The sequence below is a fragment of the Chengkuizengella axinellae genome (genome assembly GCF_030730905.1).
GTDB lineage: Bacteria > Bacillota > Bacilli > Paenibacillales > KCTC-33759 > Chengkuizengella > Chengkuizengella axinellae.
In genome coordinates this window covers 229680-287350 of sequence record NZ_JAVAMP010000003.1, presented here as the reverse complement: position 1 = coordinate 287350, position 57671 = coordinate 229680, and the positions used below count along the sequence as shown (strand labels likewise).

The window sequence follows — 57671 nt, the reverse complement described above, 5'->3', positions numbered from 1 at the left end:
GATCTAGCTGTCGGCATATCTGCACCAGTAATCCATAATTGTGTTGTAGTATCAAAAATATCAACCATATTAGTGTCAGTACCATTATCTCCTCCTACAACATAAATCTTTGTTCCTATCGCAGCTACCCCAAAATCTGTTCTCTCTCTCCCATTAGGAAGCGTAGTAAGGTTATAATTCCATGAATCGGTAGTTGGGTTGTATACATCAATTGTTTGATCTGTATCTCCTCCTACAACATAAATCAAATCATCAATCTCTGCCACGCCCAACTCGCCTCTTGCATGTGATAACTCCGTTCTTTTTTCCCACTGTTCAATAGCATGAACTGTGTTTTCTTTTAAAATGTAAGTACTTACTAAAATAAAACTCAAACATAACAACAAAGAAACTTTTTTCAAGGTAAATATATCCCCTTTCATAGAATAAATTTACTTACTTTTCAACTTATTCCCCAACCTATTTTTTTATCCATAATCTAGTTTCTTTTTGATGTCAAAGAGAAAAATCAAAAAAAATCGAGAGTCATTGAATAGTTCATGACTCTCGACCACACATCCTTCTTTATATTTGTTACATCTGAAAGATGATTAGTAGCATCTTTTCCTGACGGTACTAAAATATCGACATGATCCATTTCCTTAACTTGTGAAATTTACTTCTGAACTTCAATATAAAGGATACTTAGGATAACTCTCTCTCTTCAATCTCATGAAGAAATGATTTTCTTTTAATGACATATAACAACAGCAGCGCACCTACTCCAAAACCACAGAGAATCAAACTTTCTGTCATTAGACTATTCATATCTCCGATAGAAATAATATTTCTTAATCCTTCAACTGCATAAGTCATAGGTAAATAGGGAGCAATGAACTCGAATAGACCTGGTTGCAAAACTACTGGATATGAACCTGAACTGGATGTTAGCTGCGCCATCAATAAAAGAATAGCAACAACTCTGCCTGCATCATTCCCAAGTATATATGTGATCATAAACAATATAGCTGTATATACAAATCCCATCAAAATAACAAAGCCATACAGATGAATAGGTGTCATGGAAAGATCTAATTGTAATCCTGTCAGCAAAATAAATACAGAAATGACTGCCTGAACTAAACTGACTGATGTAAGCTTGAGATATTTATTCACAATATAAGATGACGGACGTTTAGGCATAGCAGACACTGTTTTTATATCGATCGCAAGAAATAATACTAACGATCCTACCCATAATGATAAGGCAATAAAATAGGGTGCAAATCCTGTTCCATTATTAAGGACCGGATGTAAATTTTTCTCTTCAACTAACAAAGGATCTACAATAACGTCAATTCGCTGATCTGATTTTCCGTCCTTTGCAGCTAATTGTGCAGCTTCATTCAAACCATCCGCTAATTCATATTGACCTTTTTTAATTTCATCTAAGCCATCTTTTAAAGCATTTGATCCCAGCAGCAACTGATCGTTTCCTGCCTGCAACTTAGAAAAACCATTTGAGAATTCATTTAAACCTTCTACTAAAAGTGTACTGCCCTCCTGAAGTTGATTTGTTCCTTCGGCTACTGTTTGTAATTGATTTGGAATTGCTGCAATTTTGTCTATTCGCTCGTTCAAATTATTCTCTGTATTCTCAATATCTATTTGTAAACTCAACAAATCTTCCTGTATTGTTTCTAATTCAAGGATTAATTCTTCGTTTGTTTCCTTTAATTCTTCCTCAACTAGAGATAACTGTTTTATTAAACGGTTGTAACTTCTACTTACTTCATCTCGATCTTGTTTGATTTGCTCTTGATAATCAATAGCTTTCTCTAGAGATTCCACAACTGAGCCAAGCTGTTCATTTTCTTTCCATTCAGGGTTATCCTCTATTATATTTTCAACTAATATAATGGCCTCATCTATTCGCTTTCTTTGATTTTCTATTGGATCTTCAAAAGGCTCTGTTAGATCTTCTTGTAATTTCTGTACATCCTCTTTTAAATTTTGGATGACAGTGATTGTCTCATTCACGCCACGAATTGAATCTTGTATTCCTTCAATCGAATGATTGAGATTTGAATTAAATGTTTCTAATGAATTCGATAAATTGCTAAGATCTACGTGTGCAGCTTCTAATTCGTCTGATATTTCATTCGCTCCATCAGAAGCTAGATTAACAGATGTATTTAACTGGATAATTCCATTTTCAAGTTGATTAGCCCCATTTAACAATTGTGTAAGTCCATCTGATAGCTCCTCCATTCCACTACTGCTTAACACTAAGCCATCAGATAATTCATTCGAACCACTATGTGCTTTATCCACAGCCTCTGCTAATAATTGTGCTCCATCTGCCGCTTCCTGTAATCCCTCCCCCCCATTCAATACATTCTCATAAATAATCTCTAAATAACGAGTAGATAATTCCTGATCTAACTTTGTTTCTACCTGATCTATTATGGCATTTGAGATTTTAGCAGATATAGCATTAGAACCTTCACTGAAAATATAGGTAAGGGTGGCACTTTGGGGGTGATCACTGCCAACACTCAACGCTTTTTCTGAAAAATCACTTGGAATGTTTAAAATTAAAACATATCCTTCTGAAAGAATGCTTTTCTCTGTTTGATCTTCTGGGAGCAGAGTCCAGTTTGTCTGGTCGTCATCAAGTAACTGTTCTACAAGATCTTCTCCTAAATTAACATTTTCCCCCTCATTTACTGTTCCTATATCTTTATTTATAACTGCTAAAGGTAATTCATCTATGTTGTCTTCTGGGTCCCAGTAAGCCCACAAATATACAAAATTATATAAAAGGGGCAATAACATAGCCACAATTAAGGATGTCCTTAAAATCTTGGTTGACCACATATGTTTTAAATCTTTATAAGCAAGCCTTACGCCACTCATTCTGTCACCTCACTCTAGATGTATTGATTCTTTTTTTGATTGAACATTCGGTGAATAATTAAACAGAAAAATATTGGTGAAAAATTAGAAAACAAAATGCATTTCATTGAGCATTCGGTGAAAAATAATAAAAAATAGGCTATATATTCATCCTATTTTTTCTCCCAGAACTTCACTAGTTGATCCACAGATTTCTCAATAAATTCCTGTTTGGATTCTAGAATAACATTAAGTCCTAACATTTCTTTAACAATAAGAATAAAATTTATAGATGTAATTTGTTTTGCTGCAATTTGAAAGTCCAATTGTTCTATCTCACCAGCTTCATGACGCTCATTTAGAAAATTTGCCAACCAGTCTAATCGATTTATAATCATAACACCTAATTTTTCTACAAAATCATCACTTAAATAAGCCCTTTCTCTAAACATGATAAGCGCTGACAGTTGATCAGACAAAACCATTTCATTCATACGCTCTATAAAAATGATTAAAGCTTGCTTTAGTGGAACTTCTTTCGTAATTAAACCAGAAAGCTGCTGCGCAAGAATCTCAGAACGACTTGTAAAAGAGTCTTCCACAATGGTCTCCAAAATTTGTTGTTTCCCCTTTGGAAAATAATGATAGATTAGCCCATCTGCCATTCCAATACTGCGGTTGATGCTTCGAATCGGAGTTGCATGAAATCCTTGTTTTGCAAACAACTCTTTAGATGCTTGAAGAAGTTGTTTACGACGCTCTTCTGCCTGTAGGTCTCTATTTGTTGGTTTCTTCGTCATTCCATCAGCTACTTTCTGATTTTCATTAACCGTACGTTCAGTGAAATTATAAAAGGTATTATTTCAAATGTCAAATCAACTCATTTGTGTGTTATTTTTATTTAACATCTATCCACTTATTTTTTTATCATTTTCATATGCAGCCTCATCATGATGGAATGAAGAAACTTTATGATTAATCTCTTTTTCAATATCCTTTAATCGAGTCACTCTTCCTAGGTCATCTTTATACACGACATGATTGCTGTTAAATTTGGTAGGACAATCAAGCCCAGCCGCTGCTGCTAAAGTATATAATCCTTGTCGTAAAGTAATCGTAAAGTTAGCTACACGATATTTTTTGTCCTCAATAACAAGCGCTTTTTGCAGTTTTGGATTTGTGGTTGCAACACCTACAGGACAAGTATTTTTATGACAATGTTGAGCACCAATACATCCAATGACGATCATATAGGCACGTGCCATACTAATTAAGTCAGCCCCCATGGACAGTGCGATTGCAATCTTATCTGCGGTGAACAATTTACCAGAGGCAATAATTTTAACCCGATCTCTAACACCATAATGTTTTAGTACAGAGTGTGTAATCATCAAACTAGATTTAATAGGCAGACCCATAGAGTCAGCCATTTCTTGATAAGTAGCTCCACTCCCACCTTCACCACCATCTACTGTAATAAAATCCGGTCCTCTCCCTGTTCCCTTCATATATTTAGCAAATGTGTGCAGCTCCGTATCATCACCAACCACCATTTTAATCCCCACTGGTTTTCCCGTTGTCTCTCTAATTTTATCTACAAAATCAAATAAGCTTGGCAAATCTCTAAATTCTTCAAAAGAGTTTGGGCTTTCAACAGTAACGTAGGGTTTAATCTTTCGTGCTTTTGCTATCGTTGGAGTATTTTTTTCAGCAGGTAAATGACCGCCTCGAATCTTCGCTCCTTGTCCTAGTTTCAACTCAAATGCTTTTATTTGTTGTATCGATCCTTTTAGCTTTAATTCTTCCCAGTCCAACTTACCTTGATCAGTTCGCACACCAAATTTTGCAGGTCCAATCTGCATGATGATATCCACATCTCCAGTTAAATGATAATCTGAAACACCACCTTCGCCTGTATTCATCCATGTTCCACCCGACATACCTAAACCTTTTGATAAAGTTTCAATACTATGCTCACCTAGAGATCCATAACTCATACCTGACATACCAACTAATCCTTTGACATGAAAAGGATACTCACATGTTTTTCCTCCGATTATGACAATATTGTCGTCATGCAACAACCAAGGTTTTACTTTTTTATTGTTAAAGGTTTCTTTTCGTTTAAAAAGTGTTTCCTCTTTCGTTTTATAATATTTTGATTCTATTTCATGTTGATTGTTTACTTTTATTTCTTTCATTAACTTTGGAAACAAAGCGTTCTTTAGAAAGTATCCTTTTTGTTCAAAATCCTTTTTAGAACCAAAGGATATAATGGTTTCAAGATATTTAGAAGGAAAAATAATACTTAAAAAATCATTTCGAGAAAATGGCTTACCTTGTGTATCTCCATCAAATAAATATTGTCTGAACTCCGGTCCAGTATGTTCTAATAAATATCTAACTCTACCTAAGATCGGATAGTTTCTTAAAATGGAGTGCTGCCTTTGATTTTTATCGTATATAAAAAAGAAAAAAAATAAGATGATGGGGATAATTGCAATAACAATGATGAGTAAAAAAGCAGGTGATAACATAAGATTTCTCCTTTTGAGTGGATTTATGATAATTTACATCGGGAATTGTTTTCCCATTTAATTAATAAACAAAAGTTATATTAAATATGACAAAAAGAGGCTATCTCCACGAAGTTGAATGCCTCTTGCCTTTTTCATTTTTGTTCTTTTACAAATATTTGGTTCGAAAAATTATATGTCTCTTACAATTTCTTCATCTAGAACAACTTTCATTTTTCCCCAATCTGGAATAAAGGAGTAGAGCATATTATAAAATTTCTCACTATGATTGTTGTATTTAAAGTGTATTAGTTCATGTAAAATAACGTAATCGTTACAATGTTTAGTTGCTTTGATGAGTTCAAGGCTAAAAATTATCGTTTTAGAATAATGCGACGTTTACAATAAATATTAACTTTTAAAATTATTCTTATTATATCAGATTTTGATGTTTACATGATTCCCTCTTAATTACAAAAAAAGGATCGGAATCACCATAGTAGATGCTCCTAATCCTATTTTAATTTTTCAATATGATGCCCAATGGCTTCAACCCAACCCGGAAGGGGATTTATCAGATATTTAATAATATGATCACAAAAAGAACCAAGAATGATCTTTAAAAATTCTTGGTTCTTTTAAATTTATATATTTAATTTTGCATTAATCCTTAGTTACAACGACTATACCCGCAGCTAGTACAATTCTTACATCCTTCTGAATTCACTAAACTTGCTGATCCACAGGAAGGACAAAGGTCTTTGGACTCTACAACATGTACGTCATCTTCTATAGAATCAATGGATTGAGAAACTGTTTCTACCACTTCTTCCACTTCAACCGTTGCTGCATTCTCATTATTTTCTATCACAGGTGCAGCCTCTTTTGCTTCTTCAATGTGAATTTCCAATGCTTTTGCAACAGCATCTGCAATAGATTCTACTCGATTAGCACCAAAGCCAATCGCACCTGAGCCACCGATTCCTTTTAAATGTTTGATCAATAATTGTTCTTTATTTCCGTGATCTCCGTAACGAAGGAATAAGGAACATACTCTTCCCAATGCTTCTGACATCGCAAATACATCAGAACCCGCTTTTCCAACGTTCATGAAGATTTCACCTGCTACACCATTGATGTCATTAATCGTAATATAAGCCATTCCAAATGGTGTATTGAATTTATAAGTAGAACCTTTTAATACCTGCGGACGTTTAATATATTGCTTATCAAATATTTTTTCTGTTTTTGCATCGATATTCACTTTTAATGATTCATTTATTTGAGTTAGATCTTCTGAAGACTTTGCTTCGATTTTCTCTACTGTTTCTTCTGATGCAGCCACTTCCTCGTTCTTTTCTTCTTTCTCATCTTTATCCGAAGTTGAAAGAACTTGAACGTCACGGCTTCCGTCTCTATAAATCGTAACCCCTTTACAACCCAAATCAAATGCATATTCATATAACTTTTTCGTTTCTTCAACAGTAAAGTCTGCTGAACAATTTGCTGTTTTAGAAATGGAGCTGTCTACCCATTTTTGAATCGCCGCTTGTACACGGATATGATCATCGGCTGACATTTGCATAGATGTAATATAATAATCTGGCAAAGGTTGACCTGGATTTTGATCTTGATATTCCTGAGCGATAGGTACAAGTTGTTTGTCATAACCTAAACGACTTTGGCGATAATATTCAAAGGCAAAATAAGGTTCGATACCTGTAGAAGTCCCAACCATTGTACCTGTACTTCCAGTTGGAGCCTGTGTAATGACCGTTACGTTGCGCATTCCATTTTCTTTAATGGATTCTCGCACTTCAGGGAAGAACTCCACCATATTTTTCATAAATCCACTTTGTAAAAACTTATCCTCAATATAATGCGTAAATGAACCTTTTTCACCAGCGATTTCAGAGGATGCAAGATAAGCTTCCTTCGCCATAAACCCATACAATTTATCTAAAAACTCTAACGATTCTGGGCTTCCATAACGAATTTTCAATTTAATCATTAATTCGGCTAGTCCCATCGTACCTAATCCGACACGACGCTCCCCTTTTTGGTTCTGTTCATTTTCTTCAAAATGATATGGAGTTGTATCAATTACATTATCTAGGAAACGAGTGGAATAACGAACAACTTTTCCAAGCTCATCCCAATCAACATCATCATTTTCTTCATCATAAAACCTAGATAAGTTTACTGCTGATAAGTTACAAACACCCCATGCTGGTAATCCCTGCTCACCACAAGGATTAGTACAAATAATTTGGTTAAAGTACCAGCTATTTGACATATCATTATAATGTTCCATAAACACAACGCCTGGTTCTGCTGATTTCCAAGCAGACTCTATAATCGTATGCCACACTTCACGTGCTTTGACTGTTTTATGATGAATGACATTCTTTCCTAATTTTTTCCATTCGGATAAATCACCATTCCATAACTCGTCATACTCAGGATCATCCGTATCAGGGAACACTAAATCCCATTCTAAATCTTCTTTTACAGCTTTCATAAAACCGTTGCTTAAACAAACAGATAAATTTGCGTTTGTAATTTCACCCATTTTTTGTTTAACAGTTATAAAATCCATCAAATCAGGATGCCAATCGTTAATCATCAACATTAATGCTCCTCGACGACTTCCACCTTGCTCGATTAAACCTGTTGTATAACTAAATAAACCGCCCCAAGAAACCGCTCCGCTGGATGATCCATTTACCCCTTTTACGATCGCACGACGCGGACGTAATGAAGATAAATTAATACCTACACCCCCACCACGAGACATAATTTCTGTCATTTCGGTTAATGTCTCCATAATTCCACCACGGCTATCATGCGGAGATGGGATTACATAACAGTTAAACAAAGTCAGCTCATCACTTGCGCCAGCACCTGCAGCTATACGTCCACCTGGAACAAGTTTCCAATCATTTAATATATATTTAAACTTTTCAGTCCATTCCTGTTGCTTTTCTGGAGTAGCTTCTACAGAAGCCATAGCTTTAGCTAATCGTCCCCACATCTCATCAGGTGTTTTCTCTACTGTAAGTGTTAATTTATGAATGGTTGAATCAATAACTTCACCACTGCGGAGTTTAACTTGGACATTTTCACCATCTCGACTGATCACTTCTCCTACTTCCTTCGTAGGAAATTTAGGATCATCTTTTACAAGCGTTAATACAGTATCTCCAACTTTTGTATGATTGGTGTCAGCATCCTTCATCGCATAACGATCCAAAAATATCTTTTCACTTAAACCTTCTAAACGTTTGACCTGTATTGTTTCCAAAAAAACAACCTCCCCAAAATAATAACCAATATAATTTTAAAAATATAAATCTAATTCCAGTCATTTATGTCTGTAAAAAATACAAAATTTGCATCGAAAAAAGTCTATAAGTATCAGAAATATCATGAATGTATAAAATGTATTTTTTTACTTGTTTGATAGTAAATATAATGAAATATGTATCTTTTTTATGAGTGCAAGCTTCCAAATTTTACACTTGCATTCCTTAAAAAAGCACTACATATTGTGTGCGAATATCATTATACAACACTATATGTTGTGTTACTACTTTGTGATCATCCAAATCGGATAATTACAATGAGGTTTTGTCCTATTTTCTTCTATTTTCTCATCCTATCTATCTTTTTTAAATATTAATATAATTATTTTTCGACATTTTCTTTATAGCTAATTAAATTTTTTTCATCTGTTTTTGACAATAACTTATCCTGTTTGATACCCTTAAAATGAGATCATCAAGTTGCAAATATATACTTGTATTTTAACATATAAAAACCAAGAAACAAACATTTGTTCGTAAATAGTGAAGAGGTGAGTAAATGATTTTATATAACGATTTATTTTTAAAAAAAGAAGAAGTACATATTTCACACGAAGATAGAGGATATTATTTTGGAGACGGTGTTTATGAGGTCTTTCGTATTTATAATGGACAACTTTTTGAAAAAGAAAAACATTTTCAACGATTACAAAGAAGCTGTGAGCAAATCAAACTTAAACTTCCATCCTCTGTTCAAGATATAGATCTAAAGCTTTCACAGTTGATCCAAAAATCCTTTGTGCAGGAAGGTACTCTTTATTTGCAAATCACGAGAGGAGTTGCACAGCGATCTCATTTATTTCCTAAAAATCCAATCCCAACTTTATTGGCTTATTGTAATGAAGTAAAACGGCCTTTAGATAAAATGAAATCAGGTATAAAGGCTATTACACAGGAAGATATTCGCTGGTTAAGATGTGACATAAAATCTTTAAATTTACTTCCAAATACTCTTGCTAAACAAAATGCGGTAGAACAAAACGCAGATGAAACGATCTTCCATCGAAATGGTATCATTACAGAGTGCAGCTCTTCCAATATTATGATAGTTCAAGATGGAGAAATACTAACACACCCAGCAAATCATCTTATTTTAGAAGGAGTAACGAGGTCCGTTGTCCTTAAAATTGCTGCTGAAGAGGGATTCACCATTAGGGAAAAAGCTTTTGATAAAGAAACATTAAAGAACGCGGATGAAGTATTTATTACTGGAACAACGGTTGAAATTACACCAATCATCAACATAGATCATCATAACATAGCAAATGGTTTACCAGGGACAGTGACTAAAAAACTGCAACAGCTTTTTGAAAAAATAGTTCCAGAGTAAAAAAAAGAGTATCTTCTTTATTTAAAGAGGGTACTCTTTATTATGATTATAATTTTTGGTGGGACCAAAACCATAACAGATCTAGTACAGGATATAATGATCTTCCTTTAGCTGTAACGGAATATTCCACCTTTGGTGGGACTTCAGGGTATGACTTCCGATTGATAATTCCATCATGCTCTAATTCTTTTAACTGTTGAATCAAGACTTTAGGTGAGGCATCGGGGACAAGCCTTTTAATTTGTCCGTATCTTTTTGTACCTTGTCTTAAATGATATATAATTAAAGGTTTCCATTTCCCTGAAATAATACTCATTGTATATTCTGCACCAATGTAACTGGAATTCAATTGATTCATTTCCATGAAACTTCCCCCTTACACTATATTATCAAACAATTTCTGAACCCTTCTCTTTTTCCATATTTACAGATCCCCATTGCGCCAAAGAATCAATGATTGGGAATAATTTTTCTCCTTCTTTTGTAAGAGAGTATTCAACCTTTGGTGGTATCTCAGCAAAAATTTGCCTATGAATAATTCCTTGCTGTTCTAAATCCTTTAAGTGTTGTGACAACATCTTAGGGGTGATTCCACGAACTTTTTTTATTAACTCCGTATATCGTTTAGCTCCGAACCTCAATTGAAGAACAATTAATATTTTCCACTTTCCTGCAATCTGATCTAAAGTGAATTCAACAGGACAATAATATACTTTCCTTTTTGTTGACATTAAAAATTCTCCTTCCGTAAATGACGCTATTCTTCACAAAACTTTCCTGTTGGTAACTATTATACACAAAAGTAAATACTTGTGAAATGTAATATTCCCAGTAACAATATAAGTATCAACGGTTATCAATTTAATTAAAAAGGGGAGAGCTTAAACATGAAAAAGATGAATAACCTCATTATTTTGTTCATATGTGTTCTATTTATTTTATTCACTGCTGCTTGTACACAATCAGAAACCACGAATTCAAAATCCGATTCAATTCAAGAAGAAACTACTCCAACTGATAGTCAAGAAGATAATAATGAACAATCTACAACACTTGAAGAGCAGAAAAGCGAAAACGAAAACATCACATTACTTATTTCAGATTTTGAAACAGAATCTACACCTGTAGAACAGACAGGTATTTTTAGAGGAGGTATTACTAGTAGAGGGGTTTATGAGACTACAGCACTTCAAAATCTTAACGGTGTAAAATGGGCTTTTGAAACTGATGGAACAATAGTATCTTCTCCGGCAATATATAATGGAAAGGCTTATTTCGGGGGGAGCGACAAAAAATTTTATGCAGTAAATATTGAGAATGGTGAGCTAGTTTGGGAGGTTGTTACAGATGGCAAAGTGAAATCCTCTCCGGCAATTAGTGGAAATCAAGTATTTTTTTCAGATGACTTAGGATTTATATATGCGCTGGACACCCAAACTGGAGAGCAAATATGGAAAACAGAAACAAACGAAAAACTACCAGATATAAACAGTTGGGATTTTATCGGATCATCACCGTTGTTATTTGAGGGATTGTTATTTTTAGGTGCTGGAGACTTCAGCTTTTACGCTATGGATATGAAAACTGGAGACATTGTATGGAAGATGAAAACAGAAAACAATAACGGAATCGTTCGCTCTTCACCCATTGTAAAAGATAATACGATTTATTTTGGAGATACAAATGGATACATTTATGCAGTTGATTACTTAACCGCAGAAAGGAAATGGATTTTTAAAACAGAAGGCTTTATTCAGTCATCACCAACCATACACGATGGGGTATTGTATGTTGGGAGTAACGATTTCCATTTGTATGCTATCAATGCAGAGTCCGGTGAAGAAATTTGGAAATTCTTGGCTGAAAATTCTTGGTTTAATTCCTCACCTGTTATAGCAGAAGATACAGTATATGTTGGGACTTCTGATGGAAAGAAGCTATTCGCAATTGATGCAATCTCAGGGGAAGAAAAGTGGCATCAAAAAACAGCAGGAAGAGTATTCTCTTCTCCTTCCTATGTAGATGGTATTTTGTACTTTGGTACTGCGACCGGTGACCTTATCGCTATGGATATAGAAAGCCAACAGGAATTATGGAGATTTGATGCAGAGGCTAATATTGAATCTTCACCTGTAATATGGGATGGCGTTGTATACGTAACGAGTTATGATGGGAAGTTGTATGCATTAAATTAATATAAAGAAAAATATAAAGAAAAATGAGAACATCGGCCATTAAATTCAATAAAGCCAATGTTCTCATTTCTAATGTTAAGGTAAACAGCTTTGTAAATTTCTCATATTTTTTGTTATTTATTCACTGTTTTTACTAAAAACCACCTTTATGATTAAGATGTTTGTATAATGAACTTAACTCTAAATGAAATTTAACATATTTCATCATACATGGACTTTCTATTTGATGAATTCTAGTTTAGATGATGAATTGAATGGTTTATTTTTCTAACACACTACCAAACGGTAGGTCGTTATAGTTGGGGATCTATTCTCTAAAAAAGGAGGTTTTATATTGATTTATACAATTAAATTTAGATTTATTATCTCTACATTATTCTTCTTATTTATTTTGTTAGCAATCTCTTATACAAATCAAGCTAGTACACAACCCCCTTACCATTCTAATCAACCTATTACTACTCCCGTCTCTTTTGGGGAAGGAATACTCTCTACAGAGGATGAACCTGTATGGGGTTTTACATTCACACCTGATGGGAAGAAAATCTATATGTTAAGAGGACCAATGAGTTTAGACACAATATATGAATCAAGTTATTTGGATGGCGAATGGACAGAACCTGAACTTTTTACTATACCTGTTCCTAAAAATGTGAATTTCATAAGATTTATTCAATCAACCATCTCACCTGACGGAAACAAATTTTTTCTTGTATCTGAAGGGGATGGTATGGAGGCATTTGATATTTGGGTATCTGAGAACATTGATGGTGAATGGGATGAACCTTTTCTCTTAGAAATCGTGAACTCTTCCTTTAGCGAAACTACACCGTCTATTGCAAAAAACGGAAATCTTTATTTTACATCTGACCGAGACGGTGGATCTGATATTTACATTTCTAAATTTTTTGACGATAGATACACGGTCCCCGAACGTTTAAATGAAGAAATAAATACCTCTGGGCGTCGTGAAGCCAACCCATTTATATCACCAGATGAAAGTTTTCTTATATTTAGCAGGGATGGCGCTTTCTATATTAGCTACAATTCCAATGGGGAATGGTCAGAAGCTGAAGTGCTTCAGGGTGAACCTTTAAATGGTTCTTTTGGATCAAGATACAGCCCATATGTTTCACCAGATCAGAAATACTTCTTTTATGTGGATGGAGATATAAAACAGGTGGACATTAGTGTGATTGGTTTAGAAATTAATTAATAATCCATTTACATTAAAGGACGGTGTGATTATGAAAAAGATAGGTTTAATTTCACTTTTATTAATCTCTTTTGTATTAACTACTTTCTTTCAAAACACTCAAAATATTATTTTCGCAGATTCTGATCAACTTGACAAAATTATTATAGATGAAGTTGAAGGAAGAACGATTGAAGTTTTACTGCCCGAATCCTACAATTCTTCAAACAAAAGATATCCAGTGGTATATATGCACGATGGACAAGAAATATTTTCTGATCCAATCGTTAGCAGCGGCAAGTGGAATGTAGATAGAATTGTAGAGGAATTAACAAACGATGGTTTAATCGATGAATTAATAGTCATAGCTATACATCATGCAGGAGACGATAAAGGACGTTTAATGGATTATGTTCCATATGAACAAAGTATTGAATTTATGGGATGGTACACTGACGGCTCTTCTTCTAAGGAATTTTCTGAATTGTTGATAAATAAAATTATTCCTCATGTTGATGAACAATACCGAACGATCCCCAATTCACAAAACAGAGCAATAATGGGTGCATCGTGGGGAGGAATCCATGCTTTTTGGTTAGGATATCATTACCCGGATGTCTTTTCCACGGTTGGTGCTTTCTCTCCCTCATTTTGGGTTGGTAATTATCAATATCGGATATATGAAGAGGTTGATCATTTAAATAAACCAGATATTAAAATATGGTTTGATTATGGAACTGCCGAAGGAAGTTATGAAGCTCAAATGATAGATCATTTAGTTGACAAAGGTTTTGTGTATGGAGAGGATTTATTTTATTTATTTGATGAAGGGGCTGAGCATAATTCAGAAGCTTGGGGAGATCGAATAAAAAATGCTTTGATTTTATTTAATGGAGATCCTGCAACCAAGGCAATAAATATGGATGTAAATACAAATGAAATCCTGAACCTTCACCCTTACCATAGTAAGGATACTTCTCTAGAAATCAATCCAGTTGTAACATTGGATAATGGAATTTTGTTCTCTGCTAGACAGCTTGTTAAATACAAAGTTGAGGATAAACACAAAGGATATGTTGATGAAGACGGATTTGCAGCTTTCAACTCTAATGATGATCTCATAGTAAACTTGAAATATAACAACATTCAACAGAACATTGAGTTGTCTTTTTCAAATTTGCAGAAAAGTTATTTAGATTCTTTACCTTTTGAAAAGCCAAATATATTAAATCACTTCAAAGTCACTTATTCAGAAATTATAAATGAGTATGTGTCAAAAGAAATGTTAAATATGATTATTAAGTTAGGAGAGCAAACTGGTTTTATAAAAATTATTGAAGAAACAGGTGAGTACATTATTTTAGATTCAAATATATAGGTTCTCATTACTATATAAGGAGGAAATATATTTTGAGATTTAATTTAGTAATTATCTTAATCATATGTAGTATTCTATTAACATCTTGTTCAAAACAAACCAGTATAAAACTCCCTTATTTCTCCGACGAACCAATTACAACTCCCATTACTTTTGAAGAAGGAGTAATATCAACGGATGATACAGAATGGGCTTTTACTTTTACACCTGATGGATCAAAAATATACATTCAGAGAGGAACAGCTGGACTTGCAACACTTTATAAATCTGAATATGTAGATGGAAAATGGACTGAACCTGTTTTATTTACTTTTCCAACCCAAGAAAATATCCATTTTATTAGATTAGTTGAACCTTTCATCTCACCAGACGGAAGCAAATTTTTCTTTGTATCCGAAGGAGATGGAATGGAGGGCACAGATCTTTGGGTATCAGAAAACATAGATGGCACATGGGGAGAACCAACTATTTTAGAAATTTTAAACTCTCCAAGAAATGAATACTTTCCTTCTGTTTCAAATAATGGAAATCTTTATTTTCAATCCAACCGTCAAGGAACTAGTGGAAGTTATGACCTTTTTGTTTCTAAATTTATTGATGGTGAGTATACACAACCTGTTCAACTTGGAGAGGAGATTAATACGTCAGGAGTAGAACAATCCCCATTTATCACACCAGATGAAAGTTATCTTATATTTAGCAGGGATGGGGCTTTCTATATAAGCTACAATACGGAGGGGAAATGGTCTGAAGCAGAACTATTAACTGGTGAACCTCTAAATGGTTTGTTTGGGTCTAGGTATAGCCCCTATGTTTCACCTGATCAGAAATATTTCTTTTATGCGGATGGAGACATACATCAAGTGGATGTTAGTGTTATTGGTCTAAATAATAAATAACAAAAACCGTTTACTACTAATCTGTTTCTTTATGTAATCGTATTAATAGTAAAAATGTTCTGGATCATAAATTTAATGAGGAGATCAATTATTTATGAATGGACAGAAGCAGAATTATTAACAGAAGAACCTCTTGGTGATAGATGGGGAACAAGATTTAGCCCTTACGTTTCACCAGATCAAAAATACTTCTTTTATGCGGATGGAGATATAAAACAAGTAGATGTTAGTGGAATTGGTTTAGGGATTTATTAATAATAACTCTATTGTCATAAAAATTAAACTAAAAGAGGATTTGAGCTATTTATCATGAAAAAACTTATGCCGGTTTATTTAATTCTATTCATTCTATTAACCTCGTGTTCAAACCAAGGCAGTTCAATACTCCCTTATGACTCTGAAGAACCAATAACAACTCCAATAACTTTTGGAGAAGGAGTGATTTCAACTGAAGATGAACCTGAATGGGCTTTTACATTTACACCTGATGGAAAAAAGATGTACATACAAAGAGGTGGAGTTTCATTTGATACACTTTATGAATCAGAATATATAGATGACAAATGGACAGAACCTGTATTATTTACCTTCCCTTCCCCTGACAATTTTAATTTAAATCGAGTTTTTGAACCATTCATCTCTCCTGATGGTAATAAGTTTTTCTTTGTATCCGAAGGAGAAGGAATGGGAGCTACTGATCTTTGGGTATCAGAAAATAAAGATGGTGAGTGGGATAAGCCAACACTTTTAGACATTGTAAACTCTCCTAGAAACGAATTATTACCCTCTGTTTCAAAAAAAGGGAATCTATATTTTCAAACAAACCGTAATGGATCAATTAGAGGTTTTGACATTTATGTTTCTAAATTTGTAGATGGTAAATACACAGAACCTGAACGATTAGGTGAAGAAATTAATACAACTTCAGTAGAAGAATCTCCATTTATAGCACCAGATGAAAGTTATCTTATCTTTAGAAGGGATGCTGCTTTTTATATTAGTTACAATGTAGACGGTAGTTGGTCAGAAGGGGTACTTCTGCCTGGTGAACCTCTACGGGGTTCCTTTGGAACTAGATATAGTCCTTATGTTTCACCAGATCAAAAATATTTCTTTTATTCAGATGGAGAAAATATTCATCAAGTAGATGTTAGTGCTATGGGTTTAGAAATCAATTAATAGTCCTATTAATTTTAAGAGGGAAGGGAACGTATTTATGCTAAAAAAACTATTTTTTTCTATATTACTCATTGATGATTTTACAAGTACTCATACTAATATTGTTAAAAATGAATCTAACTATTATATGTTGAAAGGATAATGATAATGAAAAAAAGTTATGTTCTTATATTTATTTGTTTTCTTCTTGTTGTGAGTGGATGTTCAGTATCTACCACAGATTACAGTGATGTTCCAGATCAAACACAGAAAGATGAAAATGAAATCGAGTTCAAACCACTTGCAATCAATAATAAGGAAGAGCTTGCAACACAAATAGAAAAAGCAGTCAATGGATTTACAGAACAATTCTATTTCTCAGGAGTAGTTTATGTTGGTGTAGGTGAGTTGGATATTTTCTCTAAAGGAGTTGGATTTGCAGATTATGAAGAGCAAATAGAGAATACTATCGATACAAAATTTCCAATCGTCACCAGTACAACAGAGTTTACAGCTGCGGCGATTTTAATGTTAGAGGATGAAGGTTATCTCTATATTGATGACCCAATTACAGAGTTTTTCCCTGAACAAACCCATTGGGAAGATATTACGATTCAACATTTATTGTCGATGTCATCAGGAATTGTGAATTATGTGGAAGAGCCTTATTTTAGCCAAATACCAGAATGGGTGTACACAACGACTGATGAAGGAAAAGATTTGGATGTCATTATGGGTATTTTTGAAGATGAGGAATTAAATTTTATACCTGGAAAGGAATTTGAGTACAGCATTTCAAATTACATTATATTAGGACGGATTATTGAGCAAGTTACAGGCATGTCATATCATGAGTATATTCAAGAAAATATATTTAATCCGCTTGAGATGACAAATTCAGGTTTAGGAAATAACTGGATTGATGAATACGATAAAGCAATTGGTTATTCCATGATAGGTGAAGGATATGCAGATAAAATGGATTTATATAATACAGGTGTTGTAGATGCAGCAGCAGGTATATACTCTACAGTAAATGATTTATCTAAGTGGTATAAAGCTATAAACACGAATGAAATTCTATCAAATGAAGTAGTTCAAAAAATGTTTACAACACATACTAACGTAGAGGATAGTGCACTTAATGTTAATGATTTTAATTATGGTCTAGGTACATTTTTGAATGAAAAAAATGCAGCTTTAAATATAGGCCAATTTTTTGGATACACTAATTTAATCCATTATGAACCCGAAACAGGAGTCTTGATTATTATACTAGGGAATCATGAAAGAATTTTTAATACTAATAATTCTCTTAAAAATATATTGTTAGAAGTTGTATATGGAAGAGGTTAATCGTCGAGATTCACACAAAGGGAGGGAGTCGAGATAAATGATTAGATTCATTTTTATCATATGTTTAAATTTATTTTTATTTGTCATAATTACCATCGGATGTTCAAAAAGCGAATCTATGGAGGAAAATAATATGAAATACCCATCAGACATCTCTACTTTTATGAACAGCTATGCAGAAGAAAACTCCTTTTCTGGTTACGTTTTTATAGCACAGAATAATAAGCTTCTTTATGAAGATGGATTTGGTTTTGCTAACTATGAAAGTGAAACCGAGCACACTTCCCAAACGACATACAGATTAGCTTCGTTAACAAAACAATTCACGGCATTTTCCATACTATTATTAGAAGAAAGAGGTTTATTAAATCTTCATGACCCTATTTCAAAATATTTTCCAAACTATGCTGAAGGTGCAGAGATAACCATTCACCACTTATTATCTATGTCATCTGGTATTCCAGAGCTTAACTTTTATAATCCCAATGGATTATTAGATTCCTTAGAAGAAGGTTTGGTGCATGAATTTGATCCTGGAGAAAAATTTAGCTACAGCAACTCCAACTATCTTCTATTAGAATACATTATTAAGCAGGTTTCAGGATTGACATACGATGAGTTTTTACAAAAGAATATTCTAGAACCTGCTGAAATGTTCAATACAGGAACAGGAGATCCTGCAAGTAATTTAGCATTAGGTTATCCAAATGTTTCAGATCGAATAAACCGGGAAATAAAGTATACCTTAGATCCTCCATACTCCTATGGAGGGATGTATTCAACAATGGAAGATTTATATAAATGGGATCAAATTTTATATACAGAAAAATTAGCTAAACAAGCTACGATAAACAAAATGTATACTTCCTACAATGACTCGTATGGATATGGTTGGTTTGTTGATGGGAGTATAGTAAAACATAGCGGCATTGTATCTGGATACTCTCCTTATATTTTGAGAGATATAGAGCAAAACCTTGTGCTTATCCTATTAAGCAATATTGATGGGTTATATATGGAGATGGAAAACTTAGCTTATGAGTTGTTAAAAGTCGTAAATGATTGATAACTTTACGACTTAACAGGGATTATTTAACGCTAACTTTTTGTAACATTGCAACTTGTGATCCATAGAGATTTTTAAAATATCCTTCCTCTTCAAGTAGTTCTTCTGGCCTTCCATTTTGCACCAATCTACCTTTATCCATAACGTATACTCTATCACAATTCATAATGGCATTTATTCTATGTGCAACTAGAATAATGCCGTAACCTTTTTTAGAGTAATCATTAATCCGATTAATAATGATCTCCTCTGAAATAGGATCCATAGCTGCTGTAGGTTCATCAAGAATGATAATATCTCTTTTATTTGAGAATGATCTGGATACTGCTATTTTTTGCCATTGCCCCCCAGATAACTCTTTACCATTATTAAAACCTACCCCCAATATTTTATCCTTAGTCGATATTTTTAAATCGTGAACGATCTCTTCTGATAGTGATGACATATTTCCGTCGAAATTTATATTTTGTCTTAACGTTGCAGGGTACTTTATAAAATCTCTATAAGCAATATTAATTTTTCCTAATAGTTCATCAGAAGTTACTCCTACTCCATTCACAAAAATTTTTCCTTTTGTAGGTTCCAATAACCCTCCTAAAATATTACATAATGTAGTTTTTCCAGCCCCATTATTTCCTATTAATCCTACAATCTCTCCTTTTTGAATGGTGAAGTTAACATCTTGTAATACACATCTCTGTTTATTTGGATAAGTATAGCTAATTTTTTTTAATACAATATTATCGATTTTTTCATTTTCATCCTGTTTTTTTATATGATCTTTGTTACTCTTATTAAAATCTGTATTGATATATTTTGAAATATATGATGAAGATATTAATTGATCCGATAATTGTTTTATTTGAAGAGAAAAGGAATTAGAAATTCCTATTAGTTGGTTTATTACTTGAAACGAAATGACTATATTACCGATCGAATTTGTATTATTAAAAATAACAAATGTATATGTCCCAAAAACCAAAAGCAAATGAACAATTTGTAAAACTCCTATCGTCATTTGAGCTTTTTTTAAAAACTGCAATTTCTCTGTAGCTAATGAATTATATGAAGTTTTCCATAATCCATTTATAAAATTAGAATAATGATATACTTTTCTCTCTTTTAAAGTATTGAAGTCCTCCAAAATATTTCTATAATATTTTTCTTTAAGTCGTGAGTTGGCTTGACTAAATTCCAACTTCATATTTTTTTTACTAATATTTAAATTTTTAAATAGAATTAAGAAAAATGAGATAGACATTATTAATGTCCCATAGGTTGTTACATTCCATAGTAAAATAAAATATCCACATAATGATATTAGTACCATTAAACTTTGGAAAAATAAAGTAAATATTCTTGCACCTTTATTAAATGAATTAGTAGCATTTTCAAGTAAATTAGAGTGATCATTATTCAGCATGTTCTCAAACTTGTTCTTATATAATTTTTTAATTACAAGTGATTTAGCTTCTTTAACAATACTGAAATAAAGTCCTTGAATAAAATATGAACGAAGAGGAATTAATATTTTGTCAAGAATAAATATGAATGAGAAAAGTATAAAGTTTAAAATGATGATATCTGAGTCACTTTTTGTTAGAACATGATCAATCATAACACCAAAGAAATAAAGGAACATGGGTGGTGATATTCCTGATATTAATGTGATTATTAACAAAGGGATTACCCATGGAAGTATATTTTTCACTCTCTTCTCTTTAATTAACCACAATTAACATTCACCTCTCTTAATAAATGAAGAGGAACTTTCCCACATTTTTTTATATTTTGTACAAGAATTTAACAATTCATCATGATTTCCATAACCAACAATCTCACCTTTATCTAATACGACAACTTTATCAGCAAAAGTGCATCCTATTAATCTATGAACTATGAATAATATAGTATGATTTTTTAATGTTTCAAATATATTCTCAAATAAATGTAATTCCGTTCTTGGATCTAAGGAAGCTGTGGGTTCATCCAATATAAACAAAGAATCTTTAACTAGATTAGCTTTAAATAAGCCTCTTCCAATAGCAATTTTTTGCCATTGTCCCTCTGAAATATCGCTGCCGCCTAACTCTGGCCATAACAATTCATCAGATTTATTACTCAATTTATTAACAAAATGATCAGCATGAATGGTTTTCATAATCTTTTCAAAATATTGGTTGTCATCCTTATGATTTATATCACCTAAAATCACATTTTCTTTTATGGATAATTTGTACTTAACAAAATCTTGATAGCATATCCCCCCAGTTTTTATTGAAAAGACAGATCCTTGGTTAGGTTTGATCAACCCAGAGATGATATTGACTAGAGTGCTTTTTCCAGCAGCATTATCTCCTACGATTGCAATTTTCTCTCCCAACTTTATTTTCATAGACAAATTTTTAATTGCTGGTATTTTTTGAGAAGGATAAGTATAAGATATACCTTGTAAATCTACAGCCAAACTATGATCAACAGGATATAATAAATCATCATAACAATTGTTTTCCTTATCTAAGTCTTTTATAAAATCCATTCTTCCTAACCATCGTTTCCCTTGTAGTAGAATCATATTTAATAAGTTATCTAGGTAAAAACTCCCTAATAATAATGAAGTAATATCTGCTGGCGTTAAGTCCCCTGAATTTAAATATATTAATGATAAACCTAACACACAAAGAATAGATATTTTACTTATTAAACCTCCAGATAATTCAAAAAATGAGCTTTTTACGGTGTTTTGTAATGTCTTATATTTCTTATCTTCAAAAAATCCTTCCCAGACACTTAACACTGATTTTAAATTATTATATATTCTTATTTCTTTAGTATTTTTGGGGTCTGTAAGTATTTTAGTAAAATCGTTCTCTAGTCTATCTATTTCAGATATATCATTTAATAATTTTTTTTCCAATTTCCCCGCTTTTAGAGTGAAGTAAAAATTAAAAAACACTCCTATTGCGATTATAAATGGTGACCATATATTTAAATACAAAATAACGATGGATAAAAACAATGCACTAATTAATGTTTGAAATAAATTTATACTCCCATCAATTACATATGTTTTTAAATCATCGATAGATTTAAAGGTACTGTTTATTTTATTTCTCTTAGATGCATGTAATAATTGGTCGTATCTATTTTCTTCAAAAATCATTAACGCCTTATCTATTAATTTCTTGTGAATACTATATTTTACTTTTTCTAATAATATAGGCATTATCGAAAACAAAATGATAACGAAACTACCCAAAACAAATAGTTTTAATATCGGTGTCAAAACTTCAGAATATTCATTAGACGTTAAAAAAGTCATAACTTCTCGTACAATTAATATTTCTACTACTGGCCAAAGCCCTAGTATAATAACAATTATAAGTAGAATATATGAATCTTTTTTTACGATTTTGAATAATTTAATGATAAACTTTATTAATTCAATCAATTTTTCCACTTCTCTCTAAAAAAACAAACTAAAAGCTATACTCAAATCCCGCAGATTAAAAACCTCCATCAATAAAAGGAATGCTGAAGCAAACTGAATATCTTCAACATTCAAATAAAATTATCTTGGGATAACAATATATTTTTTCGATATCATGAACGTACCGTTTTTTCTCCTAACATGACATTGTTCTCTTTATTTTCAAAATACTGCTTGTTTTTATTTATGTAGCTCTTCCACTGATAAGGTACTTTATCCTTAGGGAAAATGGCTGCAACCGGACATGATAAATCACATAAACCGCAGTCTGTACATAATTTTGGATTTATATAATATTGTCCTCCACTTTGATCTTGTTCTATAGCATTTTCTGGACACATGCTTACACATCTTGCAGCTACTTCTCCCTCACATGGAGCTGTTATTACCCATGCCATATGCTCACATCCTTTATTAATAATGAATTTAATGTCTTTGTTCTTTCAATTAAGTTTTTTATTTCTTATATTATCTATCGGTAATCAATGCTCTAGAATTATATTGTGTTGCACAAGTGATTTAATAAAATTTAACAAATCTTGTTTCACCATATTACGATCTGTTATATTGAATGATTGTAAAATTTTGTTTTCTAAATCTAGTAAAGACTGAGGTTCCTTCATCATAGACTTCCAAATAACATTGGATACAGTATCATTAAGAATAATAGTTTCTCCTTGAGGCGTTAATATAAAAATACCTTGCTGTGTATTTTCAGCATAAACTTCTTCATTATTTAACCCATATAAAATTTCACTCATACAAATTCATTCCTTTTATTTTTTCTAAAATATCCCCACATTTGCTTCCTTATATTCCTTCTAATAAATGTACAATTATTATGGTTAGTCCCATCCACTTTTCCAGTATCTTCCCATTGGATAGCTCTACATGCCCCTGCGCAAGACTCTTTAAAAGTACATGACTTACAATCTGGCAAAGCATGAACGGTTCTTTTCCTTGAATCCTTAAAAACTTTCGATGTTTCCCATATCGTTTTTAATTCTCTATTTCTTATATTGCCAGCGTGAAACATTGGATGATGCATTAACTTACAAGGAAAAACATTTCCTTTACTATCAATTGAAAATTCTCCTACACCATGTCCACAACTTCTCTTATGTTCAAATTGATTTACCCCAGCTGCTTGGCAACTTTCATGATCTGGTTCAGATTCGTCATACAAATCAAGCAATTTATCCTCTATGCTTTTTCTTTGTGTAAATGTAAGCTCATGGTCTCCTATTTTCCCCCTACCTAAACCCGAAATAGGAACTACTCTTAAGTCAATATCATTCTGACTAGCATAATCTATCATGTCATCAACTGAGTGTAAGGTGTGTTTTGTAAGCTGTTGATTAATTCTTAAACTACAACCTGCTTCTAATAAGAATTCGATTGCATTTTTAGCTTTAAGCCATGAACCTTTTCCTCGATTTATTTCATGCTCTTCCTTATTTAATGAATCCAAACTCACGGTTACTAAAGTAGTAAGCTCAGCAACTTTTTTTGCTTTTTCTTTATTTGTTATAAATGAGCCATTTGTTATAACATTCACTTTAAGACCTATTTGCTTACCAAAACTCATTAATTCAATTAAGTCTTTCCTTAAAAAGGCCTCTCCTCCAGTAAAAACAATTATTTTTGCTCCTAAATCTTTAATTTGTTGAATCATCTCTTTTGCCTCTTGCGTAGTAAGATCTCCCTCCATAGATCTTTCAGGACTACTTTCTGCATAACAATATATACAATTAAGATTACATTTATATGTAGTAACAAAATATACTGATTTAGGAGGTTTCGCATCAATTGGTTGTGCTACCCTTTTTTCGTATGCAGCATATTCCTTTGGTAATTCTCCATGATATCCAATTTTATAAAGTAATAGTTTCCCTAGAACTTTCCTTACTTCAATTTGTTCGTAATCATTAGTTAATTCCAAAGGTTTTTTTCGATCGTAGATTATTTTAGCAGCAATTTCATATTGATATGGATTTAATACCACCCAACTATTTAGTGAGTAATTATGTATGATATAATCATCATTTTCACTATATACTGCTAATTTAGGAAATTTTAATTGTTTTTCAAAATTCATAGTTTTAAACCTCACTTTTATTAATAAAATGATGAAAAATAGTGATGACTATAATTTATAAGCAATATAATATTTGTAATATCAGATCACTAGAAACAATATTAATTTTCACCAGCACCACTGCCTAGTGATGAGATACAATGACAAATGTGATTTTATTAAGAGATTTATTTATTTTGATAGATTTATAAATCGATATATTTAATGTTGCAAGTGAATAAAAGTAACATTGATTTTATTTACTACTCTTATAGTTTTAATAAAAGTGCTCATTATATTAATGAGCACTAAATGAGTAATAGATATGATTAGCCAGCACCGCCGCCTACTTGTGAACCACACGCACATGCACAATCATCAAAAATACTCTCTGCGAAAGCTACAACTTCAGGTTTTTTATACTCTCCCATTCTTTACACCTCCTTCCAATAATGGTTTAATTATATAAATAATCCATATATATAAAAAGAACAAAAATGGCTATGATTTTAGTTCTTTTTATGAAATACCAACTATGATATTTACATCATTATCCATATAATAAGGTGTGCTTTAGTTAGCAAACTATTTAATTTAATTTGATACGGGATAAATGATGAAAATAGTATGACTTATACATTTGTTTATATGAAAATGATTTTCATATACGAAGGAGAGCAAAAAATGAAATTAATTGAACATTATCTTATATTACATACAGCTTACAAAAATCAAAAAAATAATGATAAAATAGAAACTTCAATGAGTGAAATTATGGATATTCTTGATTGTAGTAGAACTAATGTAAGGTGGGTATTAAATCAATTAAAAGAACAAAAATGGATAAGCTGGAATCCAGGGCGTGGACGTGGTAACAGATCCTCGATCTATTTTTACCTTTCTTTGATTGATGGTATTAAGATGTATGTATCAGAACAGCTAGCACAAGATCATTTCAAAGAAGGAATGGAGTTTCTTCAATCCTTATCCATTCCTACACAAATACATAGTACCTTAGGGAAATACTTAGAAGGATTGTTTGGTTTTCAAACGGAGGAAGGAAATGAAGCTAAGCACATCTTACGCATGCCGATCCATAGAGATCTTATAACTTTAGATCCATCACAAATCTCGACAACATACGAATATCATTTAGTTGGTCAAATTTATGATACATTACTTAGTATGGATTCTAGCACAAAACAAATTCTGCCTCATCTTGTTCTTGGTTGGGATTCCATAGATGATAAGTCGTGGATTTTTTATCTGCGTAAAGGTATTCACTTTCATCACGGTAGGCTGTTTACATCTGAGGACGTAATTTATACTTTCCAACGTCTCTTTAATTCATATGAAAGCGTATTCTACTGGATTGGTCAATACTTAAACAGCGTAGAATCATCTGGAAATCATACTGTAGTTTTTCATTTTAATCGACCTCTTCCTTTTTTCCCTAACATCCTATGCTCAAATAAGGCTTCCATCGTTCCATACGATGTAGATATCAAACAACAAGTCGTGGGAACTGGGCCTTTTTTCGTACAATCATTCTCTAACGGAAAATTAAGCATTGAAGCTTTTGAACATTATTTTAATAAACGTGCATGGTTAGATCGAGTCGAAATTTTTCGTTTCCCAGAGGAACTCCAAAGCAGCTTTCTTTATGAGATGACAACTGAAGATGCAGCTTCAATAGAGGAAAGAGATAAAACAATTAAACAAGATATAAACATAACACAATTAATTATTTTCCATACTAAAAAATCAGGTCCACAACAACACCCTTCATTTCGAAGAGCTATTCGTCTTGCTTTAGATCGAAACATTATGATCAACGAGTTAAATCTACAGGAGGTTCACCCAGCGGATAGTTTTTTGCTTTCTTATAGCAAAAAAAGATATTTTCCTTCACATACACTATCAGAAGCTCAAATAGCACTTAAAGAAAGTAATTATTGTGGTGAAACTATAAGAATGTTCATTCATCCTAATCGATGGAGGGAGAATGCACATTGGATTCAATCCCGTTGCCATCAAATTGGTATATGTATCGAACTCCTTCCTCTTGACTTTAATAAAACTCTTAAACTCTTACATCAGGCACACTTGATCATGGTTGATGTTGTATTTAAGGATGAGTCAGAAATTAATTTAATTGAACCGTTAGGAAATAACAGCCTTTATCGCCAAATGTTTACTTCACAAGAAAATCAGCACTTGGATATATTTATGGATCAATTCATTACTGGAAAAACAACTGCTGAACGTCTTCGTACCTGGGATGAACTAATTAAGTGGTTTCATCAACAAAATCTCATTCTTTTCCAGTTTCATTTAAAAAAACAGTATGCTTTGTCTAGCTCTCTCCAAGGAAATTTTGGATTAAAAGGAATGACCGATTTTTATAACCTATGGATTAAACCTGTTTAATTAAAACTGGATTAAATAATAACATGTACTATGTTTGAAAATAGTAAAACGGTCAAAATGACCGTTTTTTTCTGTTAATATCTGTACATTAAAAATCACTTGGTGCTTTTACTATATAATTAGTAAGAGTTTCAATTGGTGTAAGAGTTGCATCAGGATTATTCATCATATTCATTTCTTTTTTTTCCTCTAACTCCAATTCTTGAAGAGCAAGTACTTGATTCAATGGAATCACCTCCTTTCAAATCAGATATTTTATTCCGGAAATTGTGTGAAGGAAATAACATTGAAATCTCTGGCAGTGGCAACCATGTAAACCCATTCAAACTGACTTCACTTAAGGCAAGCAGCATCCCACAAGCTCCTGAATAAAGGTCTCCAGAAAGTCTGTAATTGAAGTTTCCGGGAACATAGAACTTATTCTTATCTCCCAGTATATAAAGGTTCATAGTTTCTATTGTTTTGTTTACATAAGATTTTTCATCTTGCAAACCCAATTCAATATCTACAGCATTAGCACCTACAATAAGTCCTGCTAATCCGTGAAATAATCCAGAACTGTAAAAACATCTTTGAATCGTGTTCATTCCAATGGCTCGGAGCTCCTCATCCCATATATTATTTTTAAGTATATGACGCAATTCAATCATGGATAAACCTAACCCTGTACTTCCTCCAGCAAGCTGAGGCACGGTACGTGAATCACTTTTTAACTGATACAATCCCGAATCATTAAGGACAAATTTATTCATATCCTTCTCAATAGCACGTAATGATAAATTTAACCATTTCTCTTCTCCAGTAATCCAATGTAATGTGGTAAAAAATAATGACACTCCAGACCACCCATCAATAAGTCCATAAGGAATAGCATTATGGTCATTTGGTTTAATCGAAACATCCCGTTCTAAAAGTGTTTCCAAACGACAACCAATGGCTAATGATTTTTCAAGCAGAGGCTCGAATCCACTCAAAGTAGATGCTGATAACAGTGCTAGTCCAATACCAGCTAAACCAGTATAGAGAGATATATCTTCAGTATCTAAATCTATTGAAATAGAATTGTAAATAGCTTTAGATTCATTTATCATTCCAATCTCATACAGAATACCAGCAATCCCAGATTTTCCAGAAAAAAGCCCATCATCAAACTGATCAATATATTCAAAGTTACTATATTTCAAAGCCCATTCTCTTGCTTTTTTAGGTAATATTCCTGTTCGAGATAGAGTCATCACTACCCCAAACCCACCGGTCATGATATTCAACAAATCATTCGTTGATTCAAATTGACGAATATCCCCAGGTAAAAGCCTCATGTCTTCTCTCAGATCATCAACAATTCCTTCTCTCAGCTTTGAAACAACCTCAGACAAATCCCTTCTATTAAAATATTTCTCTGGAGAAGATAACATACTATCCACAGCTTTGACTGAACGATCTCTACATTCGGCCTCAATTTCTTTTATGTATTTGAAAGCTTCTTTACCGAATTGTTGTAAAATCCATTGATCGTGTTTTTTTAATATATTCTCGGACATATCTTGAACTGGTCCAATAGGAAGGAACACATATCTAGCTATACGTAAAAATGCAAACCAATCAACTTGTTCTCGAGTTGAGTTTTCTGCTCCAGTAAAACCAGGAGTCCTCAAACCAGAATGTCTAGTAACAGACAAGTCTTCGCATGAAGCTTCAAAGTCTATGAGTTTCACACAATTTGAAGGTGTAATCATCACGTTGGAAGGCTGCAGGTCACCAATACCAATACCTCGTGCATGAATCTCTATTATCGCAATTTTTAACTGCTTTATAATAGAAATTACTCTTTCACAATACGCTTTAGAATCTTGACTTCTATTAAAGGGATACCATGATGAAACCCATTCTTTTAAAGATACTCCAGGGATGTTTTCTTCAACAAGAAATATATGTTCCCATTCATGGAATAAACCTCGGTATTCAACAACACTGTTTAAACCTTTCAGAATTCTTAAAATTTTAGCTTCATGTTTAATACGTTCAACAGCATCTCTACCTATGCCATCAAGACCTGCCCCAGGTCGTCCTTCTTTTAAAACTACTTCTTTTCTAGATGGTATGTGATCAGCTAAATATACACCACCACCATTACTAAAATGTAAGGCTGATTTAATACTATAGTTACTAAACTCTGAGTTGGAAGACGGTTTACTTTCTTGTTCCTTTGTCATCTCTTGAACCACTTTTGGTTCTTCTATAAAATCAGGAACTACATAAGATGTACTTCTTTCGTCAGGAACATATTCACCAGATGGAGATTGTATGGCTAGAATCTTTGATGCACCATCCTTCATATACAATTGTTTGAAAGCACCGTAACGAAAATAAACATTTCCATCAAGCCACCTTTTATCACTTAAAATATAGGGACCTTTAGGAGTACCTTTTAATAAGTTGTGAAGTTTGTCTAACAGGAATACAAATTGTGTCTCATCAAAGGGGTAAATTGTCATAAATTTACCCGAACTCTTTCTATCACCATATTTTGAGTTTTTTAATATTAGTTCCTTTAAACTAGATACATATTTGAAAAAGACAGATTGCTCGAATAAAAAAGAAGAAACAATTTCTAGCGTATGTTGGGCTTCACTAGAAACAGCACTAATATGAATCTTCCAACCTTGCTTGGGTAATATAATGTTAGGTGGTATATAATAAGTCCAATGACGATCTAATTTAGTTTTCCAATATTTAGGGTGATTAGAAATATTCAGCTTCGATTCATCAATAATGGGAGACTCATAATATTTTTCATTTGGAAGAACATGTTTCATATAACGCATAACCATTCTGTCTACCTCCTATAAATACAGCAATAAAGAATTTAACAATAAAACAAAGTAGAATTACAATATAAAAATACATATTTAGAAAATTATAACATATTTATATAGAAGTTAAAGTGAGAAAGATCATTGTTCAACTGAAATTTATCCGAAAAATTCTCTTTTTAATTTTATTTTCACTAAAATAATACATTTTATATATTGAAATAAAAATTTGTATATTTATAATAAAGATTATAAATAATATAAGTTTTTATTTATTTTGTTATCTCCACATTGATAAATCCATATTTTGAGGTGGTTTAGTGATTAGGGTGATGATTACAGCATCAAAAAATCAGAAAATCATCGTAGAAGGAATAAAGCAGATTTTAGAAAGAGATGAAGAAATAGAAGTGATTGCATCCACTTCTAATAAAGATGAGATGATGAAATGCTGTGAACATCTACTTCCAGATGTGGTATTAATGGATGACATCATGTTGAACTTTGATGTCATGGAAGCCATTCGGAGTATAAAAACAAAATTTGAAACAACTCAAGTTATTATTCTGACTGAAAACACCAATGATACCAATATCGTGAATGCTTTTATCCATGGTGCAAATGGATATATGCTGAAAGAAACAAATTCGGATGAATTAATTATGGCTATTAAAAGTGCTGCTGTTGGTTTAAGTGTGATTTATAAAAAATCATCCTTTCAATTGATGCAACTGCTTCATGATGCCAACAGTGAGTATCAGGCTGAATCTAAAATGATTGATGTAAAATTAACGGACAGAGAGCTAAGTATAATTAAACATATTGTCAATGGGATGGAAAACAAAGAGATTGCAAAGAACTTATACATATCTGAGGGTACGGTTAAAAATGCAGTTTCGAAAATTTTAAAAAAGCTAGAATTATGCAATCGAATTCAATTGGTTGTTTATGCTATGAAAAATGATCTTTTAAAGAAAAACAAAATCACCTACAGGTGATTTTGCATTCTATCCTTATATTTAATTCAAACTTAATTCTAAAAATTGTTCTTTATATTGATCTAATTCAACGATTAATGTTTCTGTAACATTTTTTTCAAGTTTATAGATTCCCTCTATTAATGTGGAGATAACTTCTTTTTTATTTTTCAAATTATTTTGAAAATTTTGGCGATCAGGATTTCTAATATACGATAACTGGATTATATTTCTATACTGATCCCACTTTTTTTTGATTTCGTTAAATACTTCTAAATAATTCATTTTATTTATGTTTAATTGACTTTGGATAAAATGAATTAAATAAATTCTTAACTGAATATGTTGAATCGGCTCTGATAAATAAAAATATAAATTATCTAATTGTCTTACATCGGACATAGCCTCATAAAATGTCTCCTCATACAACTTCAATACTTCTATTCCCTCGTAATCTGTAAAGAGCTCTCTTTCATCAGAAGTAGACAGCAGATGATTTTTAAATTCAGCTATGATATCAGCAACAGGAATCTTGATTTGATTTATATTTGATTTATGGTTGATAACATAAAACTCTCCTGTCCTGTTCTTTTCTTCATTTAATTTTTTAAAGTAATGATTGGATTGATCCAAAGCCTCATAATCCAAGTCATAAATCTGTTGAAGACCTGGTTTTACACAATCTTCACTTAGTTGAAATTGTTTTTTCTCATCAGAATACCCGGTAAATAAGGCGAGATGGAAAAAATCATCTTTTTTATAATTTACACCGCCCTTTAAAAAATAGCGATTCACTGGGAAAAAGACATAATTGCCTTCATGAATATGTTTTTTTATACTTTCCGCACTATTTGTAAAATCCTCTATTTTAACTTCTTTATTCATGAAAGCATCGTCTAATTGACCAAAGTGGGTGAATTTTTTCATCAGCATCAGCCAACCAAGTGTGAAATGAATTTCTTTAAAGCCTTTATCCATCTCGTCTTTTAGAATTCTAATCTTATATGAAGATTTGATCATCGCTGGCAAGAAGTTAGACTTTACATGATTACTTAACAAAATACTAATTAAATTATTGTAATAACAACTGATCCAAATATCATTAAATAAATTTATAGGGATATACTTCTCTCTCATATCACTCCACCTTTCAATATATTGATTTATGTTGTAAGTTATCTACTAGATTTTCAAGTTTATTAGCGTATGTTTCGATGGCCTTCCAACTTTCTCCTACTATTAAAGTAAATAACCGCCCAGGAAAAACACCACTGTCATCAATACTTCTGGAGGGTAATGTCCCCGCTGTATAAACAATAACCCCTTCTTTTTTATGGATGTCATATAATATACCTTCGTTTTCTAAAGCCAAACAAAGCTCTCTATACCCTAAAGGAGAATCGGTTATCATTTTAGAATAAGGTGTAAACACTTGGACCTCACCTAATATGTTTTGTAAAAATGAAATATAAGTTGATAAAGTGAACCTTCCATTAATTTCTATGATCGGTATAATAACATCTGTTTCAGTAATAATAGAATCAATACTAGCTATACCTGTATACCCTAATTCAAACAAGTATTTGCCTATTTGATCACCAAATTTCTTGTATAAACGAATATGTTGATCACTTAATTGCACTGGCATTCTTGATCCAATGTACACTGTATCTCGTAATACTTGTTCTTTAATTGAAAACGTTTCTATGGAACCATTGGGAGCAATATAAATTTGATAGTTTATATCCACTTTTTTAGGATACCAGCCCTCTACAATCCAGCTGCAATCCACTCTATTCCTTGAAAATCGCTTTAATCTTACTAATAAAGATTTCAATCGTTCTTCACTGTCTACAATATATAAACCTTTTCCAGAGGCTCCAAATGGCTCTTTTATAATAACTTTATCGAAAAAAGGGGATTCTTGTACGAGTCGAGTATATTCCTCACTTATTTCTTCAATGGAATGACAAACCTTTCCCTTACAAACGTCAAACCCTAAGTTTTCAGCCATTCTTCTATTGAAAATTTTATCATTAATTAAAGCACTCACATGAGAAGGAGCCGACATGATTTTTAAACCACATTTATTAGCGATTTGTTCTTCAAGTGCCGTTACAGCGTAGGGTACAAAATATGCTTTTTCATAATCTGCAGATAAAGAAAGAATTTCTTGCTGAAGTTTTACATCTTTTAAGATAAGTTCAGAAATTGGAGTTAATAAATCCGCATGATCTGGAGTAAGTATTCTTGGAATAGAAAACCCAAGCTCCTGTAACTTCATTAAAAAAAATTCATCTGGTTTCTCTCGAAGTATCATCACATCTTGCTCACGGCACAACATTAAATTCATCTCTTCCACTCTGTTCACAATGATGTTTTCATTTGGATCAACAATCCCTGCGTTTACCGTATTCCAGTATTTTTCCGCACCTATATTTAAAACCCATACGATCATCCCTTCATCTCTTTTTACTGTAAGAAAATCAACCAAATTAAAAGTATTTTGCATAATAAATGAGGGCGCATTAAGCAAAAATCAATTGCCCGTTAAGCACATCCTCCAACTCTCCCCTTTCTCTTAAAACCTGAATTTTATCTTTATGAAATAATACTTCTGCAGGTTTCAAATGACTTAAAAATAGGGTAGGACTATGAGTGAAGCCATATGCACCTGATTTCTCAATGACCAATATATCTCCATTCACTGCTTTTGACAGCTTTACTCTTTGTCCAATTACATCTGTTGGAGTGCATAAGCAACCTGTCACACTTACAACTTCTTGCTCTTCACCAGCTTTACCAAGCAAATGCATAGGGAAATTATTCCTTACAAATCTACCTAAAAATGCAGAGGAGGAATGATGATTTGAACCTCCGTCACAAACAACATATTTGTGCCCCTTGTTTTCTTTAACATAAAGAACTTTAGTAAGAAATACACCAGACTCAGCCATTAAAAACCTTCCGCTTTCTACACCAATCCTCGTCCCTTTTAATTTATCTTTGTACTTACTCCATATTTCATGAAGTCTAATTTTCAACAATTCTAAATCAAGTTCTTTTTCTCCGTTAAAATATGGGATTCCAAAACCGCCACCTAAATCTATAAAATCCAACTCTAGTGAAAAATTCTCTTCTGAAATCTCAATTGCAAGCTTTAAAATTTGCTCCATATTCTTAACAATTAAATTTGCATCCAGCATTTGAGATCCACTAAATACATGGATGCCTGCAATGTTTAAATTGGACATAGAAACGTTAATGGTCTTTATGACATCTTCAACTGCAGACTGATCAATGCCAAATTGTGTCGGAATACCTGACATTACTAAGCCTGCCCCGTTAATATTAAAATCAGGATTAATCCGAATACATATATTCACTGTTTTTGATTGTTTTAGTGCTATCTCTTGTATCATTTTTGCTTCGTCAATAGATTCTATATTGATGCAATATATATTATTATGAATAGCATATTGTAATTCTTTATATGTCTTTCCTGGACTAGTAAAAATAATGTCATCCGGATTAAAGCCAGCTTGAAGTGCAACATAAAGTTCACCCATGGAAGCTACTTCTATTCCACTTCCTAATGAATGAAACAGCTTGCAAATTCCTAATAATGGATTTGCTTTAACAGAGTAGAAAATCTCGAACTCATCAGGCAAACTCCGCTTCAATTTATCATATTGAGTTTCAATTTTCTGTTGGTTGTAAACATATAGTGGAGTACCATATTGGTTACATAGTTCCTCTAAAACATGTTGATCCATCTTCTCTCTCCTTACTGAATCTTCTAAGTTTAAACTTAAAAATTTATGAACTCTTTTTTTGACGGATATATCCTTCTACAGCTGTATTCATATTAATAAAACTATCATTTACAACAAAAACATTTGTGTTGGTTTTCGTTTTATGGTTTTTAAAAAGTTGAATATATTCATTTCGCATTTCGTTTAGATAATAGATTTCTTTATTGTTAATCTTCTTGTTTTGATGTAATGCCTTATTTGTATGAAACAACGGTTTTCCTCTGGATTGAATTCTTGAATAACAAATTTGAACTGGCGTATCATAGAAAAACAACACATCGGGTTTCCTTACAAAACGATATATGATCGAACCAAACCATTTACCTGCCCCATTCACAGCATCGCGGGTAATTCCAGTAAATATATAACGATCAGCTATCACCACATGATTTTTCTTCAATGACGGTGAGATTACCTTAAAGTAATCGATTAAGAAACTCATCCATTGCAATAAACTATATAAAGAGGAGGTTAGTATTCCAAGTTTTTCTAATCTCTCAACGAAACTCCGTATTCTTTTATTTGAATTCCATTCTATAACCTTTGCTTCAACTTTGTTTTTTGACAAGCACTCAGATAATTCGGCTATCCCTTTACTTTTACCCGATCCACTTATTCCTTCATATACGATCAAAACTCCCTTTTTAGGATTGATCATAAAATCATTTTTTTCCATCGTATTTATCCACATGAACTATAAATGGCTTGCTACTCTTTCCAAACTTTTAAAACGTTTCATATCAAAGAATCTAGAAATCAAGTCCTTCTTCCATTGATACACTATACTTTCATCAGAGGCATCTACGACTTGATCCAAATAGTCTGTATTTTGTGGTTTTATCTGATTCATCATGCCTATAAAACTTACATCTTCATTTACTACAGGGAAAAATGTTCTAGTATAATCTAAAGCATAGTAACATTCATCCTTAATATTGTTGATTTCCATAATGTGAATAAATTTATCCCAATTCAAGTTCATACTCGGATCTGTTAAAAAACCATAAATATCTACAAATTTATATAATCCTAAGTCTCTTTGCCATTCCACCCAATTCATTACTGCTGCTTCTTTAAATAAATGCACACATAAATGAGCTAGGAAATATTCTTTAGGCAATGAACTGATTTTTTGAACACCATCAAAATCATAATCCTCAGCTTCCTGAATAAAATTATCCACTGCTTTTTCTGTCCCCTGCGCCATCCAGTCTAAAGAAAAGTTAATATCTACTTCAATTAAATTAATACCTGGCTCATCGACCGCTTTTTGATATGGAACAATTTCCCCGTAATTCATCCGATAGTTTAATATTTCTCTTCTAGAAGCTGGTTTAATGACTTTCGTATTTTCATCGTAAAATCCTTGAATAAAACCTAGGTCTTTAAGTACTTTTCCACAAGAAGTCAAATCTTCTGCACGAAGCAAAATGTCAATATCACTTGAAATTCTACATCCCATCGGATATATGGAGTTTGCAAGAATGGAACCTTTAAGAAAAGCATGAGGAATTCCACTTTCCTTCATGACTTCTGCAATTTTCATAATAGAGCGTTTATGAGACATCGTTCGCTGAGATTGCATCTCATGAATCAAATAAAGTCCCATTTCAAATTCCCTATTAAACTGAGGTGCATTGCATTTGCGAAGCACATGATATGCGATCCCTGCTGTTCTGTTATATATTAAATGTCCTAATACTACCGCCCAATCCAACCTTTGTTGAATCAAGTGTAAAATACGCTCCTGATTCGGATCTCTAAATTGAGACAACTCCAATACTAACTCTTGTTCCATTGTTTTATTCATATATACCTCTCCTATCGTCAATTATGATATACGACTTGCTTTCGCATTATTTTCCCTGCTAAATTTTTAGGAATTTCATTTACGATTTCTATTTCATCTGGATATTGATAACTTGCGAGCTCTTTTCTACAAATCCCCATAATATTGGATACAGTTAGCTCAACTGCTTCATCAGGGATAACATGAACATTGATTTTCTGACCATACTTTGGTTCTTTTGTACCAAACACTACAACCTCACGTACTCTATGATCTTCCAATAAAACATCTTCGATTTCTTTTGGATAAATATTCATACCAGCTCGGATGATCATATCATCACGTCTACCAAATATATATATATATCCATCTTCACCCAAAGAAACGATATCCCCCGTATACAACCAACCATTTTTCAATTTATGAACCGTTAATTTTGGAAGATTCCAATACCCTTTAAACACATTAGGTCCTTTTACAATTAACTCCCCTTTTGCTCCCAAATCTACTGATGCTCCAAACTCATCAACAATATCAATCTCAATACTTGGCAGCGGAATTCCAATGCAGCTTTCTTTTGCTGTAAAATATCTTGATGGCAAATAAGTGATTCTTGGCGAAGCTTCTGTTTGCCCATAATTCATATAGAACTCCACATGTGGAAATCTTTTTCTGACTTGTAATGCTACTTGTTTGTGTAAATACTCCCCCATTAAAGCCACTCTTTTTAAACTTGGACACTGGTATTTCGATTTATCCAACGCAATTTGATTAAATACAGTTGGTGTTGAGCAAAACACTGTGATTTCTTTTTCTTCTATAAAACGGAGTAATCTTCTAGGTATAAACGTTTCAGTGTAATAGGAAATACGGGCACCGCTAATTAATCCATATAATAATTCTCCAGTCAGTACAGAAGCGTGGCTCAAAGATCTATTGATAAGAATATGATCCTGAGCAGTCACCTTAAAATATGAGATAATATCCTGAATGTTCGATAAAATATTTTGATATGTGATAATCGCTCCTTTTGGATCTCCCGTACTTCCTGATGTATACATGATAAAAGAGGATGGTAGGGTCTCACCGTTTCTTTTGCTCTCTTCATCAAGTTGTATTTCTAAATCAAGTATTGTATTTTCATCAGTAGTCACCCTAGTTCCCATCTCAATACATTGAACAAATACCTTGGACGGAATATGTTGTTCTGCCGAAGAGACGATAAAATCTGGTTTGATATGTGTTATGATTTGGTTGCATCTATCTTCTCCATATTTCGTTGCAAGAGGAATGATCGTCACATTCAACCTTATAAGGGACACAATATGAACCATTTCTAAAAAAGGATGTGTATCTATGACAGCTACCTTACTCCCACTAGGAATAATTTCTCTTAAAATTTTCACCTTTTCATTCACGGTGTTCATCAACTCACCATAGGTGACCCATCTTCCATTTGGACTGAGTGCTGCCTTCTGGTGTGAATGATTGTGAAATGAACGTTCCAATTCATTCCATAAACTCATATCAGCTCACCTTTTGCTCCAAAGTTTTATTAACTAGGTTAATTAAATCACCCAAACTTTTTAAAGCGTCAGCACCTAAATCTGATTCATCGAACTCTACATCACACTTTTCTTCAATTGAAACAAGAAGCTCCACATATTTAATTGAATCTATCCCTAAGTCTGACAATAAAACCTCTTCTATAAACTCCTGAATGTCATGTCCCACTGTAATTTCCTTTATAGAATTTATGATTTCTTGTTTTACGTTGATCATCTCTCTAATCCCTCACATTTCTTGATCCTTTATATTTTTTGATACGGTTACTAAATCACGGGTTAAACTTATATCTGTTAACTTATTAATGATTTCTCCCTCTATGTCTATTATGGAACTCAGCTGTCTAACAATATCATCTACTAATTTAATTGACTTCTTAATTCCTAGTTTTAAAGAAAGATTTGCACAAATATCCCATCGTTTTAATGCATTTTCAAGTTGTTCCAGCACCTCTCCCAAATCTTCTTTTTCAGCTAAATTAGATTCTTCCAAAAACACTTTAAAACGCATTCTACTTCTAGAAATGGACTTAAAGGCACTGTTATAGTATGTTTTAAATAAATAAGTTTCTCTTTCATCAAGCTTTCTATCCATGAATGACTCTTTTTTTAAAAGTAAATCCTTACGAAATGCTTCCATTCTGTTCAACCCGCATTCATGTCCTAGCACTTCTCTTTGGCCCTTCATTCGTTTACAACTTTCTAGAATAATGGAATAAATTCGCTCCACATTCATTTTGAAATCTGGATCTATATCTATTTCCATCCATAGATTTCTGATTTCTCTTTTGTATTCACCTACCATAGGGTTATTCAGTGGACACTCTGATAATCTGGATTGACTCATCTCATCCATCGAAATTTCTCCATCAAAATCACTACTTGAAAGTTTATATTTATCAATGATTTTCAAAGTTCTTTTTTCTTCATCGTACCCTGTCACAATGATCGCATGTAGTCCGTGTTCTCTTTGGTAAGCCCTATGGAAGTGCATATAAAATAAATCAACTGCAACAATTACGGGTTTATTCTCATCTATTCGTTCTTTTAATCTAGTAAAAGCGATATCTTGATCCTCATGAATGTACATATTAATTTGAACTTTGTCTTTATCCGTAACCTCATCAATTGGTGAGGTTTTATTAAACATTGATGTTGCAGGTAAATAAGCCAACTCAAGTGAAGAATTTAACTCTTCTTCACTAAATTCCACAGTAGGTGTAGCTCTAAAGAAGAAGTTAATCCCAATGTGCTCTGTCTGTTCGTCGTACATAAAATTTAAATAATCAGTCAGAATAAAGTTGGGGTTATTTCCCATGTAAGATAAAACTGTTGCATAAGCATTTGCAAAACAATCATTCACATGAGGTTCAAAATATCTTGGTACATTTTTAACTTCATATTGTTTCATCCTCAATCACCTCCTTAGATTAAAATATTTAGTTATACCTTTGATTCAATATCGTAATTCTTCCTTCAACCTGAGGAGATACCCTACTCTCTTTTTGGATATAATCGGCAAGTACCTCTCTTAATAGTTTTCCTCTACTGATTAAGTCAGCATCCTCGAACTCTTCAAAATCATCTCCACCATTGACTAAAAAATCATTAGTTGCAACCTTGTATAATGTGTTCTTATCTAGCGGTTTTCCATTCTTAATTACGTTGACCAACCTTTCACCAGCAGGTTTGGAGCCATCAAACTCATAATTGATTCCTGATACATGAAGAAATCCACCGTTATTCGAACCATTTGGCCACTCTCTTAATCCTCTTTCAAGTGCCTCATATATTTTTTCTCCTTTCATTTCAACTGTGACAAGTGAATTTACAAAAGGGAGTGGTTTGCCAATGTTGTATAAATTAATCGAACCTGACGGGATACTTTCTCGAATTCCCCCACCATTTAGTAAAGCGATCTCTGCATCTCCCTCTATTTTCATGGCATCTGTAATGAGGTTCGCTAGATTGGTTTCAGTTGATCTTACTTGTGAACGAATTCCATTTAAATCTACGGTTGATTCACCAACCACTTCTTTTCCCTGCTCCAATGCAATTTCATAATACACATTGGCAACTTCGGCAAGTTGTGTGTCTTCTCTCGAAAGATCCGTGGTTTGAAGGACTTCCCAAGCTACCTTCTCTACTCTTCCATCTTTAAAGTACATTTCTGCATGCCCTACATGGGTACTGTATCCACCAGCTTCAACAACATACGAATTTTTTACTTTTTCTGCTTCTTGATAGAGCCAATGATGATGGCCACTTAATACTAAATCAATGCCATCAACTTTCTGTACTAATTCTTTATCGACCTCATCCCCTAAATGTGATATGAGTATTATTGCATCAACCCCTTCTTCTTTTAATAAAGGTATAACCCTTTCAGAAGCGATCAGTGGGTCCTCAAACATGATCCCATTTGAATCTATTACATTCATGTTTGATTTTGATTCCGGAACGATAAGTCCAAATAATCCAATTTTTTTACCACCCACTTCTACGACTTTATACTGATCAAATACAAGTTCACCATCTTTATGAACATTTGCCGTTAGGATAGGGAATTGCAGTTCATTTTTAATTTCTATCATTCTTTCAAAACCAAAGTTGAAATCATGATTTCCTGCTACCATCGCATCATATCCCATTAAATTTGCAATCTTTACAATCCCTTCTCCTTCATTTATGTTGGCTTCATTTGTACCATGGAACATATCCCCACTATCCAGAAAGAGATGATTTGGATTACTCTCTTTTATTTCATCAACAATCGATTTCATTAAAGGCATTCCCATCTGATAATTCACTTCATCAACACTATAGTATCCACCATTAGCTTCCTCATAAATGATATGTCCGTGTATATCCGCTGTATTTACGATACTGATCTTTTGATCGTAATACCCTATCTTTAAGAGTACATCGTTAAAATTAATCGTTTTAATCAAGATGAACATCATGGCTGCAAACAAAATGAAACCTAACACAATCACATTTGTATATTTTTTTACACTCTGCTTCTCATTCAAACTCTCTCTCCTCTTTCCTATTAAAAAATACATCTATCACTTTCTTATCCTCTAATACATGGAATTTCCTGAGCTAGAATAACTTCTCACCCCCATTTTCCAAAACAAATAAACGATGAAAAACATTATGATGCCAACAAACGGAGTAAGATACATGTACCCTCCCCAGAAAAGCTCGATGTCTTCTTTTCCTAAATAATATTGAGCTGGGAAGTAATTCACAAAAGCAAATGGAATTACAAAAATCAGAATTTTCTGAATTATTGAAGGGTAAAAACTGATAGGATAACCTGCTATTCTCCTAGAATTAAAAAAGATTAAATTCCTCAAATTTTCTACCCTAATAGTCCAAAAGCTGAAACTTGCAGAAATCATAAAAATAGAAGCTTGAATGATTGCACCTCCAATTAAAGCAATAATGTAATAAATAATATTTTGGATGTTCCAATCAATCCCTACATTTGAGGCTGTGAACATGAAAAGAATAATCCCTACAATGCCATGTCCAAGTGTCGCAGGATAATCTACTCGAGATGCCACGATTTGAAACATTAATCCGAGCGGTCTAGTCAAAAAGCGATCGAATTCTCCAGAGTGAATCATATGATCAAAATCTCTTATTCCTGCAAATAGGAAGATAAATAGACTATAAGAGAGAAATAAAAAGCTGTACAAAAAAAACAATTCAAACAACTGCCAATCCTTGATATGAAGAAATCGTGTAAGGATGAGAAACATCACCACAACGCTAATCATTTCTCTGAAGAAAATAGCTAACGTAATAAAGGTGCGATCAAATTTATATTCCAGCATAGTTTTTAAGCTCAATTTTGAATACTGATAAAATATAATGAACAAATTCATGAGTGTATTTCCTCTCAAAACTATCCCCCCTGAACGACTAATTTTTTCGTCGCTGCCTTCCATAACAACTGACCAATGAGAAACAAGATGAAAATCCACATGACCTGTCGAAATAATGCTGAAAGAATTTCTTGCTCTGGAACCATGCCTAAATATACTCTAATTGGAATATAAAAAATGGCATCAAAGGGGGTTAATTTAATAAAATCAACCAACCATTCTGGCATAAACCAAAGGGGAATCATAGCACCTGATAAAATCATGACAGCTGCATCTTTAATGGTTACTAAACTGAACGTCCAATAAAACCAAAAAGAGCTGATCCATACGATAAAATTCAAATTGTATAAAACTAGATAACCTAACACTGCACTCAACAAAAAGTAACTAAAGTATAAAACTGAGAATGGACCTAATAAATTAAACAGAAAAATAGAGACAATAATAGCGGGAGTAAATTGCAAAAGCAGTCTAAAAACAACCGTGCCTATGTTATAGGAGAATACGTACCATCTGAAATGAATAGGTTTCAACATATCCATTGAAATGAGCCCGCTTCGAACTTTATTCTCTATAAAATATTCATCCATCATATAGACCATCTGCATTAGAAAGGAAATGATGATATACGTAACAATAATTTTAAACTGAACTCCTTCAATAGCCGCTTCCTCTTCATAAATTGCTTTCCAAATGTAGATATTCACTAATATCATGACAATGGCATTAATTACACCAGCAAAATAGTCCATTCGATACACAATACTATTTTGGAAGGATTTTTTAGCAAACTCCAGATAAACTCTCATTCAATTTAATCCCTCCTTGATAGATCTCTCTTATAATGCCATCGATTTCAGGTTCCTGAACCGTAATATCCAAAATTTCATATTGCTGACTTAATTTTTGAATAAGATACGAAACTTGGAAATCATCTTTTGCAAACTTAAAGTGTTTCTTATTCCCTTTTTCCTCTATTAGTTCCAGTCCCGACATAAGGATATTTTCATAATTTTGACCAAATTCAACAGATAGGATCCGATTGCCGCCATAAGTATCTTTGATTTCTTCAACGGTCCCATCATATATTTTTTTGCCATGGTCAATAATGATCATTCTATCGCAAGTTTTTTCAATATCTACCATGTCATGTGTTGTAAATAACATGGTTGTGTTTCGCTCTTTATTGATAAATTTCACAAATTCTCGTATTTTCTCTTTCGCTACGACGTCAAGACCAATTGTAGGTTCATCAAAAAAAATGATTTCAGGGTTATGGAGTAATGATGCTGCAATTTCTGCTCTCATTCGCTGTCCTAAGCTAAGCTGTCTAACAGGTTGTTTGATAAATTCATCCAGCCCTAAAATCTCACTAAAATGTTCAATATTTGATTTATGTATGTTCTCTGGGATCTTATAAATATATTTCAACAGATCAAATGTGTCGATCACAGGTAAATCCCACCATAGTTGCGACCTTTGGCCAAAAACAACACCCAATTTAGCTGTATTCAGTTTTCTATCTTTATATGGTGACAATCCCCCTATGGTTATTGATCCAGATGTAGGAACTAAAATTCCTGTCAGCATTTTAACAGTTGTGGATTTACCCGCCCCGTTAGGTCCAATAAAACCTACTGTCTCTCCTTCTTCAATGGTGAAATTAATTCCATCCACTGCACTTTTCATCGTATACTCAGGAATCAACAAACTTTTAATGGAACCGATCAAACCTTTATTTCTTATATTTACTTTGTATTCTTTCACTAAATCATGAACTTCAATGAAAGCCATCTTATTCCCCCTTTATACAACTTGCTTAAGTTTTTTTTCTACAATTGCACACAATTTGTTAATGGTATTTAAATTATCGATTAACAATTCATCGTCATTAAATACGACAGAAAATTTTTCTTCAATGCTAACAACAATCTCCATACAATTTATGGAATCCATACCAACTATGTTTAATAATTCATCACCAGACATCCTTCTCATTTCTTCAGGGTTTTTGTTTAAAACCTCAGAGACACTATCTGCTATTTGTTCTTTTAAATTCAATTCATGTTCAACTCCTTTGATTATCGATTTCAATTATGGACATCTCATCCAGAAACTTTAAACAAGTTATCCAAAAAATGTTTTTGATTTCATAATCCATATCATAAAGTTGATTCATGTTGGAAAACTAGATGTCATTAGTCATGTTTTTTTAACCATTAGTCATGGAGACATAGATCTGTCATCACATTTGACTTCGTAATAATTAATTCACTTCAATGCATATTAATTCATTTTTAAACAATAACTCATATATAATTTCTATAATCAACAAGGATGAAAGCGTATTTATGAAAAAATATACTTTTTAACTTTTGAATAAAAATAAAAATAGACGTATGGGCTTTTTTATTATCCACACGTCTATTTTTCAACTTGTATTTTTTTCTTTCATTAAAATTAGAAATATAATAAAATTTTACAAAAAATGTTTTATTTTGCTTTTGAGTTTTCTATTTCCTGTAATTCCAGTCATCATTTCCGTATTTTTCTTCCACTAATTGATCAACAAGTTCTAATTCATATGAGGTTAATTGTTCCTCCTCCAATTCGATATCCATCCCTTTACTAATTCCTGCTTTAAAAGCAGCTTCCACTTCCATAAGTGAAACTGAATCTAAAGATACATCACGTCTTAAATCATTAATCGCTACTGCTTTTTTTGTGAAAGATTCTTTCAAACGTTTTTTGATCTTAGGGTTGGAATACTTTAATAAATCAAACAACAAATCAATATCCATTTCTAATAAAATAGACCCGTGCTGTAATACTACGCCTTTTTGCCTTGTTTGGGCACTACCTGCAATTTTGCGACCTTCAACGACTAATTCATACCAAGAAGGAGAATCAAAACATGCTGAAGAGCTTGCAGAAGCGTACTTCTGTTTTTCTTCTTCGGTAGCTAAATTCACCATTTCAGCCCTTAGATCAAGTGATTGAAAACCATACAACAAACCTTGGCTAAGAACTCGATAAGCTTCATTTACTGTTTTAGGCAATCCTGGATAACTCTCTGAAACAATCATACTATACGTTAATTCTTGATCATGTAATACAGCTCTTCCACCTGTTTGACGTCGGACGAATCCAATTCCCTTATTTTTAACTGCCTCTAAATCTATTTCCTCTGATTTTTGAAAATATCCTATTGACAACGTCGCTGGATTCCATCCATAGAAACGTAATGTAGGTGGAACTTTCCCTTCACTATGTGCGATTAGAATGGCTTCATCTATTGCCATATTCTCAGCAGGTGAATAATTAGCAGATTGAATAAAACGCCATTTGTTTTTCATATTTATTATCCTCTCTATATAAAACATTCAAAGATTCGCTACAAAAATTGACTTCACTTTCTGGGGTATGCTCGTATTATATCAAACTAGAAAATAGTTATGAAAGTCTTTGAATTGGTGCATACTAAGAAAACTAAATATTCTTACATAGATTATTCATTCTAGGAGGGTGCAAATTGAATTCAAAGGATCAAACGAAACAAACATACTCACTCAATGAACACCTTCAGATTCATTTTGATCAATCTTGGATAACAGATATCAAAAAACGATTTGAATCCAACGGTCCATGGGATGATTGGAATTTATATCAACTAGCATATGAATCTGGAAACTCCAGGCTTATTACTGATTTCGATGAACTGCAATCCCTTTATCAACTTTCAAACATAGAGCCTATGCCGCATCAAATTTCAACAGCCAAAAAAGTACTTACAGAGATGCGAGGCCGTGCAATTTTAGCAGATGAAGTAGGACTAGGAAAAACAATTGAAGCAGGATTGATTTTAAAAGAATATATGATTCGTCAGCTTGTAAAAAAAGTACTCATTCTTGTACCAGCTTCACTTGTTTTACAATGGGTCAGAGAATTAAATCAGAAATTCAATATCCCTGCTGTGGCGCAAAAAAAAGCCTACATGTGGGATCAATATGACATAATAGTAGCTTCGGTGGACACTGCAAAACGTAATCCCCATCGAGATATTGTATTAGATAAAGAGTATGACATGTTAATCGTTGATGAAGCACATAAATTAAAAAATAAAAAAACGACAAACTATCAATTCATCAATTCAATTAGAAAGAAATATTGTCTGTTACTTACAGCTACTCCAATCCAAAATGATCTAAAAGAACTATACAATTTAATTACCATTTTAAAACCTGGACAATTAGGCAATGATAGTCAGTTTAAATCTAACTATGTCGTAGATAAAAGAATTCCAAAAAATGAATCCCAACTTCGTGAAGAACTCACTAGTGTCATGATACGTAATCGTAGAAGTGATGGCCAATTAGATTTAACAAAGAGAAATGTGAGAAATATTCCTCTCAAATTATCAGAAGAAGAATATGACCTGTATACTTCTGTAACCGATTTTGTAAGAAAAAGAACGGAGGAAAACAATGGTGCAATGGGATTTTTGTTTTCATTAATCACATTGCAGCGTGAAGTATGCAGCAGTAGAGATGCAGTATTTGTTACACTTGTGAATCTTTTCAAAAAAACCACTGAGGACTCTCCAATTAGAGAAATGATATGGGCGCTTGTGGATAAAATCAAAAAGATCAACAGTCATACAAAAGCAAAAAGCAGCCTAGAATTAGTTCAACAAATCAATGATAAAGTCATTATATTTACAGAATATCGAGCGACTCAGGAATACTTGTTAAATTTTTTGAAAGAGCACCAGATTGTCTCTGTTCCTTACAGAGGAGGAATGAATCGTGGAAAAAAAGATTGGATGATGGATTTATTCCGCAAAAGAGCACAGGTGATGGTAGCCACAGAAGCAGGTGGAGAAGGAATTAACCTTCAATTTTGTAATCATGTCATTAATTATGATTTGCCGTGGAATCCTATGCGTGTTGAACAAAGAATAGGAAGAGTACATAGACTTGGTCAAAAAAATGATGTCCATATATACAATTTATTTACAAAAGGCACTATCGAAGAGCATATTTTACATTTATTACATGAAAAAATAAATTTATTTGAAACCGTAGTTGGAGGTCTTGATCTCATATTAGAAAGATTAGAAAAAAATTCATCAATCGAGAAAAACTTATACAAAATTATATTGGAATCACAAAACGAACGAGAAATTCATAATAAGTTTAATGAATTAGGTGATTCATTTTCTAGAGTACAAACGGAAGTTTACGGTGAAAAGGAATTCAATCAAATAGAACCAGAGGCGAGTCCATGAATAAAGAACAAGTTCATGAATATGTAATGAAATATTTAGAATCCAAGCAGTGCCAAATTATCGAAAAAGCTCCAGATCATGTTGTTGCTCAACTATCACCAGAAGCAGACAGAGAGCTAACCAACCGACATTATTATTGGAACTTTGTTGAGCGTACTGGTGCTCCCCCTGAAACAATGAGATTGACATTTGTTTTTGACGCAGAAACATATGAACAAACAAAATCAAAAAATAAACAACAAGAAAAAGAATCAATGAGTCAATCAGACACCATTCTAGGCAGATACTTAGGGATTAGTCCTCTATCTGGAAATCAAAGATCCATTCAACAGGATATGACGTATGGAAGTCAAAAATTAGAGCAAGTATTTCACGTTGTTGGACAAAAGGGGAGATATGTGAATTTATATGAAGTTCCTAATAAAACTTCAGTTTCAGAGTCAATTGCATATATGTCCTGGTTAGGGGTCAATTTTATAGTTGAATTCACTTGCGACTTGAAACGTTCAGAAATACACTCGTTAGGGATTTGCTTATCTACAGGTGAGATTAGAACACAATTCCACGAAAGTATCTTAAAAAAGGATTTAACAGCAAAAATGCCTCCTAATACACATGTTCGACCCATGATATCTTTGGATAGAGCTATTTCTGAATTACATAAAAACATTGTTGATAAGGTCAAAGTTTTAGATCAAGGTTGGGCTGTGAGAGCTCACGAAAGACTTCGTGAAGAGATTATAAGAATAGAAACCTATTATTCAAATTTAGTGGATGCTGCTGAGGAGGAAGATAAAAACGAAATCAATATTTTATTTAAAAATCGTTTAGAAGAAATAAGACAGCAATATGAACCTAAGATCCAAGTTTCCATCATCAACTGTGGTTTCTTTTCTTTATTAATATAACAAAAACTCCTATCGGAGATTCTCGGAGTAAATTCTTAAGTTATAAGAAAATCCTACAAAAAAACATAAAAATAGTGCTTAATGTACCGACACAGAGTTACAAACTTTTATACTTCTTTTGCTATAAAATAAATGGACAAGCATAATAATACCCACAATAATTATGCTTTCAGCACAGGAAGTGCTGATCCTACGTTGGTCACATGGATGTGACTGAATTTAAGTAGGGTTCGGGACCCCACAACAAAACAATCACAAAAAGTGAAGTGAAATTTGTAGCAAAAAATAAAATTTTAAATAATGGTTGGTGAAAAGATGTTCAAAACTCTTCGATTAAATATTACAGTAATTTTACTAATAAGTTGTTTAACTATAATAAGTCACTCTATGGTTAGCGCATCTACAAATCTAAATATGCAACCTCAAGTATCCTTTGAGGAAAACATTAGTAATTGGATTAAAACATTAAAAAAACAGGATGGTTTTGGGGAATGGGAATATGCAACATGGAAAAGTTATGCTCTAGGACCCGGCACACATAATAAATTAGTCATCTTATCAAATCAAAATACAAAGAAAGAAATTGGTTATCTAGTAATAGGAGCTGATTCGGAAGGTCATTATAAATTAGTGGAATATGGTGTTGGGGAATACCCCCTATTTAGTTTAAATACCTTACAAACAACATTTGATGTGACTTATCTTAAAGATTTACAAATACCCGAAGTAAAAGATACGCAGTTGGAACAATATGCAGAGCGTTTATACCCAAATGCTTTAGAAGCGATTTGGAAAGTAAATATCGAACCTTACACTTTTTACATTGATGCAAAATCAGGTGAAATTTATCCAATTGATTCAGAATCTATTAATGAATCACCAAGAGAAATAAACTATAATCTCTATGCAGGAGCAACTTCCTACATACAACAAAGTTTAGAAAAAGAAATCTTTGACCCGTTCGAAAAACTTCCATGGGTTTTTAACGAGCCTCAACTTATAAGTAATGACGAGGAATTTCAAATAGCAGTGCATAATCAAGAGGAGATAACATACACAGAAAAATTGTTTCAAAAGGAAGTGCGTATACCTTTAGCAGTTGTTGGATATCATAGGTGGGATGAAGGTCAACTATATATCGCTTTAGAGCAAAATGGGGTAAGATATATACATTTTATGTCTCTTTATCCTTATGGGCAGTTCTTTTAAACAACAAATTTACTGCAATTGGCACCATACCAAACCATTTGGTTTCCCAAGTTTCTTTGTGTTGTTCGTCTTGACGACTTTTATTTCGAATTTCTTTAGGTGTATTCATATACCTTACCACTTTTACTGTTATGTCCTTTAATAATTCCTCACCAGAATTTGCCATCTAATTTCTCTCCTTTAAGGTTATCAACACTATTTAGTATTATTGTACCCAAAAATGGAGAAGATTAATTTTTTTAAGCTGACTGATGTTTATTTGGTATCGATTTCTTGATTTGCTTCATCATTTGTAATTGAATAATGAAATTGTCCAATTGCTGACTAACAGCAAGAACATGGTCATCTACAAAATCTTCCTTATTTTTAATTAAAACCGTAAGCTGATGTCGTAATTCTTCAATTTTTTTGTTTAATTGCTTTTCTTGCATCGATCATTCTACTCCTATTCTCAAAATGTGACTTTAACCATTATAATACAAGTTGTATGTAGAAATTTGGAGAAAATTGTCGTTTGTGTTAATTTTTTTTTATTTTTTTTATGGTTTTTATTTTCTTTATTATTTTTCGTTTCCATCTCCTGCCCGTTGATCTTCATAAGGTTGATATATATAATCTCGCGACAGTTTAACAATTTTTCGATTTCGTCTACGAATCATCACTGATTCATCATTCCAAGCAACTACAATTCCTTTGACATCATTTTTTTCATCTCTATCTCGGATAACTCTTACCAAGATACCACTTAAGCGATATTCATTTAATTGCTCATCATTAATCATCATTTTGTCTTCTCCTACAATTTCCCAAAAAATAAAATTTGGAATTTTTTATTTGTGAAAAAAAAGATCTAAATGAAATCATTTAGACCTTTTCTAAACTTATTTATTTTTGAGTCACTTGTTGTTAACTTAAAATTCATTCTTTAACCTACATGTTCCTTCGAATCATTTTTTTCAAACCAATCGTCTAAAACCTTACTTGACATAACTCGTTCTTCAATATACTGAACCTGCTGTTTTGAAAAGTGGCTTCTCCAATCAAATGATAAGTCTTCACTAAGACTGACAATTGTCAATAATTCTGACCAAGCAACATATCTTTTATACCAGAAAAATTGAGGATGTTCAATCATATAGGGATACAAATCATCAAACTCAGTATGTTTACAGTCAAGAGCGCGCTCAAAATGTGTTTTAGCCCCTAATAACTTCTTCACAAAATACTCTAATAAATCATTATCTTTCCCCATAACGTTTTGCCTCCTCTCATCATCTTATCATTATTATAAAGGAAAAAAGTACGATAGAAAAGGTTTAATAAAATGAAATTTCTTCATTTCCTATTACGCTAAGACGATAATTCCATTTTCTAAAGAATTGATTTGTACAAGAGATTCGACTCTAATATCTTTTTTACGTATTTCTTTTGCCCCTGATTGGAATGCTTTTTCAATAACGATTCCAGCTCCTGTAAGTTGTGCTCCTGAACGATGAATAATATTAATGAGTCCTTTTAAAGCATCTCCGTTTGCAATAATATCATCAATAATTAAGATTCGATCTATGGGTTGTATAAATTCACTAGAAACTACGATATCTGTAACGATTCCTTTAGTAAAGGAAGGAACACGTTCACAGTATATATTGTCTGACATCAGTGTTTTTTTTCTACGAGCAAAAACCAAGGGCACTTCCAATGCTAATGCTGTAGCATAGGCCACTGAAATTCCAGACGATTCAATGGTAAGCACTTTTGTAATTTCTTGATCATGAAACCGAGCTGCAAACTCAACTCCTAATTGCTGGATTAATTTAGGATCCACCTGATGATTTAATATGGAGTCTAAATTAAGCACATTATCTGATACTATCTTTCCTTCATTTTGAATTCTTTGTTTTAAATATTCCATAATTATGAACCTCCATATATTCAATTCTCCTGATGTTTAAATATTTAACTTCATTTTATCACATGAACCTATTTTATTTAAAATCATCAAACATTTCAGTGATATTCTTCATCTTTCTCATTTGTTGTTCCATTAGTATTTTTTTAGGTTTAATAAAACCGTCTCGAAAATAGTATTTTCGTCTTTCGGAGGCAAACTGCTGCTTCACATATTTGCGAAAAGGGAAATTTTGATATCTTTTGGGATTGTAATTTAACCATCCCTTTAAAGCAGGATAATCATAAATCCTTCCTTCGAATATTAATTCCAAATTATCTACATTTCTGAAATCGTCTGGAGTTACTAACGAGCTCTTTTTTTGAAATAATTGTACACCACTTCGCCTCAATATTTCAGCTACAAATTGTGAACAAAAATAGGATGCAGGGATATCTATTGCTTTATTAAGTGGAACACCAAATAGCCCAATAAAATTATAAAAGTACTTGCTGCTGTTTTTTTCGAACACAGAAATATATCTTAACAGTTTTTTAAATTCACTCTCACCAATGTTTAGTTTATAAATCGCACAGGTTGTTTCTGGATACCAACTAAATGTTCCTTTTATAAAGTCCTCTTGCACAAAACCTCCATTAAAAGGATTATCAGGTTGTTTTCTTCCGAAGCTAAACACTTTTTTTAAACCCTCGTCTATAGAAATTGAAGCATGATTATAAGGGGCATTTGTAACAGATTTAATAGCTCGAGTCAACATCGTTCCTGTGTTGGTTAATATTATATATATGGTTCTCACCCTACTCGTTTCCTTTCCTAGGTAAATATCCAAGCCACCTACTTCTATTGTAGAACTTGTACTCATAAGATTAATTATATTAGAGGTTGTTCAAAAAGTCCCTAGTAAATATAAAGTAAATCTTGGGGACATGATGCTGAAAATTGAGCAAGTACTATTATACAAGTTGTACGAGAGGCGGGAACACTTTGTATGGATCAATTTAAAAAAATCATTCAAGTTGCCTTCACTTATATGGGGACAATTGTTGGAGCTGGGTTTGCAACGGGACAAGAAATATTAACTTTTTTTACACAATTTGGTTCCATAGCGACATTAACTATATTTATTTCTAGTATTATGTTTATTTGGCTAGGTACAAAAATTATGATTTTTGCTCATGATATAGGTGCTAAATCCTATGAGGATCTTAATAAATTATTATTTGGAGAACGTTTAGGCGAGTGGATCAGCTTTTTTATATTAGTCGTTTTGTTCGCGATCACTTCCGTTATGTTAGCTGGGGGTGGTTCAATTTTCCATGAACATTTTCATCTTTCCTATCAAATTGGTTTGTGGTTTACAATACTTCTTGCTTATTTAGTCTTATTAAAAGGAATTAATGCGATTTTAATCGTTAATTCCATCGTTGTACCTTTAATTTTATTATTCACAGTCATCCTTATCTTCACAACTATACAATCTCCAAATGCAGGGAATTGGCTCCATCGTACAGCTGAACCCAATCCACTCAGAGTATGGCTTTCTCCTTTTTTATATATTGGTTTTAATTTATCTTTAGCCCAAGCCGTTTTAGTTCCTATCGGATCACAAATTAAAGATAAAAAAATAGTTTATTGGGGAGGTATTGTTGGAGGATTGGGAATAGGTTTGATGCTATTAGCAGGCCATTTTGCCTTATCCGCACAAATGCCAGGTATTACTCAATTTGAAATTCCTATGGGGATGCTGATCGTTGATTTAGGAAAAGCAATCCAATTTTTATTTTTACTAGTCATCTATGCTGAAATATTTACTACTTTTATTGCAAACATATATGGCCTTACGCTACAAATTAAACAAAGAACCTCATTGCATCATCAAAAAATTATGATTGCCATTTTAATTATAGGTTATTTTATTAGTCAAATTGGATTTAGCACTTTATTATCTACTTTATATCCATTATTCGGATTTTTGAGTTTAGGTTGGTTATGGATGATAATGAAAACTAAACCACAAGTATGAAAAAAATTTAGGCTCAACATTTTCATAAGCAAAAATCTTTGTTATAATACCCACAATATGTATCCTGAAATGTTACAAAGTGAGGTGGAATAATGCCTAAAATAGCAGCAATAACAGGAGGCGCACAAGGAATAGGAAGAGCACTTGCCATAGCATTTGCAAAAAAAGGATATCACATTTCAATAGCGGACACAAACAAAAAAGCAGGTATTGAGGTTATCCGCATGATTAATCAATTAGGTGGCAAAGCCATGTTCGTACCTACTGATATTTCTGAAGAAAAGGATGTTGTAAAGTGGGTGAGTTTAACCACTCAAGATATGGGCGCCGCTGATGTCCTGATTAATAATGCAGGAACTGCAAAAAATGCACCCATGTTAGAATCTTCTCTTGAAGATTTTGACCGAGTATTATCAGTGAACTTACGTGGCACTTTTATTTGTTCACAACAATTTGCTAAACGGATGATACGCAAAAAAAATGGAGTGATTATTAACATTTCATCTACACGTGCGCTAATGTCAGAGAAAAACACAGAGGCATATTCAGCATCAAAAGGCGGAATTTTAGCTCTTACACATGCGATGGCGGTTAGTTTGGGGGAATATGGTATTCGAGTAAATGCGATTAGCCCAGGATGGATTGAAATTCAAAACTGGTTATATTCAGTGGATGCTGAAGAACCTTCCCATACAGAAAGAGATCGCCTTCAACATCCAGCAGGAAGAGTTGGAAAACCAGAGGATATTGCAGCTGCCTGCTTGTTCCTGGCAGGAGATGAGACAGGCTTTATTACTGGTCAGAATCTCATTATAGACGGTGGTATGACGATAAAGATGATTTATGAATGATAGTAGTTCAAATCTATGTTTTCAATCTGCGGAAACATATCTTTCATCGCCTGTTGAACATGCTCGTGACAAGTAAATAATATAAGTTGGTGATTTTCTGCAACCTCTTTTAAAACATTTAAAGTACTTTGGAGTCTTGTTGCATCAAAGTTGACAAAGATATCATCCATAATAAAAGGAAGGTTCACCTTTTCACCAAACTCCTCAGCAAGCGCAAATCGCATCGCTAAATATAACAGTTCTGCCGTCCCTCTGCTCAAAAAAGAAGTTTCTAATTGAGAGCCGTTTGCTCTCTCAACAATCATTTGCTTTTCACCAAATGGAACCATCACCCTTCGAAATGCACCGTTTGTCATTTTTTCTAAATAGGTTGAAGCTTTCATAAGCACACCGGGCTGGCGTTCTTCTTCATATTTTTTCTTTGCCATTTTTATTAAGTGTAAAGCAAATGAATGAGTTGCCCATTGACTAGATAATTCCTTTATCTTTGTTTCTTCTCCTTCATAAGCAAGTAAATATTCTGCATGGTTCATATCTGACTCCAATTTTTCAAGTTCCCCGCTCTTCCTCCCTTTTTGATCTCTTAAATCATTCAAAAGACTCTCCTCAGTAGAAAGATGATATGATAACTCCTCGAGCTGATTATAGATGGACTCTTTTGGCTGATTCTCTTTTAAATATGTTTCTAACTTTTCTATTTTCTTTTCCCCTACCCAATCCTGAAGTGAGTACTGAATTTGATGTAGTTCATGCTCCAATTGTATTCTTTTATTATCATCATATACATTAGTTAGAAATGATGCTTCATCAGAGGCTTGAGCTTCTTTCCATAATCGCTGTATTTTTACCTCAATGAGTTCTATCCTCTTTTCAGTTCGCTCAACTTCTTCTAATATTTCATCAAGGTTTGCCTCAATATTATCTCGTTCCTCTTTTTTTTGAACTTGTAAAATCGCCTTCGATCTCTGCCATTTTAAAGCTTGTACTATTTCATTTTGATCCATGTTCGGAATATAGTTTGCAACTTCTTTCTCAAAACGAACTATTTTGTTTTCCATCATGTTTATTTTAGTCATATTTTTCTCAATTTGTGTTACAATCATCATCGCTTGATCGACTTGTTGAAAAAGATCTAAAACGGATACAGGACTTAGGTCTGTTGATAATTCAACATCATTTAACCATTTTTTCCATGTGTTCAACAACTTCATAAATTGATGATTCTTTAAATTCATTCCCTCTTTTTTTTCAATACTCCTTGATCTTAGTAAACTTAAGTTGCTTAATAGATGTTCAATTTCAGTTTCTGTTTGTTTCAATTGACGATCCATTTGCTCAAGTTCTTTCACAATTTGCTCTATATTGATTAACATTTCATTTAAATGATGAGTATCGTGCTCACTATTTATATCTGTTATTTCTAATGAGCTAGCAACTTCGTTCTGAGAAAACAGCTTTGCTTGAAGTTTATTACAGGTTTGTAATGATGTTTTATACATCTCGTCCTTTTGTTTCATATGGGTTTCAAGTTCAGCTATAGCTGTTTGATGTTTAATTATAGAGTCACTTAAAGACTTGTTTTCTTTGCTATTTTTCGAAATTACATAGAACATAACCTGAAGCCCCAGTATACTGATAAAACTAATCCATACAAAAGACATCTGATCAAAAAAATAAAACAGGGATGGAACAACAAGGTTTAAAGTAAGTAGAACCCATGCAGCACCTTTATTTTTCTGTCCATCTTTCATTGTATTGATAAGATTCATATGCTGCTGCAAGTCCATTATTCTAGTTTTATCAAACCGGTATTCTTTTTTTATAAGCTGAAGTTGATTCAGTTCAGTTTTTAAGTTAGCGACAATTGTATTCAACTGTTCTGTGTTATTCAAGTTCATTTGAATAACTAAATCATTTTTTCTTTTCATTAAAGGGGTATTTAACAGTTTCAATTTTTCTATCAGCTGTTTTTCTGCTTCTATCTTTTGAGCTAACTCCCCAAACTCATACTGAACTTTTTCTTTTTCTTTGTTAATTTCATCAAACGACTGTTTGAAACGTTCCACCTTTTCACGACTTGCAACACTTGTTGAAAATGATTTTAGTTGATCCATAGTCCAGCTTTCATTTACTTTTCGTAATTTAATTTGAAGTGTTTCATTCAACTGTTTTGTTTCTGTTTTCACTTCAATCATAGTGGTTTTTGTATTTTCATATATTCCTAATTGCTCATTTAACTGATCTAGCTGAGGCAATATGGTGATTAATTCTAATTCGACAATGATAGGACTAAGTTCTTTTTTTACATGATCTCTTTTTTTCATTAACTGATTCAATTCTAGCTTCAACCGATCTTGTTCAACCATAAGCTTGTCATATTTAGAAGCTGCATCTTTCGGAAACCCCTCAAATTGTGGTAGGTCATGTAATTCCTCATGAATTTTTTCTTTTCGATTGAAAGGCTCCTTTACTTTTAAACAAAGCTCATACCAATTTATTTGCTCTTTTTTGTTTTTTATAGATTGCTCCAAAACATCTATTTGTTCGTTAACTTGGGACAAATGTTGTTGTATATGATTATACTTTTCTATATCCCCTCTATTAGCACGTAATTTATTACTAATCGTTTCCATTGATTTTATTTGATTGATGATCATCTGATTTTTGCCACGGGGTTTAAAAAGTTTTTCCATCCCACTGATTAGTTTCTTTTCAGCTTCCATAATTCGATTTGCATGAATACCCATACCAGAATTATATAAATAACTGCTCATTTCATCTGATTGCAATGTACGTATTTCCTGTAATTCAGACAAACTAAAAGCAAACAAATCATTAAAAAATTGCTGTGAAATACCACCTAATCGCTGCTGAAACTCTGCTTCATTCATGATAGAACCATCACCTGCAATAAAGGTACTCCCTTTACCTTGAATTCTTTCAATACGAAGTTGTTCTCCATCCTCATCCAACAAAGTTACTAATCCTCCATGAAGTCCTCCATATACAGGCTCGTACCTTTGCTGCAAGTGAGTTCTTTTGGGGAATCCAAACAACATATTTCGTATGAAACTCATTAATGTGCTTTTTCCAGCTTCATTATGTCCATAAAAAAGTGTCACAGGTTGTTTTAATTCAAATTTCAAGTGATTCAATATTCCAAATCCATTGATTTCCAAGTGATTTATTCTCATAACCTATTTCTCCTGTTCTACCAGTAGATGAAGAGCAAGCTCTTCTGCATTTTCCAGCCACTCTAACAGCTGTTTTTCTGAATTCATATCACGTATGTATTTG

At 32.8% G+C, this 57671-nt stretch carries 52 protein-coding genes (2 of these 52 cut by a window edge); 16 read left to right on the top strand and 36 right to left on the bottom strand.

The genetic code is table 11. From position 1 onward, the window contains the following. The 6 genes from Q5Y73_RS10930 to Q5Y73_RS10905 all read right to left on the bottom strand — a co-directional run. Nucleotides 1-401, bottom strand: the 5' end (the start) of a protein-coding gene (locus Q5Y73_RS10930) for a Kelch repeat-containing protein (protein WP_305991927.1). Its footprint begins 3340 nt before the window's first position; the window shows 401 of its 3741 coding nt (coding positions 1-401); its start codon is at nt 399-401; the stop codon falls past the left edge of the window. Nucleotides 402-684: 283 nt separating this feature from the next. Further along, a complete protein-coding gene (locus Q5Y73_RS10925; RefSeq protein WP_305991926.1) occupies nt 685-2898 on the bottom strand; it encodes a YhgE/Pip domain-containing protein in 2214 nt (737 codons plus the stop codon). A 152-nt stretch (nt 2899-3050) separates the two neighbouring features. Further along, entirely contained in the window at nt 3051-3677 is a 627-nt protein-coding gene (locus Q5Y73_RS10920) for a TetR/AcrR family transcriptional regulator (protein ID WP_305991925.1), read from the bottom strand. Nucleotides 3678-3785: 108 nt separating this feature from the next. After that, nucleotides 3786-5414, bottom strand: coding sequence for an FMN-binding glutamate synthase family protein (locus Q5Y73_RS10915; protein WP_305991924.1), 1629 nt, complete (start codon nt 5412-5414; stop codon nt 3786-3788). 171 nt (nt 5415-5585) lie between these two features. Further along, complete coding sequence (locus Q5Y73_RS10910; protein ID WP_305991942.1) at nt 5586-5771, bottom strand: M48 metallopeptidase family protein; 186 nt, start codon at nt 5769-5771, stop codon at nt 5586-5588. 292 nt (nt 5772-6063) lie between these two features. Next, nucleotides 6064-8697, bottom strand: a complete 2634-nt coding sequence (locus tag Q5Y73_RS10905) for an adenosylcobalamin-dependent ribonucleoside-diphosphate reductase (protein WP_305991923.1) — start codon at nt 8695-8697, stop codon at nt 6064-6066. A 560-nt stretch (nt 8698-9257) separates the two neighbouring features. Between Q5Y73_RS10905 and dat the strand changes: the two genes are divergently transcribed. Next, complete coding sequence (gene dat, locus Q5Y73_RS10900; protein ID WP_305991922.1) at nt 9258-10088, top strand: D-amino-acid transaminase; 831 nt, start codon at nt 9258-9260, stop codon at nt 10086-10088. A gap of 46 nt (nt 10089-10134) precedes the next feature. On the opposite strand, the gene Q5Y73_RS10895 is transcribed toward dat, so the two are convergent. After that, the gene (locus Q5Y73_RS10895) at nt 10135-10452 is read right to left on the bottom strand and encodes a winged helix-turn-helix transcriptional regulator (RefSeq protein ID WP_305991921.1); all 318 of its coding nucleotides are present in this window, start codon (nt 10450-10452) and stop codon (nt 10135-10137) included. Nucleotides 10453-10477: 25 nt separating this feature from the next. Beyond that, nucleotides 10478-10819: a winged helix-turn-helix transcriptional regulator gene (locus Q5Y73_RS10890; RefSeq protein WP_305991920.1), complete on the bottom strand. Its 342-nt coding sequence runs from the start codon at nt 10817-10819 to the stop codon at nt 10478-10480. 156 nt (nt 10820-10975) lie between these two features. Between Q5Y73_RS10890 and Q5Y73_RS10885 the strand changes: the two genes are divergently transcribed. The 8 genes from Q5Y73_RS10885 (at nt 10976) to Q5Y73_RS10850 (ending at nt 19335) form a co-directional block, all read left to right on the top strand. Then, the gene (locus Q5Y73_RS10885) at nt 10976-12283 is read left to right on the top strand and encodes a beta-alanine-activating enzyme beta-propeller domain-containing protein (RefSeq protein WP_305991919.1); all 1308 of its coding nucleotides are present in this window, start codon (nt 10976-10978) and stop codon (nt 12281-12283) included. A 334-nt stretch (nt 12284-12617) separates the two neighbouring features. Continuing rightward, nucleotides 12618-13499 carry a TolB family protein gene (locus Q5Y73_RS10880; RefSeq protein ID WP_305991918.1) on the top strand — a complete coding sequence of 294 codons (882 nt, stop codon included), beginning with the start codon at nt 12618-12620 and terminating at the stop codon, nt 13497-13499. 31 nt (nt 13500-13530) lie between these two features. Continuing rightward, nucleotides 13531-14856, top strand: a complete 1326-nt coding sequence (locus Q5Y73_RS10875; RefSeq protein ID WP_305991917.1) for an alpha/beta hydrolase — start codon at nt 13531-13533, stop codon at nt 14854-14856. 32 nt (nt 14857-14888) lie between these two features. Continuing rightward, nucleotides 14889-15755, top strand: a complete 867-nt coding sequence (locus tag Q5Y73_RS10870) for a TolB family protein (protein ID WP_305991916.1) — start codon at nt 14889-14891, stop codon at nt 15753-15755. A 75-nt stretch (nt 15756-15830) separates the two neighbouring features. Further along, nucleotides 15831-16010: a hypothetical protein gene (locus tag Q5Y73_RS10865; protein WP_305991915.1), complete on the top strand. Its 180-nt coding sequence runs from the start codon at nt 15831-15833 to the stop codon at nt 16008-16010. A 54-nt stretch (nt 16011-16064) separates the two neighbouring features. Next, nucleotides 16065-16934, top strand: a complete 870-nt coding sequence (locus Q5Y73_RS10860) for a TolB family protein (protein ID WP_305991914.1) — start codon at nt 16065-16067, stop codon at nt 16932-16934. A 147-nt stretch (nt 16935-17081) separates the two neighbouring features. Next, the gene (locus Q5Y73_RS10855; RefSeq protein ID WP_305991913.1) at nt 17082-18269 is read left to right on the top strand and encodes a serine hydrolase domain-containing protein; all 1188 of its coding nucleotides are present in this window, start codon (nt 17082-17084) and stop codon (nt 18267-18269) included. 133 nt (nt 18270-18402) lie between these two features. Beyond that, complete coding sequence (locus Q5Y73_RS10850; protein ID WP_305991912.1) at nt 18403-19335, top strand: serine hydrolase domain-containing protein; 933 nt, start codon at nt 18403-18405, stop codon at nt 19333-19335. 22 nt (nt 19336-19357) lie between these two features. Here the strand turns inward: Q5Y73_RS10850 and Q5Y73_RS10845 are convergent, their stop codons facing one another. From Q5Y73_RS10845 to Q5Y73_RS10825, 5 genes are all read right to left on the bottom strand, one after another. Then, nucleotides 19358-21070: an ATP-binding cassette domain-containing protein gene (locus Q5Y73_RS10845; protein WP_305991911.1), complete on the bottom strand. Its 1713-nt coding sequence runs from the start codon at nt 21068-21070 to the stop codon at nt 19358-19360. Continuing rightward, nucleotides 21071-22786 (bottom strand): ATP-binding cassette domain-containing protein, encoded by a 1716-nt coding sequence (locus tag Q5Y73_RS10840; RefSeq protein WP_305991910.1) that lies wholly within the window; start codon nt 22784-22786, stop codon nt 21071-21073. Between the two features lie 152 nt (nt 22787-22938). Next, a complete protein-coding gene (locus Q5Y73_RS10835; protein WP_305991909.1) occupies nt 22939-23223 on the bottom strand; it encodes a 4Fe-4S dicluster domain-containing protein in 285 nt (94 codons plus the stop codon). An 84-nt stretch (nt 23224-23307) separates the two neighbouring features. After that, entirely contained in the window at nt 23308-23586 is a 279-nt protein-coding gene (locus Q5Y73_RS10830; protein ID WP_305991908.1) for a hypothetical protein, read from the bottom strand. Next, entirely contained in the window at nt 23583-24923 is a 1341-nt protein-coding gene (locus tag Q5Y73_RS10825) for a radical SAM/SPASM domain-containing protein (RefSeq protein WP_305991907.1), read from the bottom strand. The genes Q5Y73_RS10830 and Q5Y73_RS10825 overlap by 4 nt, the downstream gene beginning before the upstream one ends. Nucleotides 24924-25586: 663 nt before the next feature. On the opposite strand from Q5Y73_RS10825, the gene Q5Y73_RS10820 reads away from it, so the two are divergent. Further along, a complete protein-coding gene (locus Q5Y73_RS10820; protein WP_305991906.1) occupies nt 25587-27332 on the top strand; it encodes an ABC transporter substrate-binding protein in 1746 nt (581 codons plus the stop codon). 158 nt (nt 27333-27490) lie between these two features. Here the strand turns inward: Q5Y73_RS10820 and lanKC are convergent, their stop codons facing one another. Beyond that, a complete protein-coding gene (gene lanKC / locus Q5Y73_RS10815) occupies nt 27491-30163 on the bottom strand; it encodes a class III lanthionine synthetase LanKC (protein ID WP_305991905.1) in 2673 nt (890 codons plus the stop codon). A 302-nt stretch (nt 30164-30465) separates the two neighbouring features. Here lanKC and Q5Y73_RS10810 point away from each other — a divergent pair, with 302 nt between their 5' ends. After that, nucleotides 30466-31143, top strand: a complete 678-nt coding sequence (locus Q5Y73_RS10810) for a response regulator (protein ID WP_305991904.1) — start codon at nt 30466-30468, stop codon at nt 31141-31143. 21 nt (nt 31144-31164) lie between these two features. On the opposite strand, the gene Q5Y73_RS10805 is transcribed toward Q5Y73_RS10810, so the two are convergent. The 14 genes from Q5Y73_RS10805 to lipM all read right to left on the bottom strand — a co-directional run bounded on the left by Q5Y73_RS10805 (nt 31165) and on the right by lipM (nt 45543). After that, complete coding sequence (locus Q5Y73_RS10805) at nt 31165-32259, bottom strand: hypothetical protein (protein ID WP_305991903.1); 1095 nt, start codon at nt 32257-32259, stop codon at nt 31165-31167. A gap of 13 nt (nt 32260-32272) precedes the next feature. Continuing rightward, complete coding sequence (locus Q5Y73_RS10800) at nt 32273-33580, bottom strand: preATP grasp domain-containing protein (protein ID WP_305991902.1); 1308 nt, start codon at nt 33578-33580, stop codon at nt 32273-32275. Nucleotides 33581-33650: 70 nt separating this feature from the next. Continuing rightward, nucleotides 33651-34898: a diaminopimelate decarboxylase gene (lysA, locus tag Q5Y73_RS10795; RefSeq protein WP_305991901.1), complete on the bottom strand. Its 1248-nt coding sequence runs from the start codon at nt 34896-34898 to the stop codon at nt 33651-33653. A 43-nt stretch (nt 34899-34941) separates the two neighbouring features. Further along, entirely contained in the window at nt 34942-35613 is a 672-nt protein-coding gene (locus Q5Y73_RS10790) for a dTMP kinase (protein WP_305991900.1), read from the bottom strand. 18 nt (nt 35614-35631) lie between these two features. After that, nucleotides 35632-36747 (bottom strand): nucleotidyltransferase family protein, encoded by a 1116-nt coding sequence (locus tag Q5Y73_RS10785; protein WP_305991899.1) that lies wholly within the window; start codon nt 36745-36747, stop codon nt 35632-35634. A gap of 17 nt (nt 36748-36764) precedes the next feature. Further along, nucleotides 36765-38252 (bottom strand): class I adenylate-forming enzyme family protein, encoded by a 1488-nt coding sequence (locus tag Q5Y73_RS10780; RefSeq protein ID WP_305991898.1) that lies wholly within the window; start codon nt 38250-38252, stop codon nt 36765-36767. Nucleotide 38253: 1 nt separating this feature from the next. After that, the gene (locus Q5Y73_RS10775) at nt 38254-38508 is read right to left on the bottom strand and encodes an acyl carrier protein (protein WP_305991897.1); all 255 of its coding nucleotides are present in this window, start codon (nt 38506-38508) and stop codon (nt 38254-38256) included. A 12-nt stretch (nt 38509-38520) separates the two neighbouring features. Then, the gene (locus tag Q5Y73_RS10770) at nt 38521-39702 is read right to left on the bottom strand and encodes a BtrH N-terminal domain-containing protein (protein WP_305991896.1); all 1182 of its coding nucleotides are present in this window, start codon (nt 39700-39702) and stop codon (nt 38521-38523) included. Between the two features lie 28 nt (nt 39703-39730). Continuing rightward, entirely contained in the window at nt 39731-41323 is a 1593-nt protein-coding gene (locus Q5Y73_RS10765) for a bifunctional metallophosphatase/5'-nucleotidase (RefSeq protein ID WP_305991895.1), read from the bottom strand. Between the two features lie 51 nt (nt 41324-41374). Then, a complete protein-coding gene (locus Q5Y73_RS10760) occupies nt 41375-42205 on the bottom strand; it encodes an ABC transporter permease (protein ID WP_305991894.1) in 831 nt (276 codons plus the stop codon). Between the two features lie 2 nt (nt 42206-42207). Further along, the gene (locus Q5Y73_RS10755) at nt 42208-42996 is read right to left on the bottom strand and encodes an ABC transporter permease (protein WP_305991893.1); all 789 of its coding nucleotides are present in this window, start codon (nt 42994-42996) and stop codon (nt 42208-42210) included. Next, complete coding sequence (locus Q5Y73_RS10750) at nt 42971-43981, bottom strand: ABC transporter ATP-binding protein (protein WP_305991892.1); 1011 nt, start codon at nt 43979-43981, stop codon at nt 42971-42973. The genes Q5Y73_RS10755 and Q5Y73_RS10750 overlap by 26 nt, the downstream gene beginning before the upstream one ends. Before the next feature lie 12 nt (nt 43982-43993). Continuing rightward, nucleotides 43994-44281 carry an acyl carrier protein gene (locus Q5Y73_RS10745; protein ID WP_305991891.1) on the bottom strand — a complete coding sequence of 96 codons (288 nt, stop codon included), beginning with the start codon at nt 44279-44281 and terminating at the stop codon, nt 43994-43996. Nucleotides 44282-44700: 419 nt separating this feature from the next. Next, entirely contained in the window at nt 44701-45543 is an 843-nt protein-coding gene (lipM, locus tag Q5Y73_RS10740) for an octanoyltransferase LipM (protein WP_305991890.1), read from the bottom strand. Between the two features lie 176 nt (nt 45544-45719). Here lipM and Q5Y73_RS10735 point away from each other — a divergent pair, with 176 nt between their 5' ends. From Q5Y73_RS10735 to Q5Y73_RS10725, 3 genes are all read left to right on the top strand, one after another. Next, complete coding sequence (locus tag Q5Y73_RS10735; RefSeq protein WP_305991889.1) at nt 45720-47474, top strand: DEAD/DEAH box helicase; 1755 nt, start codon at nt 45720-45722, stop codon at nt 47472-47474. Next, complete coding sequence (locus Q5Y73_RS10730; RefSeq protein WP_305991888.1) at nt 47471-48382, top strand: YqhG family protein; 912 nt, start codon at nt 47471-47473, stop codon at nt 48380-48382. The genes Q5Y73_RS10735 and Q5Y73_RS10730 overlap by 4 nt, the downstream gene beginning before the upstream one ends. Before the next feature lie 315 nt (nt 48383-48697). Further along, a complete protein-coding gene (locus Q5Y73_RS10725) occupies nt 48698-49591 on the top strand; it encodes a hypothetical protein (RefSeq protein ID WP_305991887.1) in 894 nt (297 codons plus the stop codon). Here Q5Y73_RS10725 and Q5Y73_RS10720 read toward each other — a convergent pair. The 6 genes from Q5Y73_RS10720 to Q5Y73_RS10695 form a co-directional block, all read right to left on the bottom strand. After that, nucleotides 49557-49757, bottom strand: coding sequence for a YqzE family protein (locus tag Q5Y73_RS10720; RefSeq protein WP_305991886.1), 201 nt, complete (start codon nt 49755-49757; stop codon nt 49557-49559). The two genes, Q5Y73_RS10725 and Q5Y73_RS10720, sit on opposite strands and share 35 nt — an antisense overlap. Before the next feature lie 73 nt (nt 49758-49830). Then, on the bottom strand, nt 49831-50022 hold the full coding sequence (locus Q5Y73_RS10715; protein WP_305991885.1) for an aspartyl-phosphate phosphatase Spo0E family protein: 192 nt from the start codon (nt 50020-50022) through the stop codon (nt 49831-49833). Between the two features lie 129 nt (nt 50023-50151). Continuing rightward, complete coding sequence (locus Q5Y73_RS10710) at nt 50152-50373, bottom strand: hypothetical protein (protein WP_305991941.1); 222 nt, start codon at nt 50371-50373, stop codon at nt 50152-50154. Between the two features lie 143 nt (nt 50374-50516). Continuing rightward, nucleotides 50517-50843 carry a hypothetical protein gene (locus Q5Y73_RS10705; protein WP_305991884.1) on the bottom strand — a complete coding sequence of 109 codons (327 nt, stop codon included), beginning with the start codon at nt 50841-50843 and terminating at the stop codon, nt 50517-50519. Between the two features lie 93 nt (nt 50844-50936). Beyond that, nucleotides 50937-51503 (bottom strand): xanthine phosphoribosyltransferase, encoded by a 567-nt coding sequence (locus Q5Y73_RS10700; protein WP_305991883.1) that lies wholly within the window; start codon nt 51501-51503, stop codon nt 50937-50939. A gap of 73 nt (nt 51504-51576) precedes the next feature. After that, on the bottom strand, nt 51577-52296 hold the full coding sequence (locus Q5Y73_RS10695) for a hypothetical protein (protein WP_371320189.1): 720 nt from the start codon (nt 52294-52296) through the stop codon (nt 51577-51579). Between the two features lie 192 nt (nt 52297-52488). On the opposite strand from Q5Y73_RS10695, the gene Q5Y73_RS10690 reads away from it, so the two are divergent. Beyond that, the gene (locus tag Q5Y73_RS10690) at nt 52489-53523 is read left to right on the top strand and encodes a YkvI family membrane protein (protein WP_305991882.1); all 1035 of its coding nucleotides are present in this window, start codon (nt 52489-52491) and stop codon (nt 53521-53523) included. Between the two features lie 92 nt (nt 53524-53615). After that, complete coding sequence (locus Q5Y73_RS10685; RefSeq protein WP_305991881.1) at nt 53616-54374, top strand: glucose 1-dehydrogenase; 759 nt, start codon at nt 53616-53618, stop codon at nt 54372-54374. On the opposite strand, the gene Q5Y73_RS10680 is transcribed toward Q5Y73_RS10685, so the two are convergent. Together Q5Y73_RS10680 and Q5Y73_RS10675 are read right to left on the bottom strand one after the other, a co-directional pair. After that, nucleotides 54365-57568: an AAA family ATPase gene (locus tag Q5Y73_RS10680; protein ID WP_305991880.1), complete on the bottom strand. Its 3204-nt coding sequence runs from the start codon at nt 57566-57568 to the stop codon at nt 54365-54367. The genes Q5Y73_RS10685 and Q5Y73_RS10680 overlap by 10 nt on opposite strands. Before the next feature lie 3 nt (nt 57569-57571). Further along, on the bottom strand, nt 57572-57671 hold the final stretch of the coding sequence (locus Q5Y73_RS10675) for a metallophosphoesterase family protein (protein ID WP_305991879.1). The gene runs 1187 nt beyond the window's last position; 100 of the gene's 1287 nt are visible here — the last part of the coding sequence; its start codon lies off the right edge, out of view — the gene reads right to left on this strand; it ends in the stop codon at nt 57572-57574.

What these genes read in the sequence shown, in the direction of transcription:
- Q5Y73_RS10925 (WP_305991926.1), bottom strand. Translation starts at nt 2,898, where the DNA reads ATGAGTGGCGTAAGGCTTGCTTATAAAGATTTAAAACATATGTGGTCA.
- Q5Y73_RS10920 (WP_305991925.1), bottom strand. Translation starts at nt 3,677, where the DNA reads ATGACGAAGAAACCAACAAATAGAGACCTACAGGCAGAAGAGCGTCGT.
- Q5Y73_RS10915 (WP_305991924.1), bottom strand. Translation starts at nt 5,414, where the DNA reads ATGTTATCACCTGCTTTTTTACTCATCATTGTTATTGCAATTATCCCC.
- dat (WP_305991922.1), top strand. Translation starts at nt 9,258, where the DNA reads ATGATTTTATATAACGATTTATTTTTAAAAAAAGAAGAAGTACATATT.
- Q5Y73_RS10895 (WP_305991921.1), bottom strand. Translation starts at nt 10,452, where the DNA reads ATGGAAATGAATCAATTGAATTCCAGTTACATTGGTGCAGAATATACA.
- Q5Y73_RS10890 (WP_305991920.1), bottom strand. Translation starts at nt 10,819, where the DNA reads ATGTCAACAAAAAGGAAAGTATATTATTGTCCTGTTGAATTCACTTTA.
- Q5Y73_RS10885 (WP_305991919.1), top strand. Translation starts at nt 10,976, where the DNA reads ATGAAAAAGATGAATAACCTCATTATTTTGTTCATATGTGTTCTATTT.
- Q5Y73_RS10875 (WP_305991917.1), top strand. Translation starts at nt 13,531, where the DNA reads ATGAAAAAGATAGGTTTAATTTCACTTTTATTAATCTCTTTTGTATTA.
- Q5Y73_RS10865 (WP_305991915.1), top strand. Translation starts at nt 15,831, where the DNA reads ATGAGGAGATCAATTATTTATGAATGGACAGAAGCAGAATTATTAACA.
- Q5Y73_RS10860 (WP_305991914.1), top strand. Translation starts at nt 16,065, where the DNA reads ATGAAAAAACTTATGCCGGTTTATTTAATTCTATTCATTCTATTAACC.
- Q5Y73_RS10855 (WP_305991913.1), top strand. Translation starts at nt 17,082, where the DNA reads ATGAAAAAAAGTTATGTTCTTATATTTATTTGTTTTCTTCTTGTTGTG.
- Q5Y73_RS10850 (WP_305991912.1), top strand. Translation starts at nt 18,403, where the DNA reads ATGAAATACCCATCAGACATCTCTACTTTTATGAACAGCTATGCAGAA.
- Q5Y73_RS10835 (WP_305991909.1), bottom strand. Translation starts at nt 23,223, where the DNA reads ATGGCATGGGTAATAACAGCTCCATGTGAGGGAGAAGTAGCTGCAAGA.
- Q5Y73_RS10830 (WP_305991908.1), bottom strand. Translation starts at nt 23,586, where the DNA reads ATGAGTGAAATTTTATATGGGTTAAATAATGAAGAAGTTTATGCTGAA.
- Q5Y73_RS10825 (WP_305991907.1), bottom strand. Translation starts at nt 24,923, where the DNA reads ATGAATTTTGAAAAACAATTAAAATTTCCTAAATTAGCAGTATATAGT.
- Q5Y73_RS10820 (WP_305991906.1), top strand. Translation starts at nt 25,587, where the DNA reads ATGAAATTAATTGAACATTATCTTATATTACATACAGCTTACAAAAAT.
- lanKC (WP_305991905.1), bottom strand. Translation starts at nt 30,163, where the DNA reads ATGGTTATGCGTTATATGAAACATGTTCTTCCAAATGAAAAATATTAT.
- Q5Y73_RS10805 (WP_305991903.1), bottom strand. Translation starts at nt 32,259, where the DNA reads ATGAGAGAGAAGTATATCCCTATAAATTTATTTAATGATATTTGGATC.
- Q5Y73_RS10800 (WP_305991902.1), bottom strand. Translation starts at nt 33,580, where the DNA reads ATGATCGTATGGGTTTTAAATATAGGTGCGGAAAAATACTGGAATACG.
- lysA (WP_305991901.1), bottom strand. Translation starts at nt 34,898, where the DNA reads ATGGATCAACATGTTTTAGAGGAACTATGTAACCAATATGGTACTCCA.
- Q5Y73_RS10790 (WP_305991900.1), bottom strand. Translation starts at nt 35,613, where the DNA reads ATGGAAAAAAATGATTTTATGATCAATCCTAAAAAGGGAGTTTTGATC.
- Q5Y73_RS10785 (WP_305991899.1), bottom strand. Translation starts at nt 36,747, where the DNA reads ATGAATAAAACAATGGAACAAGAGTTAGTATTGGAGTTGTCTCAATTT.
- Q5Y73_RS10780 (WP_305991898.1), bottom strand. Translation starts at nt 38,252, where the DNA reads ATGAGTTTATGGAATGAATTGGAACGTTCATTTCACAATCATTCACAC.
- Q5Y73_RS10775 (WP_305991897.1), bottom strand. Translation starts at nt 38,508, where the DNA reads ATGATCAACGTAAAACAAGAAATCATAAATTCTATAAAGGAAATTACA.
- Q5Y73_RS10770 (WP_305991896.1), bottom strand. Translation starts at nt 39,702, where the DNA reads ATGAAACAATATGAAGTTAAAAATGTACCAAGATATTTTGAACCTCAT.
- Q5Y73_RS10755 (WP_305991893.1), bottom strand. Translation starts at nt 42,996, where the DNA reads ATGAGAGTTTATCTGGAGTTTGCTAAAAAATCCTTCCAAAATAGTATT.
- Q5Y73_RS10750 (WP_305991892.1), bottom strand. Translation starts at nt 43,981, where the DNA reads ATGGCTTTCATTGAAGTTCATGATTTAGTGAAAGAATACAAAGTAAAT.
- lipM (WP_305991890.1), bottom strand. Translation starts at nt 45,543, where the DNA reads ATGAAAAACAAATGGCGTTTTATTCAATCTGCTAATTATTCACCTGCT.
- Q5Y73_RS10730 (WP_305991888.1), top strand. Translation starts at nt 47,471, where the DNA reads ATGAATAAAGAACAAGTTCATGAATATGTAATGAAATATTTAGAATCC.
- Q5Y73_RS10725 (WP_305991887.1), top strand. Translation starts at nt 48,698, where the DNA reads ATGTTCAAAACTCTTCGATTAAATATTACAGTAATTTTACTAATAAGT.
- Q5Y73_RS10720 (WP_305991886.1), bottom strand. Translation starts at nt 49,757, where the DNA reads ATGGCAAATTCTGGTGAGGAATTATTAAAGGACATAACAGTAAAAGTG.
- Q5Y73_RS10715 (WP_305991885.1), bottom strand. Translation starts at nt 50,022, where the DNA reads ATGCAAGAAAAGCAATTAAACAAAAAAATTGAAGAATTACGACATCAG.
- Q5Y73_RS10710 (WP_305991941.1), bottom strand. Translation starts at nt 50,373, where the DNA reads ATGATTAATGATGAGCAATTAAATGAATATCGCTTAAGTGGTATCTTG.
- Q5Y73_RS10705 (WP_305991884.1), bottom strand. Translation starts at nt 50,843, where the DNA reads ATGGGGAAAGATAATGATTTATTAGAGTATTTTGTGAAGAAGTTATTA.
- Q5Y73_RS10700 (WP_305991883.1), bottom strand. Translation starts at nt 51,503, where the DNA reads ATGGAATATTTAAAACAAAGAATTCAAAATGAAGGAAAGATAGTATCA.
- Q5Y73_RS10690 (WP_305991882.1), top strand. Translation starts at nt 52,489, where the DNA reads ATGGATCAATTTAAAAAAATCATTCAAGTTGCCTTCACTTATATGGGG.
- Q5Y73_RS10685 (WP_305991881.1), top strand. Translation starts at nt 53,616, where the DNA reads ATGCCTAAAATAGCAGCAATAACAGGAGGCGCACAAGGAATAGGAAGA.
- Q5Y73_RS10680 (WP_305991880.1), bottom strand. Translation starts at nt 57,568, where the DNA reads ATGAGAATAAATCACTTGGAAATCAATGGATTTGGAATATTGAATCAC.